This is a genomic window from Achromobacter sp. Root170, from assembly GCF_001428165.1.
GTDB lineage: Bacteria > Pseudomonadota > Gammaproteobacteria > Burkholderiales > Burkholderiaceae_B > Achromobacter > Achromobacter mucicolens.
This window is the reverse complement of the sequence record NZ_LMHN01000001.1, coordinates 57672-114644: the sequence shown is the minus strand read 5'-3', so window position 1 is coordinate 114644 and position 56973 is coordinate 57672. Positions and strand designations below refer to the sequence as shown.

At 65.0% G+C, this 56973-nt stretch carries 51 protein-coding genes, 1 tRNA gene and 1 pseudogene (1 of these 53 cut by a window edge); 4 read left to right on the top strand and 49 right to left on the bottom strand.

The annotated features are described in order from the left end of the window. Nucleotides 1-4: 4 nt before the first annotated feature. Complete coding sequence (locus tag ASD87_RS27260; RefSeq protein WP_056315756.1) at nt 5-808, top strand: BPSS1780 family membrane protein; 804 nt, start codon at nt 5-7, stop codon at nt 806-808. A gap of 6 nt (nt 809-814) precedes the next feature. On the opposite strand, the pseudogene ASD87_RS27580 reads toward ASD87_RS27260, so the two are convergent. The 12 genes and pseudogenes from ASD87_RS27580 to ASD87_RS00440 form a co-directional block, all read right to left on the bottom strand. Beyond that, a pseudogene (locus ASD87_RS27580) lies at nt 815-931 on the bottom strand (DUF192 domain-containing protein); the annotation flags it as partial. A gap of 113 nt (nt 932-1044) precedes the next feature. Beyond that, entirely contained in the window at nt 1045-1917 is an 873-nt protein-coding gene (locus ASD87_RS00490; protein ID WP_056315753.1) for a type II secretion system F family protein, read from the bottom strand. Nucleotides 1918-1928: 11 nt separating this feature from the next. Further along, the gene (locus tag ASD87_RS00485) at nt 1929-2774 is read right to left on the bottom strand and encodes a type II secretion system F family protein (protein WP_056315750.1); all 846 of its coding nucleotides are present in this window, start codon (nt 2772-2774) and stop codon (nt 1929-1931) included. Then, nucleotides 2771-4474, bottom strand: coding sequence for an ATPase, T2SS/T4P/T4SS family (locus ASD87_RS00480; RefSeq protein ID WP_056315747.1), 1704 nt, complete (start codon nt 4472-4474; stop codon nt 2771-2773). The genes ASD87_RS00485 and ASD87_RS00480 overlap by 4 nt, the downstream gene beginning before the upstream one ends. Continuing rightward, nucleotides 4461-5840, bottom strand: coding sequence for a type II and III secretion system protein family protein (locus tag ASD87_RS00475; protein WP_056315744.1), 1380 nt, complete (start codon nt 5838-5840; stop codon nt 4461-4463). The genes ASD87_RS00480 and ASD87_RS00475 overlap by 14 nt, the downstream gene beginning before the upstream one ends. Further along, nucleotides 5837-6640, bottom strand: a complete 804-nt coding sequence (gene cpaB, locus ASD87_RS00470; RefSeq protein WP_056318585.1) for a Flp pilus assembly protein CpaB — start codon at nt 6638-6640, stop codon at nt 5837-5839. Before cpaB ends, ASD87_RS00475 begins: the two co-directional genes overlap by 4 nt. Further along, on the bottom strand, nt 6637-7407 hold the full coding sequence (locus ASD87_RS00465) for a hypothetical protein (protein WP_056315741.1): 771 nt from the start codon (nt 7405-7407) through the stop codon (nt 6637-6639). Before ASD87_RS00465 ends, cpaB begins: the two co-directional genes overlap by 4 nt. After that, the gene (locus ASD87_RS00460) at nt 7404-7985 is read right to left on the bottom strand and encodes a pilus assembly protein (RefSeq protein WP_235512583.1); all 582 of its coding nucleotides are present in this window, start codon (nt 7983-7985) and stop codon (nt 7404-7406) included. Before ASD87_RS00460 ends, ASD87_RS00465 begins: the two co-directional genes overlap by 4 nt. A 32-nt stretch (nt 7986-8017) precedes the next feature. Then, the gene (locus ASD87_RS00455; RefSeq protein WP_056315737.1) at nt 8018-9418 is read right to left on the bottom strand and encodes a hypothetical protein; all 1401 of its coding nucleotides are present in this window, start codon (nt 9416-9418) and stop codon (nt 8018-8020) included. 14 nt (nt 9419-9432) lie between these two features. Then, nucleotides 9433-9699 carry a hypothetical protein gene (locus ASD87_RS00450; RefSeq protein WP_056315734.1) on the bottom strand — a complete coding sequence of 89 codons (267 nt, stop codon included), beginning with the start codon at nt 9697-9699 and terminating at the stop codon, nt 9433-9435. Nucleotides 9700-10083: 384 nt separating this feature from the next. Then, nucleotides 10084-12657, bottom strand: coding sequence for an autotransporter outer membrane beta-barrel domain-containing protein (locus tag ASD87_RS00445; protein ID WP_082586161.1), 2574 nt, complete (start codon nt 12655-12657; stop codon nt 10084-10086). 368 nt (nt 12658-13025) lie between these two features. Continuing rightward, entirely contained in the window at nt 13026-13364 is a 339-nt protein-coding gene (locus tag ASD87_RS00440) for a DUF6693 family protein (RefSeq protein WP_056315730.1), read from the bottom strand. Between the two features lie 113 nt (nt 13365-13477). On the opposite strand from ASD87_RS00440, the gene ASD87_RS27575 reads away from it, so the two are divergent. Then, nucleotides 13478-13834 carry a tyrosine-type recombinase/integrase gene (locus tag ASD87_RS27575; RefSeq protein ID WP_369818489.1) on the top strand — a complete coding sequence of 119 codons (357 nt, stop codon included), beginning with the start codon at nt 13478-13480 and terminating at the stop codon, nt 13832-13834. A gap of 25 nt (nt 13835-13859) precedes the next feature. On the opposite strand, the gene ASD87_RS00435 is transcribed toward ASD87_RS27575, so the two are convergent. The 20 genes from ASD87_RS00435 to ndk all read right to left on the bottom strand — a co-directional run bounded on the left by ASD87_RS00435 (nt 13860) and on the right by ndk (nt 35799). Further along, nucleotides 13860-13938, bottom strand: a tRNA-Ile gene (locus ASD87_RS00435). 7 nt (nt 13939-13945) lie between these two features. Next, nucleotides 13946-16213 carry an RNA polymerase sigma factor RpoD gene (gene rpoD / locus ASD87_RS00430; protein ID WP_056315728.1) on the bottom strand — a complete coding sequence of 756 codons (2268 nt, stop codon included), beginning with the start codon at nt 16211-16213 and terminating at the stop codon, nt 13946-13948. A gap of 732 nt (nt 16214-16945) precedes the next feature. Further along, nucleotides 16946-19021 carry a DNA primase gene (gene dnaG, locus ASD87_RS00425; protein WP_056315727.1) on the bottom strand — a complete coding sequence of 692 codons (2076 nt, stop codon included), beginning with the start codon at nt 19019-19021 and terminating at the stop codon, nt 16946-16948. 19 nt (nt 19022-19040) lie between these two features. Then, nucleotides 19041-19253 (bottom strand): 30S ribosomal protein S21, encoded by a 213-nt coding sequence (rpsU, locus tag ASD87_RS00420; RefSeq protein ID WP_006218592.1) that lies wholly within the window; start codon nt 19251-19253, stop codon nt 19041-19043. Nucleotides 19254-19592: 339 nt separating this feature from the next. Further along, nucleotides 19593-20135 (bottom strand): phosphoribosyltransferase, encoded by a 543-nt coding sequence (locus tag ASD87_RS00415; RefSeq protein WP_056315724.1) that lies wholly within the window; start codon nt 20133-20135, stop codon nt 19593-19595. Nucleotides 20136-20216: 81 nt separating this feature from the next. Further along, complete coding sequence (locus ASD87_RS00410) at nt 20217-21512, bottom strand: adenylosuccinate synthase (protein WP_056315722.1); 1296 nt, start codon at nt 21510-21512, stop codon at nt 20217-20219. 76 nt (nt 21513-21588) lie between these two features. Continuing rightward, the gene (locus tag ASD87_RS00405; RefSeq protein WP_056315719.1) at nt 21589-22746 is read right to left on the bottom strand and encodes an ATP phosphoribosyltransferase regulatory subunit; all 1158 of its coding nucleotides are present in this window, start codon (nt 22744-22746) and stop codon (nt 21589-21591) included. A gap of 266 nt (nt 22747-23012) precedes the next feature. Continuing rightward, the gene (gene hflC / locus ASD87_RS00400) at nt 23013-23915 is read right to left on the bottom strand and encodes a protease modulator HflC (RefSeq protein ID WP_056315716.1); all 903 of its coding nucleotides are present in this window, start codon (nt 23913-23915) and stop codon (nt 23013-23015) included. Between the two features lie 18 nt (nt 23916-23933). Beyond that, complete coding sequence (gene hflK, locus ASD87_RS00395; protein WP_056315713.1) at nt 23934-25232, bottom strand: FtsH protease activity modulator HflK; 1299 nt, start codon at nt 25230-25232, stop codon at nt 23934-23936. After that, nucleotides 25198-26304 (bottom strand): GTPase HflX, encoded by a 1107-nt coding sequence (gene hflX / locus ASD87_RS00390; protein WP_056315711.1) that lies wholly within the window; start codon nt 26302-26304, stop codon nt 25198-25200. The genes hflK and hflX overlap by 35 nt, the downstream gene beginning before the upstream one ends. Nucleotides 26305-26388: 84 nt before the next feature. Then, nucleotides 26389-26625 (bottom strand): RNA chaperone Hfq, encoded by a 237-nt coding sequence (gene hfq, locus ASD87_RS00385; protein ID WP_006218585.1) that lies wholly within the window; start codon nt 26623-26625, stop codon nt 26389-26391. 157 nt (nt 26626-26782) lie between these two features. Further along, nucleotides 26783-27856 (bottom strand): histidinol-phosphate transaminase, encoded by a 1074-nt coding sequence (hisC, locus tag ASD87_RS00380; protein WP_056315708.1) that lies wholly within the window; start codon nt 27854-27856, stop codon nt 26783-26785. A 3-nt stretch (nt 27857-27859) separates the two neighbouring features. Further along, nucleotides 27860-29212: a ribosome biogenesis GTPase Der gene (gene der / locus ASD87_RS00375; protein WP_056315707.1), complete on the bottom strand. Its 1353-nt coding sequence runs from the start codon at nt 29210-29212 to the stop codon at nt 27860-27862. A 25-nt stretch (nt 29213-29237) separates the two neighbouring features. Further along, nucleotides 29238-30395, bottom strand: a complete 1158-nt coding sequence (bamB, locus tag ASD87_RS00370) for an outer membrane protein assembly factor BamB (protein WP_056315705.1) — start codon at nt 30393-30395, stop codon at nt 29238-29240. 5 nt (nt 30396-30400) lie between these two features. Beyond that, nucleotides 30401-31039 (bottom strand): tetratricopeptide repeat protein, encoded by a 639-nt coding sequence (locus tag ASD87_RS00365; protein WP_056315703.1) that lies wholly within the window; start codon nt 31037-31039, stop codon nt 30401-30403. A 3-nt stretch (nt 31040-31042) separates the two neighbouring features. Beyond that, on the bottom strand, nt 31043-32329 hold the full coding sequence (hisS, locus tag ASD87_RS00360) for a histidine--tRNA ligase (protein ID WP_142049684.1): 1287 nt from the start codon (nt 32327-32329) through the stop codon (nt 31043-31045). 54 nt (nt 32330-32383) lie between these two features. Continuing rightward, nucleotides 32384-33670: a flavodoxin-dependent (E)-4-hydroxy-3-methylbut-2-enyl-diphosphate synthase gene (ispG, locus tag ASD87_RS00355; protein ID WP_056315698.1), complete on the bottom strand. Its 1287-nt coding sequence runs from the start codon at nt 33668-33670 to the stop codon at nt 32384-32386. Nucleotides 33671-33684: 14 nt separating this feature from the next. After that, entirely contained in the window at nt 33685-34179 is a 495-nt protein-coding gene (locus ASD87_RS00350; protein WP_056315695.1) for a RodZ family helix-turn-helix domain-containing protein, read from the bottom strand. Further along, complete coding sequence (gene rlmN / locus ASD87_RS00345; protein ID WP_056315692.1) at nt 34176-35330, bottom strand: 23S rRNA (adenine(2503)-C(2))-methyltransferase RlmN; 1155 nt, start codon at nt 35328-35330, stop codon at nt 34176-34178. The genes ASD87_RS00350 and rlmN overlap by 4 nt, the downstream gene beginning before the upstream one ends. A 43-nt stretch (nt 35331-35373) precedes the next feature. After that, complete coding sequence (ndk, locus tag ASD87_RS00340; protein ID WP_056315689.1) at nt 35374-35799, bottom strand: nucleoside-diphosphate kinase; 426 nt, start codon at nt 35797-35799, stop codon at nt 35374-35376. A 421-nt stretch (nt 35800-36220) separates the two neighbouring features. Between ndk and ASD87_RS00335 the strand changes: the two genes are divergently transcribed. Further along, nucleotides 36221-39115 (top strand): valine--tRNA ligase, encoded by a 2895-nt coding sequence (locus ASD87_RS00335; protein ID WP_056315688.1) that lies wholly within the window; start codon nt 36221-36223, stop codon nt 39113-39115. A 66-nt stretch (nt 39116-39181) separates the two neighbouring features. Here ASD87_RS00335 and ASD87_RS00330 read toward each other — a convergent pair whose 3' ends face one another. From ASD87_RS00330 to rpsP, 8 genes are all read right to left on the bottom strand, one after another. Continuing rightward, nucleotides 39182-40471 (bottom strand): FAD-binding oxidoreductase, encoded by a 1290-nt coding sequence (locus ASD87_RS00330; RefSeq protein ID WP_056315685.1) that lies wholly within the window; start codon nt 40469-40471, stop codon nt 39182-39184. 9 nt (nt 40472-40480) lie between these two features. Then, nucleotides 40481-41212: an amino acid ABC transporter ATP-binding protein gene (locus ASD87_RS00325; protein WP_056315684.1), complete on the bottom strand. Its 732-nt coding sequence runs from the start codon at nt 41210-41212 to the stop codon at nt 40481-40483. Next, nucleotides 41209-41862, bottom strand: coding sequence for an amino acid ABC transporter permease (locus ASD87_RS00320; RefSeq protein ID WP_056315682.1), 654 nt, complete (start codon nt 41860-41862; stop codon nt 41209-41211). Before ASD87_RS00320 ends, ASD87_RS00325 begins: the two co-directional genes overlap by 4 nt. A gap of 120 nt (nt 41863-41982) precedes the next feature. Next, nucleotides 41983-42738, bottom strand: a complete 756-nt coding sequence (locus ASD87_RS00315) for an ABC transporter substrate-binding protein (protein ID WP_056315679.1) — start codon at nt 42736-42738, stop codon at nt 41983-41985. A 96-nt stretch (nt 42739-42834) separates the two neighbouring features. Further along, the gene (locus ASD87_RS00310; RefSeq protein WP_056315677.1) at nt 42835-43506 is read right to left on the bottom strand and encodes a helix-turn-helix domain-containing protein; all 672 of its coding nucleotides are present in this window, start codon (nt 43504-43506) and stop codon (nt 42835-42837) included. 109 nt (nt 43507-43615) lie between these two features. Further along, the gene (trmD, locus tag ASD87_RS00305; RefSeq protein ID WP_056315675.1) at nt 43616-44452 is read right to left on the bottom strand and encodes a tRNA (guanosine(37)-N1)-methyltransferase TrmD; all 837 of its coding nucleotides are present in this window, start codon (nt 44450-44452) and stop codon (nt 43616-43618) included. After that, nucleotides 44452-45069, bottom strand: coding sequence for a ribosome maturation factor RimM (rimM, locus tag ASD87_RS00300; protein ID WP_056315672.1), 618 nt, complete (start codon nt 45067-45069; stop codon nt 44452-44454). Before rimM ends, trmD begins: the two co-directional genes overlap by 1 nt. Nucleotides 45070-45210: 141 nt before the next feature. Beyond that, a complete protein-coding gene (gene rpsP, locus ASD87_RS00295; RefSeq protein WP_008165084.1) occupies nt 45211-45471 on the bottom strand; it encodes a 30S ribosomal protein S16 in 261 nt (86 codons plus the stop codon). 491 nt (nt 45472-45962) lie between these two features. On the opposite strand from rpsP, the gene ASD87_RS00290 reads away from it, so the two are divergent. Next, nucleotides 45963-46544 carry a hypothetical protein gene (locus ASD87_RS00290; RefSeq protein ID WP_056315670.1) on the top strand — a complete coding sequence of 194 codons (582 nt, stop codon included), beginning with the start codon at nt 45963-45965 and terminating at the stop codon, nt 46542-46544. A gap of 70 nt (nt 46545-46614) precedes the next feature. On the opposite strand, the gene ASD87_RS00285 is transcribed toward ASD87_RS00290, so the two are convergent. The 9 genes from ASD87_RS00285 to ASD87_RS00245 all read right to left on the bottom strand — a co-directional run. Then, nucleotides 46615-46884 (bottom strand): sulfurtransferase TusA family protein, encoded by a 270-nt coding sequence (locus ASD87_RS00285; protein WP_056315665.1) that lies wholly within the window; start codon nt 46882-46884, stop codon nt 46615-46617. Next, on the bottom strand, nt 46884-49508 hold the full coding sequence (gene alaS / locus ASD87_RS00280) for an alanine--tRNA ligase (protein ID WP_056315663.1): 2625 nt from the start codon (nt 49506-49508) through the stop codon (nt 46884-46886). The genes ASD87_RS00285 and alaS overlap by 1 nt, the downstream gene beginning before the upstream one ends. Nucleotides 49509-49588: 80 nt before the next feature. Further along, the gene (locus ASD87_RS00275; protein WP_056315662.1) at nt 49589-50668 is read right to left on the bottom strand and encodes a type II secretion system protein J; all 1080 of its coding nucleotides are present in this window, start codon (nt 50666-50668) and stop codon (nt 49589-49591) included. Next, nucleotides 50665-51282: a type 4 pilus major pilin gene (locus ASD87_RS00270; protein WP_056315659.1), complete on the bottom strand. Its 618-nt coding sequence runs from the start codon at nt 51280-51282 to the stop codon at nt 50665-50667. The genes ASD87_RS00275 and ASD87_RS00270 overlap by 4 nt, the downstream gene beginning before the upstream one ends. A 61-nt stretch (nt 51283-51343) precedes the next feature. Further along, nucleotides 51344-52480: a hypothetical protein gene (locus ASD87_RS00265; protein ID WP_056315658.1), complete on the bottom strand. Its 1137-nt coding sequence runs from the start codon at nt 52478-52480 to the stop codon at nt 51344-51346. Next, entirely contained in the window at nt 52473-54239 is a 1767-nt protein-coding gene (locus ASD87_RS00260; RefSeq protein WP_056318582.1) for an ATPase, T2SS/T4P/T4SS family, read from the bottom strand. Before ASD87_RS00260 ends, ASD87_RS00265 begins: the two co-directional genes overlap by 8 nt. A gap of 5 nt (nt 54240-54244) precedes the next feature. Continuing rightward, nucleotides 54245-54688: a hypothetical protein gene (locus ASD87_RS00255; RefSeq protein WP_235512580.1), complete on the bottom strand. Its 444-nt coding sequence runs from the start codon at nt 54686-54688 to the stop codon at nt 54245-54247. 34 nt (nt 54689-54722) lie between these two features. Beyond that, on the bottom strand, nt 54723-56060 hold the full coding sequence (locus tag ASD87_RS00250) for a hypothetical protein (protein WP_235512579.1): 1338 nt from the start codon (nt 56058-56060) through the stop codon (nt 54723-54725). Nucleotides 56061-56062: 2 nt separating this feature from the next. Continuing rightward, nucleotides 56063-56973 carry the 3' portion of a hypothetical protein gene (locus ASD87_RS00245; protein WP_082586159.1) on the bottom strand. The gene runs 715 nt beyond the window's last position, so 911 of the gene's 1626 nt are visible here — the last part of the coding sequence; the start codon falls outside the window, past its right edge — the gene reads right to left on this strand; the stop codon is at nt 56063-56065.

The window sequence follows — 56973 nt, the reverse complement described above, 5'->3', positions numbered from 1 at the left end:
AGCCATGCAAGCAGCATTTCTACCCGCGACGTCCGGCTGGCTTTGGGTCCGCGACGGATTCCGCCTGTTCCGCAAGCAGCCCCTGGCCATGTTCACCTGGGCCATGGCCATCAGCCTGCTCGTCGTCTTTGCGTCGGCCACGCCGCCAGTCGGCCCGATGCTCGTCGTGGCCCTGATGCCCATCATCACGCTGATGACATTGTCCGCGTGCAAACATGTCGAGGCCGATCGCATCATGCTGCCCTCCATGTGGGGCAAGCCGCTGAAGCAGCCGGGCGTATTCCGCAAGCTCTTCCTGATGGGCGTGCTGTATGCCGGCCTTTGCCTGGTGATGGGCCTGGTCATCTTCCTGCCCTTCTCCGATGCCATGATGGAAGGCATGCGCATCGCCTCGGTCGAAAAAAGCATGGAACCGATCCTGTCAGCCATGGCCGTGCCGCTGATGCTGTTTGCGATCTGCTACGTGGTGATCGCGGCGCTGTTCTGGCATGCACCCGTGCTGGTCGCCTGGCACGGCCTGCGCCTGACCCAGGCCCTGTTCTTCTCCGGCATTGCGTGCTGGCGCAACAAGCTGCCGTTCCTGGTCTACGGGGTCTGCTGGATCATGGTCTTTCTGTTCATCGACCTGTGCGCCGGGCTGCTGGTCGCCGTCGGCTTGTCGCCGCAGATGGCCGGCACGCTGCAGATTCCGTTCAACATTGCCGCCGGTGGCGTGCTTTACTGCAGCTTCTATCCGGCCTACACCTCCGTGTTCGGCATCAATAGTTCCAGCACGCATCTCGACAACGGCAACGGCGCGCAGGCATAACGCCACCCGCCACGGCGCAAGCGCCCGGCGCAATCGCACAACCCGGCCGTCCCGGCCGATGAACGCCACGTCGATGGCATAACGCATGCCGAAGGTATGCACCGCGGCACAGGGAATCAGCATCACCCCTGTGCGCGGCCCGGGCGGCGCCCGCCCCAGCAACCCGCGCATCCGCCCCCACCACCGCTTTACCGTCAACAGCCGCAGGCGCCCCTGGCGCAATCGCGCGGGGCGGCTCATTGCACGCTCTGCAGCAACTGCATCGCGATGGGAAACGCCAGCACGATGAACGTGCAAGGGAAGATGCAGCCGATCAACGGCAGCAGCATCTTCACCGGCGCCTGCATCGCCAGTTGCTCGGCCCGCGTATGGCGGTCGCTGCGGCACTGCGCCGCCTGCGCGCGCAAGACCGGCCCCAGGCTCGCTCCCAGTGCCTCGGCCTGCGCCAGGGCCGCCGCCCAATTGCGCGCCAATGGGCTGTTGCTGCGCTCGGCCAAGGTCTTGATCGCCGCGGTTCGGGAAACGCCGGCGCGCATCTCGGCCAGCGCATCCGCCAGTGCGTCGCGCAGCACGCCAGGCGGCCCGCTCTGCGCCGCCAAATGCAGCGCGCCCTGAACGCTCAGTCCGGCCTCGACGCACAACGTCATCATGTCGAACACGAAGGGCAAGTCGCGTTCGATGGCGCGGCGCCGCTGCGTGCCCAGGCCTTTCAACCACGCCGCCGGCGCCACCCCGGCGGCCAGCGCCGCCGCAGCCGTCCAGAGCACCCACGACACGGAGCCGGGTGCAGCAAGCGCCACCGCCAAGGCGCCGGCCACGCCACCGGCAGCGGCAGCCGCGCTACAGCACAACGCCGCGATGTGCGCATACCCGACTCCTGGCGGCAAGGCCGCCCGCGCTATCGCCCGGTTCAGCCGCAGCCGCCAGCGCCAGGCGCAAAGGGGACCCGCCAACGGGGCCACCGCCACGATCCACGGCCATGCGGCGCGCCACCACCACGGCATCGCACGCTCTGCGTTCTGTTCCTGCCGCAGCAACGGACACAACAGCACCCACGCAAGCCAGGCCGTTCCTGCCGCCGTCGCCACCATGCCCACATAAAGCCACATCCCGCCCCCTTTCAGATATCGATCCGCATGATCCGCCGGATCAGCAGCACGCCCGCCGTCTCCAGCACCGCCACGATGGCCAGGACACCCCATCCCATCGGCGTATGCCACAACAGACTCATGATGTCGGGCTCCAGCCGGTCCAGCACCGCCAGCAGCAGCAAGGGCAGCGCGCCCACGATCCAGGCTTGCAGCCGCCCCTGCGAGGTCAGCGCCAGCAGCTTCGCTTGCAACTGCAGGCGAGCCCGCAGTGTCTGCGCGATGCTCTCAAGGGCCTCGGCCAGATTGCCGCCGGTTGTTGCCGCGATGCGCATGGCAGCCACCACCAGCGCGGTCGAGTCGGCCGGCATCCTGGCCTGCAGGTTGCCAAGCGCAACCTCCCATGGCACGCCAAGACGCTGTTCGCGCAGCATCAGGCCAAACTCCTGCGCCAGCGGCGCGCTGCTCTGTTCCACCACGTGGCGCAGGCCAGTCGTCATGGCCACGCCAGCCCGCAGCGCGGACGCCAGCATCAACAGCGCCATCGGTAATTGCGTTTCAAAGCGCCGCGCACGCCGACGCCGCAGTCCGTCAACGACCGACCTTGGCAGGCGCGAAGCCGCCAGCGCGAACAAGGCCGCCAGCAACGCGCTTCCGGTGGCCGAGAACGCGGCCGCCGCGGCGGCAACCCCGCAGATGATGGCGCCCGCCCACAGTTGGCGCGGGTCGATGAAGAGGAACACCTCGCTCAACCGCACGCCCGCATCCTGCGTGTAGACCTCGCGGTATCGCCGTAGCGCCGGCGCAAACCAATTCTGAGCGCGCCACGCAAGCAACCCCGCGCACAGCATCGCGGCCGCCGCCGCAAGCCAGATCATGGCAAGCCCTGCGCAAAGGACGCAACGCCCGGCCCCTGGCCCGCCAAGTCCGAAAACCAGGTGGCGTCCAGGCTCACGCCCTTATCGGCCCAATCGCGCGCAAAGCCGGGCAGCGCCCCGCATCCCCGAAATCCGTGGCTGCGGTCAAACCCGAACAAGTCCTGCAATTGGATGCGGCCGCTTTCCATGCCCGCCACTTCGACGATCGACGTGACCACGCGGCGGCCGTCCGCCAGTCGTGCCTGCTGCACGACCACGTCCACGCTGGCGGCAATGTGCTCGCGGACCGCGGACAGCGGCAGGTCAAGCCCTGCCATGAGAATCATGGACTCCAGCCGGGCCAACGCATCGCGCGGAGAGTTGGCATGCAGCGTCGTCAGGGAACCTTCGTGGCCCGTGTTCATGGCCGTCAGCATGTCGAACGCCTCGGCGCCGCGGCATTCGCCCACGACGATACGGTCAGGCCGCATGCGCAGCGCGTTGCGCACCAGTTCGCGGATGTCGATTCGGCCTCTGCCTTCCTGGTTGGCCGGCCGGGCCTCCAGCGCAACGAGATGCGCATGGTTGAGCCGCAATTCCGCAGCGTCTTCGATCGTGACCACGCGCTCGCCGTCCGGAATCTCGTTCGACAGGATGTTCAGCAGCGTGGTCTTGCCCGCCCCCGTCCCCCCGGAAACGACCAGATTCTTGCGCATCCGTACGCACAGGGCCAGAAACTGCGACATCGCGTCGCTCAGCGCGCCCAGCGCAATCAGATCGGGCATCTGCGGCCGACGCTGCGGAAACTTGCGTATGGTCAGGCTGGCGCCCTTCATCGCCACCGGCGGAATGATGGCGTGGACCCGCGAGCCATCGGGCAGCCGCGCATCCACCATCGGCGAGCTTTCGTCGATGCGGCGCCCCAAGGGCGTGACGATGCGTTCGATTACCCAGCGCACCGACTGTTCGCTGGTGAATGCGGCCTGCTCCCGCCACAGGCGCCCCGCACGCTCGACATAGATTTCGTCGTAGCGATTGACCATGATTTCCGTGATGTCGGGGGCCGCAAGCAAGGGTTCCAACGGCCCGAGCCCAACCGCCTCATCGAGCACCTCGCGGCACAGCGCCGCCTTGTCCGCATGGGGCGGAAGTTCGGCGTCCGTGGCAACGATCTGGACCAGAAGGCGCTCGGCTTCGGCACGAAGCATCCCGTCGCTCATCCCCGCCACGTCGCGCCGTCTCAGGTCCAGTGCGCTCAGCAGGGCCGCGTGAAGACGTCGACGGTCGTGCAGCCGATGCGGGGTGCAGGGCGGAACAACTTTCGGCGCAATGCCCCGGTCATCGCCCATCGACCGGATTTCCGGTTGAACCGGGTCTGATGACATCGCATCTGCACCGTCAAGAGGCGAGGCGGCCTCGGCTTTCCGCATCGACACGCGCAGCCTGCAAGGCCCGATCAGGATCTCGTCTTGAGGCTGTACCGGCGCATGCCGCACGATCCGCACCCCATTCACCATCGTGCCTGCCAGCGTGCCCAGGTCTTCCAGGACGATTTGATCCGCTTCGCACAGAAGCCGGGCGTGCTGACGCCCGACTCTCCAGGTGGGAATCCGCAATCGGCACTGAACGCCCCTTCCGATCAGCACGGGCGCGGGCAGCGTGAGCTGCTGCTGCGCGGCGTCCTCGAAGGTCAGTTCAATGGTCAGTTCAATGTTGAGCATCGCGCCCCTCCGGAAAAGTTGAATCGGCCTCGGCAGACGTCTGTCCCCACTGGGACCCCGCGCCCGAGTAGGGATCCCAACCGATCGCGTCCGAAGGAACCGCCGTCCCGAGGCGGGGAGGATTGGGAAACGCCGCCTGCAGCGTCTCTCGCCCGCGGCGTATGCGATCGGCCATGGCGGGCTCTGCTTGCGACACGATCTTGGGCGTCACGAAGATCGCCAGTTCGGTCTCGCGGCGTTGATAGCGGGTCGAGGAAAACAACGCGCCCAGGATCGGAATGTTGCGCAGCCCCGGCAGACCGCTGACGTCGGTGCCCTGCTCACGCGATAGAAACCCGCCGATGACGAGCGTGTTGCCCGAACGCACGTTGAACTCGGTGGACGCGCGGCGCGTGCGCAGCGCCGGGCCGCCGGGAAGGCTTAGCGACGTGTCGACCGAACTGGCCTCCACCTCGATCAAGGACCGGATGACCCCGTTGCGATCGATCCGCGGCGTGATGTTCAGCGACACGCCGTAGGGCTTGAACAGCGTGGTGGGATTGCCCCGTGCATCCGTGGAGGCATAGGGCACTTCCCCGCCGGCGAGAAACGTCGCACTGGCGCCGCTGCGCGCCAGCAACTGCGGTTGCGCAAGCATTACGGCTTCACCCGTTTGCGCCAGCGCGGCAATGCGCGCCGAAAGCAGCGCATTGACGCCGAAGTAGCCCGCGGCCGACGCGACCGGCGCGGCCGTCTCGATGATCTGCTCGCCAGGACGTGTCATGCGGCTGCGCGATCCCCCATCCCAAGCGAGGCCCGCATTGAGGCCACCCTGCGTCATGCCATCCCAGCGCACGCCGAACTCCTGCAGCCGCGATGTGGGAATCTCGACCACCTGCACGTCCAGCAGCACCATGCGGTCCCATCCGACCTGACCCGTGAAATCCACGACGTCCGGATACCGGTCAACCAGCGCCGCAATACGCGCGCGATCATCGTCGGACAGGTCATCGCCTTCGATGACGATGCGGCCGCCCACGTTCGAGCTGCGCGCCCCCGGAATCCGGGAGAGCAGACTCTGGACCTCCTCGCGCAGTTGTGGCGTGCCGGCTGGGACCACTCGCAATTCGTAGGCTGCCACGCGATCGCGACCTGCCCACACATGCACGGACGACACGCCTTCGGCTCGCGCAAACACCACGACCTCGCGCCCTTCCGCCGCCACGGCGCTGGCTACCTGACTGTTGCCGATGGCGACTCGCCGCACGCCGGGGTGCGGCAACACGCGCGTTTCGCCGACTTGCAGTTCCAGCGTCTGCGTGTTGGACCATGCAGGCAGGCTGCACAGACACAGCACGATGGCGAGCAAGCTTTGAATTCGGTTCATGGCCGCTCCGCGTCAAAGCCTGCCTGTGCATCCAGGCGATCACCGTAAACGATGGCGACACCGGGCACGGGCTTGGGTTCGGCGTCCAGTCCCATGAGAGAAGCCAGATCGCTTTGTGCAACGGGGTTTACGGACGCGGCGTCGTCGCGATGACGCAGCATTGCGGTCAGCACCCCAGCCTGCCGCGCGGCAATGAACCGCATGGCTTGGTCAGGCGTCGCGGCCAAGGTGATGTTGCCCGCGCCGTCGTCGCTCATGGCGGTCAGGACTCGCATGCTCTGCAGCACCGGGACGGTGAGTTCGCGTTGGCGATGATTGAACGTCACGTAGATATCGATGGCATCGCCGCCTTTGAGCATGTCTGCAAGACCGCCAAGGTCCGCCGCGTTGACCGTGAACGCGCGCTGCCCCGCTTCAAGCCGCGCGGCCAGCGAAGGCTGCGGCGGGTCGTAAGTCATGAAGCTTCTCAGCAAGGGGTCTCCAAGCGCCAGATCGGCAAGTAGCGTTGCGCCCAGCACGCTGCCCAGTTCCATCGGGTCGACGCTGGCGCCAGGCGCCCAGGGCTGCGGGATCTTGCGGACGGCCAGATGCACCTCTTCGAGCAATGTGCCGGCCGGCAGGTCATAGGCCGCCACAAGACGGCTGACCAGCGGCGTCTGCGCCTCGGCTTCCAGCGCCTGCACGCGCTGCTGGACGTGCTCGCGCACGGCCCATGCGGCGACCAGGCCCGCCAGCACCGCCAATCCATACACGCCGGTGCGGCGCAACCGCTCGGCGCCGCGGATGATCCAGGGCTTCATGGCGCCCACCCAAGGGCTCGCAGCCCGCTGCCGCCCTCCACAGGCACCAGCCAAAGCTTCATCCGCTCCCGTTCACGCGCCCACCATTGGCCAGCGCCTGCGGAGGGCGCGCCTCGCCCCGCGGGGGCCGCTGACGCCGCCATCGCGGCCCCCTCACTATCCGGGTCGCCCTGCGGCCTCCATCCCGTCCGCCGCAACGCGGCATCAAGCAGTTCAGCCAGCTTTTGAGGCGGCAATGCGTACTGCCAGATCCGGTCGGAAACCTTGACGCCGGATTCCATCACGGCAACGTCCGACCTGACGCGCGCGCCCTTTGGCAGCCACCCCGGCAGATGCGCGGAGGGAGCCGCACGCACAGAAATCGCCGAGAGGCTGCCGACGGTGCGATCCGCGCCCGCGTTTTCCAATTGGGCCACCCAACGCTCATCGCCGACGCGGCCGGACAGGATGAGTTGCCCCGGCAGCACGTGCAGATCCGCCAAAGCAGGTTGCTGCGCGGCCAGCGTTCTGGCCAGGGCCGATGGGCTCTGGGGCGCATCGAACACCCACACTTGCGCGGGCATGCCGTGCAGCCACAACTGATCCGCCATGCGTTCTCGCAAGGCCCCTTCGGGGAGCCGCAGACCCCCCAGGGTGGACACGCCGCCTGATGCGCCCGCGCGTTCGGGCAACAGCATCAACGCACCGCACAGCCCGATGCCGACCGCAAGCAAGGCAGGACGGATTCGCATGCCCTGCCCTTCGCACACTTTTCGGACAAGGTTCATTTTCCGCCCTCCGCACGCCCGCCAAGCCGATCACCAGGCAGCACATCCCCCCACGCGGAAAGCCAATCCCGCGACAGCGCCGGCCGCCCCCACGGCGCCTCTGCCTGGCTGACGGGTCGCTGCGTCCTTTGCACCTCAGCCTGCGAGGTGCGGCTCGCTTGCAACCAGCCCGTTGGCGAAGCCCCAATACGGCGTTGCGCATCCGCGTCGCCATGCGCATAGCCCGCGCCGTCTGCCACGCTGAGGTGACGCGAGACCGGCAGTCCAAACATGACATTGCCCGGAGGCGGCAGCGAACGCACTTGCACGGACAGCAGACGCATTGCCGCGCCAAACCATTCATCCTGCAACGCGCTGCCCCCCGCAACGGAAGATCCAAGCCAGCGTTGCGCGCTGCCTTCCACGTCCATCCGCGCCGGCGCGCGAAGCGTCGCGGCCGGCTGCCCCAACGCCGCCGCCATGGCGGCCTGACGACTAACCTGGGTCGTGCGCTGTGCCGAAAACTGCATCGCGCCGATATCCGAGACCGCCCACAGCAACACGGTCAAGAGCGGCAACGTCAATAGCGCCTCGACCATCGCCTGTCCTTGTTCGTTTGATCCGCGTTGCATCACGGCAACCTCCTGGCCAATGCTTCCTCTTGCGGCGTGACTGCGGAAAGGCGAGCCTGCCAATAGGGCCGGAAAAGCGTGGCGAGCTCCAGGCGCCCGTCGGCGCGCCGCTCCGGCCGGGAAAAGTAGGTCTCGGCAGCCGTGCTGACCGTGATGGCGCCCGTTCGGCCCAGTGCGGCATATCGGAACTGACCGATCGGCGCCGACACAGCGCTGCTGGCGTCCGTCGTTTGGACGACGGACGATTGCAGACCGACCGCCACGGCAAAACGCAAGGGATCGGCAAGACGCTTGGGCGCGACTTCCCGGTAGGCCGGCAAGCCGCCGCCGGGCCACCGGCGCACCCCAGCCATTGCGTATGAGTTCGCCATGGGGTTGTTGGCTCCGTCGAAGATGTTCCAGGACGTGGCGTGTTCCACCCATCGCCAGAAGTCTTCCTGCGAAAAGTCTGCGGGCGGATCTTCGACGAATTCCACGTCGTCGGGCGCACGGCTTTTATTGCCCTGGACGGTGCCCCACCCCATCGCGTATTCGCGGAAGTAGCAGCCAATCCAGCGGTTCGAGCGCAGGGCATGGTAGGACTGCGTGTCCAACGCGCCCCAATGGCCATCCGGCCCAAGCCAGGTCGAGCCGCGCCGCCGGAGTTCGTGCCGAAGCCACGGACACCGGGTGCTGACCACCCAAGGGTTGCGTAGCGTCGTGTTGCGGCGGTCCAGGAAACCATAGCGAGCCGCTGCGCTTTCAATAGCCGGCCGCAGGCCGGCCTTGCGTGTGGCGGCTTGGCGCTCCGTGAAACCCGGCCAGCCGTCCGTCAACACACGCAGACCCAGCGGCGAAGCCCCGGATGCTGCGTCCTGGCCAGTCTTGCCAAACTCGGGATAGTTGGCAGCCAGCACCTCGCGCATGACACGATCCCGAGACATGATGAAATCGCCGGCGATCGCTCGCGCCGCGGCTTCCAGCACCTGATGCACGACGCGATCATGCTGCGCGAACGCGCGCGCCAGACGGCTTTCGGCGTCCGGAGGGGCCTGCGCCCCTTGGTAGGCCGCGCCGGCAGCCGGCCCGAAAAGCATCGCGATCAGGCTGGCTGGCGGATTGCCGCGCCGACGCTGTGATTGCAACGCATCGAGGTATTGCGCCGACGCCCCTAGCGTCACCAGATGCGCCATCGCAACCTGATGCGCGATCTGGCTGCGATTCACGTAGGCGATGGCATTGAGCGCGCGCGCCTGCATGAGCGCACCGCTATAGGCCGCCGCATCCGCGGCGTGGGTCAGGCGGCTGCGCGCCTCGACGGTCTGGCCAACGTTGTACAGGACGACGAGCGATGCCGCGCCGGCGGCCGCGACCATCAAACCCAGGACCAGGGCCTGGCCCCGTTGTTGATCGTCGAACATGGATGGCGGCGCGTTCAATTCGCGATCTCGGCGTTGCCGGTAAATGACTTGAGCGACCGCGCCTTGGTCTGGGCCGCCGCCTTTTGGGCCGCCTGCTGCGCCGCTTTGGATTGCGTGCTGCCGTCTTCGCCGGCAAGCTCGCGAGCCATGGCTGCCGTCTGCGAACGCACGACCTGTCCGAAGTACTGATAAACGGCGATCGCCGCCACGGCGACCAGCGCGACGACAACGATGTACTCCGTCATCCCCTGACCCAGTTGGCGCTTTCGATGCCCCCACATATCTGCTCTCCCGTGCATTGAACGTGGAGGCCAGTGTCGCCAGCGGGCGGCGGGCGGACAATTCGTGGATGCCGAGACGGACAAATCCGCGCACGCCCCCTTGACGCATGTGGATGCCTCAAAGGCCTGCGCCAATGACGTTCCCACCCTGTTTTTGGCAAGGGTTTCCCCTATTGCCGGGCTGAAGTCCGAGCAGTAGATTGGAGTTGCCGGGCTGTCTGACACCCATCGCGTGCGAAGCCGGGCAGGAGCGCCTCAGACTCATCTTGAGCTGGGGCGCTCTTCCATTTGGAGACGCGTTCCTAGTAGGTGCGTTCCTGTCCGCGGGTGCTCGTTTCCCTGCCGGTCACGGTTTCAACACGACGTTGCGACCTAAGCTGGCCCCTACCACTGCACGCGAAAGCCGATCATGCCGCCCACGGCGTGGTTGTCGCTCATGTTGTTGGTTGCGCCGGCCACGCTCAAGTTTCCGTAAACGCCGTAGCGCCCTTTGTTCCATTGGTAGGTCCCGCCAACGCCAAGTGCGGCCCACAGCCGCTCGTCCCGGCTTCGAAAGGACACGCCCGCCACGTTGACGTTCGTGCCATTCATGAACTCGTTGTACAGATTGGCAATGGCGTACACATGCGTTTGCCCGGCCGCCCCTTTCGCAACGGAGCGTTCAGGTTCGTAATCGAGCGACACGCCCAGACGTCCGATCAGACTGTCGCCATCATCAAGCCGCACCTTGGCGCCGAACGGGTCCGTAAAGCTGTCGAAGTCGACGCGAGACCGAATCAACTGCGCCTGCGGCGTCAGCGAAAAGCCCTTGCCGATGTCATGGCGATAGCCTGTCTCCACCGAGATGGCGACGCCGTTTCCATTGTTTCCCTTCACCTCGTCGCGCCCGATCGTGCGCGACGAGATGTCGCTGTCGAACCACATGGCCTGCAATTGTCCGTCCACGTAGAACCCGCTGGCGCCGTACCACGTCAGGCTGGCGCCCACGCCCGTGCCAGTCGTGTCGACCTTGCCCCGGCCATACACAGACGCGATGTCGGCCGACGCGTTGCCATGAGAAAGATTGACGCCAGCCACCAGCATCGAACCATCGGGCTGGCGGTTTGCGACGACGTCAATGCCCGTTTGCAGCTTCCACAGATCGATATCCCGGCTCGACTTCGTCGCCGACTGTGCCGGGCGCATCGAACTGGTGGCGCCTTGGATGCGGGCCCACCCCCCGAATTTTTCCCCGGCCGCGGGCTGACCGTCAGTCCGCCAGAGCCGGTTTCCGACGCGTTGCTGCAACGTCGGCAACGTATTGAGGGAAGCGAGCACCTGGGGATACTGCTCATAAAGCGGTATGCCCGGCTGATAGCGTGGCCCCTCTTCGGGACTTCCGGGAATTTCCTCCACCGGCGCGCCCGGCCCGGGTTCGGGTTCGGGCTCTGGATCAGGTCCCGGCCCTGGCTCCGGTTCGGGAGCCGTCTCCGGTTCCTTGAATTCGGATACGAGATACCAGTGACCGTCCGTGGGCGTATTGCTGCCGCCGTGTTGCAGCGTGTACGCATACGCGCCGGCAATCACGGCTTGCTGACCGTTTTCGGCCCGATAATCGCCCCGAAGGTTGAACGCGCTCGCAGGCGACGCGCCGCCGACCTCAATGACGCGAATGCCATTTACCGTCTGCGCCCCGCTGCCATTCAGATTGGTGACCTTGACGGCGGTATTGCCCACGACATTGCCCGTCACAACCAGTTTGTCGGTAGACGACGCGTCATTGCCAAGCACCGTCTCCAGCTGCAACAGCGAACCGCTGCTGCCCGTGTAGTTCCCGCTGATGGTCAGCGTGCCCAACGAGGCCCCGGGCGATACGGTGCCTGCATTGACGACACTGCCCACCCGTCCGCGCCCTTCCAACGTACCGCCAGAGAGAATCTGCATCGCCGCGCCGGACAGGTCACGATTGACCTGCAGAATGCCCGCGCCGCCTATTTGCGCAGCGCCCGAGAAGTCCCCGTGGTCCGCATTCAGGATGGTGCGACCCGCCATCGCCTCCAACCGCCCGCCCCCGACCAATCCGGTATTGGAGCCCGCGGCATTGTTGGCGCCGTTGTTGATCGTCGCGTCGAACACATATCCGGAAGACGTGTGATTGAAAACCACCCGGCTGTCGCCCGGGCCAAATGAAACACGCGGGGCTTCCAGCGTGCCAGGCGCGACCGGCGCAGCGCCCACATCGCTGCCGATGACAAGTTTGCCGATCCCGGAAGCTGTCGTCCCCATCACCGCGCCCGGGGCAATCACCTGCCCGCCATCCGAGATCGTCAAGCTGCCAGTGCCGAACGAGCCAATCTGAATGGGCGATCCCGAAAGCCACCGGGAGTTGGCCCCGCGGACTGTGACGTCTCCCTTGCCGCCAACGACGCCGATGGATCCCGAGCCTGTCGAAACGTAGCCCCCGTCCAAGATGTTCAAACGTCCCTCGCCCGACATCCCGACGTAGAGCAGCTGGTTGTTGATCCATTGCGATCCGGCGCCAGTGATGTTCACAACGCCTACGCCGTCGTCGAATTCCCCGAGAACGGCGCGTTGGCTCTGGACCACGCCACCGCTGGCAACCGTCAGTGTCCCTGCCGCGCTCCAGCCGACATTCAGCGTGCTCAGGCTGTTGGCGGACACCTCCCATCGCGCGTTTGGGCCGGTCACCGATACCACCCCGGCGCCACCGAAAACACCTCCCAGGTAAGCATCCGGGCTATTCAACAGACCGCCACTCAACACGTTCAGCGTGCCGGCTCCCCTATTTCCAACCAAGAGGGAGCCGTTCGTGTTCCAAGGCGAAGCCTGAGTTCCGGGAACGGATACCGTCTGCCCGCTCTCGATCGTGATCTGAGCGACCGATACCCATGGAAATGCCAGGAGGGGGAGCAGCGACGAACGAGACAGTACGCCGGACGGCAGAGCGTTGTTTTTCATGAAACTTCCTCCGATCGAGCTTCGGTATCAGCACATGCCAAACATCAGACGGGGCGGGATGGGCCCTCCCCTCATCGCCCACAGCCACGAGCGGTTTCGAGGATTATTGGGGAATAGTCCTTTTGGATGAGCAAGTGTTACGCGGGGTTACCAATCAGGAATGGCACCGCGGCGCGGCTCGCGCAGCCTCACGCCCAACCGTGGCCTGGAAATGAAAACAGCCGCCATTGCCGGCGGCTGCGGTACCTGAGTGTCGTGACGCTGCCAGCCGCTGCCCATGCATCCCGGCGGACAGTTTTCTCCTGGCACCTGCTCTCCGGAAACAAAAAAACCGCCCGGAGGCGGCCGTCTGCGGCATAGCGTCGGCGTCAAAGTGTGACGTCAATCACTTTAGTGTGATTCATGCAATGCGCGTTGATCTTGTACAGGAAGATCAGATACCCGATGCCGAAAGTGACGATAGAGATAATCGCCCAGATGACGATATTTCCGATAATGCTGGCCAGATCGATGGTGCATTGCAGGCGGCCAACACGGCGTCCAGAATCATCGAGCACCGAAGTGCGGCTGATGATGAAACGCTGCATGTAATACGGAAACACGAAAAGCGCTAGGCCCAACGTGACGATACTCAGGAGGATCCAGATAATCCCGTGGCCGATGATGTCTCCGACGGTGAGATCCGACTTCAATTTCAACTGCTTCATGGTGTGGAACTTCCTGCGGCTTATATAACAGCCTTAGTTTTTACCATTTTTTTGCAGTTGTTTCAAAAAGAGACTTCGATGCGCTCAGGCAAAGCCGAAGGATCGGCACGCCAGTGCACCTCGGCTCCTACTTGTCCAAGGCGCAAGAGCCAGGGAGATTTGCCCCACTTCCCCCTGCGCGGCCTTTCTCGTGGCGTCTCGCTCGCGCGGCTCAAGCGTCCGGCTGCGGGGCACATGGCTCAACAACTCCAGCATACTGGGGCCACCTGCGCTTTCACGACCTGCGACACAGCACAGCGAGCCAGATGATCAACGCCAAGGTCGACCTATACACCGTGGGCGCCGTGATGGGGCACAAGTCAGCAGCCAGCGCCAAGCGCTACGCGCACCTGGCCACCGAAGCCATCAAAACGGCGCACAGCCAGATTGGCAAAAAAACCCACACACAAAAGAAAACGCGGGCTGCATGAACTTCATGCAAACCCGCGTCATTCTTGGTAGGCCCCCCGAGAGTCGAACTCGGCACCAACGGATTATGAGTCCGCTGCTCTAACCAGGCATGAGCTAGAGGCCCAGGAAATTTACTGCCCTTCCAGGAAGCTCTTCAGCTTGTCGGCCCGGCTGGGGTGACGCAGCTTGCGCAGCGCTTTAGCCTCTATTTGGCGGATGCGCTCGCGCGTGACGTCGAATTGCTTGCCCACTTCTTCCAGGGTCTGGTCGGTGCTCATTTCGATGCCGAAACGCATGCGCAGGACCTTGGCTTCACGCGGGGTGAGAGAGTCTAGCACTTCCTTGACGACATCGCGCATCGAACCATGCAGCGCCGCATCCGAAGGCGCCAGCGTGGACGTGTCTTCGATGAAATCGCCCAGGTGCGAATCGTCGTCGTCACCGATGGGCGTTTCCATGGAGATCGGTTCCTTGGCGATCTTCAGGATCTTGCGGATCTTGTCCTCAGGCATGTCCATCTTTTGCGCCAGGGTCGCGGGATCCGGCTCGGCGCCGGTTTCCTGCAGGATCTGGCGGCTGATGCGGTTCATCTTGTTGATCGTTTCGATCATGTGAACAGGAATACGGATGGTGCGCGCCTGGTCGGCGATGGAACGCGTGATGGCCTGACGGATCCACCACGTTGCGTAGGTCGAGAACTTGTAGCCGCGGCGGTATTCGAACTTGTCCACGGCCTTCATCAGGCCGATGTTGCCTTCCTGGATGAGGTCGAGGAACTGCAGGCCACGGTTCGTGTACTTCTTGGCGATCGAGATCACCAGACGCAGGTTGGCCTCGGTCATTTCGCGCTTGGCCTTGCGGGCCTTGGCTTCGCCGGTGGCCATGCGCTTGTTGACGTCCTTCAGGTCCTTCAGCGGCAGCACGACGCGCGTTTGCAGGTCGATCAGCTTTTGCTGCAGTTCCTGCACGGCGGGAATCTGGCGCTCCAGCGTTTCGGCGTACGGATGGCCGGCGGCCACTTCGTCGACGACCCACTGCAGGTTGGTTTCGTTACCGGGGAACACCTTGATGAAGTGCAGGCGCGGCATGCCGGCACGGTCCACACACGTGTGCAGGACAGCGCGCTCAAGCTGACGCACTTCTTCAACCTGGTTGCGCAGCGTGTCGGCCAGCTTTTCCACCATCTTGGCGGTGAAGCGGATGCCCATCAGTTCGTTCTGGATCGATTCCTGGGCGCGCACGTAGATGTCCGACTTGTAGCCGTCCTTCTCGTACGACAGGCGCATCTTGTCGAACTGCTTGCCCACTTCGTCGAACTTGGCCAGCGCCTTGACGCGCAGGTCTTCCAGCTGCTTGCTGGACATGCCGCCGGCGGGGCCGTCATCGCTTTCGTCTTCATCGGCGGTGACGCCGGCGCCGGCGTATTCTTCGCCGTCTTCCGGATCGACCAGGCCGTCGACGACTTCGTCGATCTGCGCCTGTCCCTCACGCACGCGCGTGATGTGGGCCAGGATTTCGTTGATGGTGGTCGGGCAGGCCGAGATGGCCATGACCATGTGCTTCAGGCCGTCTTCGATACGCTTGGCGATCTCGATTTCGCCTTCGCGGGTCAGCAGCTCGACCGAGCCCATTTCGCGCATGTACATGCGGACCGGGTCGGTGGTGCGGCCGAAATCGGAGTCCACGGTGGTGAGCGCGGCTTCGGCTTCGTCTTCGACGTCGTCGTCGTTGGACGCAACCGGCGCGTTCTCGCTCATCAGCAGGGTTTCGGCGTCGGGGGCCTGGTCATAGACCGCGATACCCATGTCGCTGAACGTGCTGATGATGCCGTCGATGGCTTCGGCATCGACCAGGTCGTCGGGCAGATGGTCGTTGATTTCGCCGTACGTCAGGTAGCCGCGATCCTTGCCCAGCTTGATCAGCTGCTTCAGGCGATTGCGGCGCGCTTCGTATTCTTCCGGCGTGACGGGGCCACGGGCGATCAGGTCCTTGGGATCGGCCTTGCCGCGCTTGCCGCCGCGCTTGGGCGGCTTCAGATCGGGCAGGACTTCGCCTTCGCCGTCCATCGGATCGTCGAAACCGTCGGAGTCGTTGTTGGCGTTCTTGGCGGGGCGGCCCGGACGGCGGCCGCTCGGCGCGGGACGCGCGCTGCCGACTAGGTCGGCCAGTTTGTCTTCGGCTTTCTTGGCGCGGGCCTTCGTCACCTTTTCGGGCTTGTCCGCGGCAACTGCCGTTTTGGCCGCCTTTTTGGCGGCCGTCTTGGCGGCGGGCTTGGCGACCTTCACCGCCGTCTTGGCGGGCGCTTTTTCCGCGGCCATGCTGACGGCGCGTTTGGCCGCCACAGCCTTGGTTTCGGCCGCATCAATTGCAGAGGAGGATTTGCCGGTGGATTTGGTCATAGTCGCTTCCGTGGTCGTCGCAACCCGTTCGGGCTTGTTGCACCGCATAACGCCGCGCCGGATACGGATCCGGTGCGGCATGGAATACGGGTAAATCTGGTGGATCGGCGAAGATCACGCGGCTGCGTTGTTCGCAGCACCGGCTCTTGCGAGCCCGTCTGGCGACGTCTCCGGTTCTTGACCGTTCTGACGCCCGACGTTCATGACCTCATTCAACAGCGGGTTCCGGACGTTGGGGGGGCTGCCTGCCTATAAATAGGCTTTGCTCGCTTATCGGGCCATTGCCCCAAGCAGCTACGTATACACAGCACCCAAACCACTCACGCCACGCGGAATTACCGCCGCTGAACTGCTTTTGATCCACCGCTCAGCTATATTAATTAACGATGTAACAATTTTGACGCACGCGTCCCGTTTCTAACCTTTTTTAGTGGTTAGCGATGCCGCCTGGGCTCAATAACCGGGATGCCCGAGCTTCAGGCCGCTCTCGTCAAATTGGTACATAAATCATTAGATTCCGGCTTCCGGAATAGATTCCAGTTGCCGGACTTCGTGTCACGTTCCTGCTCTTGCTGCATCGATCTGGCGAACAATCCGCCACTAATCGACCTTGAATTTCCAGCGATCATGCAACAGTCGGGCACAGCTGGCAATGGCGGCATCCGCGCGTAGCCGAACTGCGCCGGCCTCACAGGCCCCCGCATGAGCGGAAAACCTTTGATTTTAGCGTATTTAGCGTATCCCGGCACCTTTCAGCACGGTCATGCGGCGGGAGAGCTCAAGATACCGCTTGCGAGCCTCTTCCGAAGCCAGTCCGGAAGCCGCCAGCTTGGCCATTTCATTTTTCGCCGAATCGAACTCGATCCGCCGCAACGCATCGTCCCATTCCGTCTGCGGGTCGGGCAGGTCTTCCTGCGCCAGGATGTCCGCCCGCAGCCCCTTCAATACGGTTGCAAGGTCCGAGTCCGGCTCCGCAGCCTCCAGCAAGGCGCCGACATGGCGCGCGCCGCTGGATTGCGCCAGCATGATCAGGTCTCGTACCAATCCTAGATGGGGGCCATGGTCGATGACTTCAAGCTGCTGATCTCCCATGGAGTCGACCAGCTCGGGATGCGCGAGCAGCAGGCTCAAGAGCCGCTTGGCCAGCGACGGCATGGTGCGGCGCCCCTCAAAGCCGCCAACATCGTTGTCGCGCCGGCCTTTCCAGTTGCCCTTGCCGCCCTTCCAGTCTCCCTTGCCCTTCCAGTCGCTCTTGCCTTTCCAATCGCTCTTGCCCTTCCATTCCGGCTTTGCGCCTGGCTGCCAGCCCGCAGATCCGCCACCAGACTCTTCGCCATGCGAGGCGTACTGGCCGTAATCGTCGGACTCGTCGGCGGGAATGTCGTGGAAGTCGTGGTTGCCGTAGTCGTAGCCCATGTCCGGCGGACCGCCGTCGTGGCTCGGCTCGCCGCCCGGTGCCATGCCGGACTCGGCACCGCCCGACGCGGCCCGCGCGGCCGGCGCAAATGGCTTGGCAGGCTGTTGCGCCAGAACCTGCGCCATTTCCTCAGGCGTCAATTGCACCAGCTTGGCCATTTCCCGTTCGATCTGCACGCGCAACGCGCACTCGGGGATCGTTGCCAGCAGCGGCTTGGCCTCGTGCAGACAACTGGCGCGCCCTTCGGCCTCGGTCATGTTGTGACGCGACGCCAATTCGTCCAACAGGAAGCGCGACAGCGCCACGGCGTCGCCCAGACACGCGCGGAACGCTTCGGCGCCCAATTCGCGCACATACGAATCGGGATCATGCTCCGCCGGCAGGAAGAGGAACCGGATCGCGATGTCATCCCGAAGCACCGGCAGACAGGCCTGCAGCGCGCGCCAGGCGGCGCGCCGGCCGGCCTTGTCGCCATCAAAGCTGAAGATGACCTTGTCGCTGGCGCGCAAGAGCTTCTTGACGTGATCCGGCGTGGTGGCGGTGCCGAGCGTGGCAACGGCATTGGCAATGCCCTGCTGCGCCAAGCCGACCACGTCCATGTAGCCCTCGACGACAATCACCTGGCCTTCCTGACGGATGGCCTGGCGTGCCTCCCACAACCCGTAGAGCTCCTGCCCCTTCGAAAACAGCGGAGTTTCAGGAGAGTTCAGGTACTTGGGTTCGCCTTTGCCGATGATCCGGCCGCCAAACCCGATGAGGCTTCCCCGCGCATTGCGGATCGGAAACATCACCCGTTCGCGAAAGCGATCGTAGCGCCGCCCGTCCTCGGACTCGATGACGAGGCCGGACTCCACCAACGTGGGGTCCTCGTAGTTTGGAAACACCTGGGACAGACCGTGCCGGTCCGTGCCTGACCAGCCCAGGCCGAAATGCGCGGCGATCTCGCCAGTCAGGCCGCGCTGCTTCAAATAGCGGACGGCGGCGGGCGAAGCGCGCAACAGTTTCAGGTAATGGGCTTGGGCAGCGTCCAGCACCTGGGTGTGCCGGGATTCCTCGGCCTTGCGGCGCGCGGACTCCTGCTGCTGGCGGGGACTGCGGTTTTCTTCGGGGACCGTCATTCCCGCCGACGCCGCGAGCGTACGCACGGCGTCGGGGAAACTGGCGCCCGTATGTTCCATCAGGAAGGTGATGGCGCTGCCATGCGCTCCACAACCGAAGCAGTGATAGAACTGCTTGGTGGGGCTGACAGTGAACGAGGGGCTTTTTTCGTTATGAAAGGGGCACAGGCCAAGCAAGTTGGCCCCACCCTTTCGCAACTGCACATATCGCCCGACAACGTCGACGACGTCGACTCGGGCGAGCAAATCCTGGATGAATGATTCTGGAATCAATAGATTCGGGAATCAGAAATCAATACAGGCGCGGGGGCAGTTGTTGGCTACGGATGCGCTTGTAGTGGCGCTTCACGGCGGCGGCATGCTTGCGCTTGCGCTCGGCGGTGGGCTTCTCATAGAACTCGCGCGAGCGCAGTTCGGTGAGCAAACCGGTCTTTTCGATGGTGCGCTTGAAGCGGCGCAGAGCGGCTTCAAACGGTTCGTTTTCCTTCAGTCGAACGATAGGCATAAAGTAATTGGCCTGCTTGTAGGGTAACAAAGTTGATGACAAACCTGGCTTGCTTTTCCAGCAACGCTGCGCGACCCCAGGTACGCGAAGACGGCCTCTGGCGATAAGACCTGCAAACCGCCAATAGGCAAGTACCGCGAACTGTGAACCTTCAAAGCGCAACCCGGGCATGCGTTCACCCGGGTTTGAGCTGGCTGTTTCCGTTACCCAAAGACTACCCAAAGAGTAACAAGCCAAGTTCGGTTTAGCGATAACCAGCGATTCTAGCATGGTCAAGGACGGTTTGACTACTGCCAGGGACAGTCCGCGCCCTGGGCCCCGCCCTTTTCCTGCCTGCTATCAGCTCTGGGAACCCTTGCGGATCCAGGCTTCCAATTGATGGGGACGCAAGCTGTCGTAGTCTTCGAAAGGCTGGTGAATCCAGGGATTCGTGGGCAGCTTCTCGACGTAATAGTCGGGCGTTGCCAGGGAATGCCCCTTCCACCACAGCACGGCGCTGCGCAATTCGGTGATGTCGGCGAACTGGCTCTTCAGGTGATCGAAGACCTTATTGAAGGTCTTGCCGGTATCGACCATGTCGTCCACCAGCAACACCCGGCCGGACAGCGTGCCGCGGGTGATGGTGATGAACTGGGCGATGTCCATGTCGCCTTGCTTGGTGCCAGCCGCCTCGCGATAGCTGCTGGTGGCAAGAATACCCAGCGGCACGTCAAAAATACGCGACATGACGTCACCCACGCGCATACCGCCGCGCGCCAGGCAAAGAATCTTGTCAAACTTCCAGCCCGACTGATGCACCTGCAAAGTAAGGCGCTCGATCAAGCGGTTGTAATCGTCCCACGTTACCCACAGGTGGCTATCGTCACTGGTCGGCGTGCTCATAGGCAAGCATCTCCTGCACAAAAATACGAAAAGGCCGCCGCCGGTATGACCGGCGGCGGCCTTGGGAATAATAACCCGATGTCAGCCCTTCAGGGGATGACGCAAAACAATGGTCTCGTTGCGGTCCGGACCGGTGGACACCAGGTCGATCGGCACGCCGCAGACTTCGGCGACACGCTCCAGATAACGGCGCGCGGCGGCGGGCAGCTTGGCGTATTCGGTGATGCCGACGGTGGATTCGCTCCAGCCGGGCAGCTCTTCGAGCACCGGTTGCGCTTGCGCAACGGCGTGCGCGCCGTAGGGCAGCACGTCGCGGAATTCACCGTTGACGCGGTAGCCGACGCCCAACTGGATGGTTTCCAGACCGTCCAGCACGTCCAGCTTGGTGATGCACAGGCCGGAAATGCCGTTCAGGCGGACCGAACGCTTCAGCGCGGCGCCGTCGAACCAGCCGCAACGGCGCGGACGCCCCGTGACCGAACCGAATTCCTTGCCGATGGTGGCCAGACGGGTGCCGATCTCGTCGACCAGTTCCGTGGGGAACGGGCCCGAGCCGACGCGCGTGGTGTACGCCTTGGTGATGCCCAGGACGTAATCCAATTGCTGGGGGCCCACGCCGGCGCCTGCCGAGGCCGCGCCCGCAACGCAATTGCTGCTGGTGACGAAGGGATAAGTACCGTGATCGACGTCCAGCAGCGCGCCTTGCGCGCCTTCGAACAGGAGGCGCTTGCCTTCCTGCTGCATGGCGTACAGGTTGCTGGAGACGTCCTTGACCATCGGGGCGATGGCCGGCGCCAAGGCCATGGCCTGATCGCGCACTTCGTTGGCCGAGACCGCTTCGGCGCCCAGGTACTGGGTCAGCACGAAGTTGTGGTAATCCAGCACTTCGGCGAGCTTTTCGTCAAAGAGCGCCGGATTGAAGAGGTCTTGCACGCGCAGGGCGCGGCGGGCGACCTTGTCTTCGTAGGCCGGGCCGATGCCACGGCCCGTCGTGCCGATCTTGCCCTCGCCCTTGCGCGCTTCGCGCGCCTTGTCGATGGCGACGTGGTACGGCAGGATCAGCGGGCAGATCTCGGAGATCTGCAGGCGCGAACGCACGTCCAGGCCGGCGGCCTCAAGCTCTTCGATTTCCTTGAGCAGGGCTTCCGGGGACAGCACGACGCCATTGCCGATGAAGCAGGTGACACCGGGGTGCATGATGCCCGACGGGATCAGGCGAAGAATCGTCTTCTTGCCGTTGATCCACAGCGTATGGCCGGCATTGTGACCGCCTTGGAAGCGGACCACGCCCTGGACGGATTCCGCCAGCCAGTCGACGATCTTGCCCTTGCCCTCGTCACCCCATTGGGTGCCGATTACGACTACGTTCTTGCTCATGATACGAATCAATTTCGAGTTTCTCGGGAAATCCGGAAATCTCCCCGCGGCCCCCTCGTTTCCGAGAGGGAGTTAGTCACAGCGTTTTGACCGTCCAGACGCCATCCTGCAGCGCCAGCTCGCGATCGCAAACGAATTCGTCCTGATCCTGCTCGTGACCGGGCAATACCTGAACGACGATTTCCCCTGACCGGCGCAAGCGGCGAACCGCCTCGGTCAGAGCGGGGGCCTGCCCCCAGGGCGCGCGAACCGCTCGCGCCCTTTCCGCCGGCGGCAGACCCGCCGCCAGCTTGCGTAAATCAAGACTGAAGCCCGTTGCCGGACGCGACCGGCCAAACGCGTGGCTAACGTCATCGTAGCGGCCACCGCTGACCAACGCGTCGTGCCAGCCTTCAGCGTACAGCGCAAACTTGACGCCCGAGTGGTAGGCGTAACCACCGACGTCGGCCAGATCGACGCTGAAAGACACATTGGGCATGGCGTCGACCACTGCCTGAAGAGCATCGAGCGCCTCGGCGATACCTGGCAGCGCCGGCAGGTCACGGCGGGCGATCTTCAGCACGTCCTGACCACCGTACAGCGTGGGCAGCAATTGCAGCGCCTTCAGCGTTTCCGGACGGATGCCGGGCGCGCGCGCCGCCAGCTCGCCCAGTCCGGGCACGTCTTTGTCGCGCATCAGCCGGATCGCGTCCTGCGCCAGCTCGGCAGCCGCCGGATCCGACTTCAGGACCGCGCGCAGCACACCGGGGTGATTCAGATCCAGGCGCGGATTGCGAACGCCGGCGATGGCAACGGTTTCCAGCACCAGCTGGATGATTTCCAGATCGGCTTCGAATCCGGCATGGCCGTAGATTTCGGCGCCGATCTGCAGCAACTCGCGGCTCGACAGCAAGTCCGAGGGACGGGCATGCAGCACATTGCCGCAATAGCACAGGCGGGTGACGCCCGCGCGGTTGAGCAAGTGCGCGTCAATGCGCGTGACCTGGGGAGTCATGTCCGCGCGCACGCCCAGCGTGCGGCCCGAAAGCTGGTCAATCAGCTTGCAGGTGCGCAGATCCAGATCGCTGCCGGTGCCCGACAGCAATGAATCGATGTACTCGACCAGGGGCGGCGCGACCAGCTCGAACCCGTATGTACGGTAAAGATCGAGAAGTTCGCGGCGCAGTTCCTCGATGCGCCTGGCCTCTGCCGGAAGTACGTCGGCGAGGCTTTCGGGCAGCAGCCAGTTACCCATGAATGTGTTTACCTGAATAACGCCAAGTGATGCGTGGGCGTCGCCCAAACGAAAAGCGGCTGAGGGGCGTAAGCCCGCTCAGCCGCTGCGGAATGTTTTATAGCTTACGCGGTATTGTACATGGTTCAGCGGCAAGCGCCACCCGGGGGACGGGCATGTCCAGTGCCCCGCGGCGTCCCCGATACCCGTAAGGGAGCATCCCGCCAGAAGCAGAAAAGCCCCTCGGGTACCCGAGGGGCTTTTTCGTTTGTGCCGGCTGCTGCCGGTTACTTGGCCGGCACGGTGACCGGAGCCAGGGCGGCGCCCGCCGGATCCTTCATGAACTGGAAGAAGCTGGAGCTGGGGTCCACCACCAGCACGTCACCCGGCTTGGAGAACGACGCGCGATAGGCTTCCAGGCTCTTGTAGTACGTATAGAAGTCCGGATTCTTGCCATAAGCCTGGGCGTAGATGGCTGCCGCGGCGGCGTCGCCCTCACCCATGATGCCCTGGGCTTTGGCGTATGCCTGAGCCACGATGACCTCGCGCTGGCGGTCGGCCTCGGCGCGGATCTTCTCGCCTTCGGCAGCGCCGATCGAGCGCAGCTCGTTCGCCACGCGAGTACGCTCGGCTTCCATGCGGCGGTACACCGACTCGGAAATTTCCGGCGCGAACTCGATGCGGCGCAGACGCACGTCAACGATCTGCACGCCCAGCGGCTCGGCGCGCTTGGCGACGTTGTCCAGGATTTCCGTCATGATCTTGTCGCGTTCGGTCGAGACCACGTCGCGCACCGTACGCACGTTGACCGATGCGTTCAGGGCGTCGCGGATCTGGGCTTGCAGACGCTCTTGCGCCGCACGCTCGTTGCCGCCGAACGTCACGTAGAACAGACGGGGATCCGCAATGCGCCACTTGACGTACGAGTCGATCAGCAGGTTCTTCTTTTCGGAAGTCTGGATACGCTCGGCTTCGTTGGTTTCGATGGTCAGAATGCGCTTGTCGAGCGTGACGACATTCTGGAAAGGCGGCGGAACCTTGAAGTACAGGCCAGGTTCACTGATGACGCGGCGGACTTCACCCAGCGAGAACACCAGGGCATAGTCGCGCTCGCGGACCACGAAAACGCTGGAGGAAAGGAGGGCCAGCACGATGAGCAGGCCGACCAGGATGGGCATAAGACGATTCATGTTCAGGACTCCTCCGGATTAGCGCGACATACGGTCGCGGGGCAGCGTGTTGCTATTGCTGCTGCCGGAAGGCTGCGGCACCGGCGCGGCCGAACCGCGCGAAGGCTGCTGGACAGGCGGGTTGGCCACCGGCGAGCCGGAGCTGCCGATATTCGACTTGCCTGCGTCCTGAGCGGCGAGATGCATGATCTTGTCCAAGGGCAGATACAACATGTTGTTGTTGCTCTTGGTGTCGACCATGACCTTGCTGGCGCGGGTGAAGATGTCCTGCATGCTTTCCAGGTACATGCGCTGGCGCATGACTTGGGGAGACTTTTCGTATTCGCCCAGGATGCTGGTAAAGCGCGAGGTATTACCTTGCGCATCGCCCACGACCTTGGCCTTGTAGCCTTCGGCCTGCTCCGTCATGCGCGAAGCCTGACCGCTGGCCAGCGGCACGACCTGGTTGGCATAGGCCTGGCCTTCGTTGATCTGGCGCTCGCGATCCTGACCGGCCTTCACGGCGTCATCGAACGCGGCCTGGACCTGCTCGGGCGGCTGCACGTTCTGGATGGCGACGGTGCTGACCTGCACGCCCGTCTTGTAGCGGTCGAGGATCTGCTGCATCAGCGCCTGAACCTGCGAGGCCACCGTCGTACGGCCTTCGTACAGCACGAAGTCCATCGACTGCTTGCCCACGACTTCGCGCATGGCGGTTTCCGACGCCTGGCGCACGGATTCGTCCGGGTCGCGCGTCTTGAAGAGATAGTCGGGCGCGCCGTCCGCACGCAGGCGGTACTGGACGACGAACTGCATATCGACGATGTTCTCGTCCGTCGTGAGCATCAGCGCTTCGGGCAGAACCTTGTTGCGCGCGCCGCCACGGAAACCGACTTCGAACGTGCGCAGTTGCGACACGTTGACGATTTCATGGCTTTGAATGGGATAAGGCAGGCGCCACTGGAAACCGGCTTGCGACGTGCTCTTGTATTTGCCGAACTGAGTCACGACCGCGACCTGGCCTTCTTGCACGATGTAGAAGCCGCTGGCCAGCCAGATGCCTGCCGCCACCAGGGCAATGACGCCCAGGCCGATGCGTGTGCCCCGCGGGGATGGCGGCGTCATGCCACCACGATTGCCGGGCCGGTTGTTGCCGCCCCCGCCCTTGCGCCCGAACAGGTTCCCGATGCGATTATTGAAATCGCGCCAGACCTCGTCCAGGTCGGGAGGGCCGTCTCCATTGCCTTGGGGCCGCTTGGGCGGCGGCTCGGAGCCATTGTTGTTTCCGCGACCCCAGCCGGGGTCATTCAGATTGAAGAGTTTGATAATTCGCGGCATTGTTTCCCACAATCTGTCCGGTTTCCGCAATTGCCCCGCGCAACGCATCCAAACCGGCGCGCTCGGTGGCGCTTACAAATACTCGCGCAATCGTACCATGTGCATCGCGCTCCACCCGCGGGTCCAGGCCCGCCCGGTCGATCTTGTTGTATACCAGAATGGTTGGAATCGCTGCAGCGCCTATTTCGGCGAGGACCTTGTTGACTTCGAAAATCTGCTCATCCCGCTGCGGGCTGGCCGAGTCCACCACATGCAGCAGCAGATCCGCGTGCACGGTTTCTTCGAGCGTGGCGCGGAAGGCGGCAATCAGGTTATGCGGCAGGTCGCGGATGAAGCCCACGGTGTCCGACACCACGACCGATCCGGCGCCTTCGATCCAGATGCGGCGGGTCGTCGTGTCCAGCGTGGCGAACAACTGGTCGGCCGCGTAGGCGTCCGCGCGGGTCAGCGCGTTAAACAGCGTCGACTTGCCGGCGTTGGTGTAACCCACCAGCGACACCGACAACGCACCGCCCCGCGCGCGGGCGCGCCGCTGGGTGATGCGCTGGCGTTCGACCTTGTCGAGCCGTTCACGCAGCGTCTTGACCTTGGCGCCGATCATGCGGCGGTCCATTTCAAGCTGGGATTCACCTGGCCCGCGCATCCCGATGCCGCCGCGTTGCCGTTCCAGGTGACTCCACATGCGCGTCAGGCGCGTGGCCAGATGCTGAAGCTGGGCCAGTTCGACCTGCAGCTTGCCTTCGTGGCTCTTTGCGCGCAGCGCGAAGATGTCCAGGATGAGGGCAACGCGATCCACCACGCGCAGGTTGAAGGCGCGTTCGAGGTTGCGCTGCTGGGCTGGCGAAAGCGGCTGGTCGAAAAGGATGATGTCGGCAAGCAGCGCCTGCGCCATCGCGACGCCCTCGTCGGCCTTGCCGGAGCCGATGAAGAACTTGGCGTCGGGACGATCGCGGCGGGCCGTCAGGGTGCCGACGATTTCGGCGCCCGCGCCCTTGGCCAGCATGGCAAATTCCTCGGCGTGTGCCATGAAGTCCGGATCACCGAGATCCACGCTGATGATCAGAGCGCGCATACATGCACCATATTCGAGCCAAAGCGAAAATGCCCGCCGACGAGAACCGTCTGGCGGGCAATAAAAGGTAAAGCTGGAGCGAGATTACTCAGCAGGGACTTCCACTTGAAAGTTGACGGCGCGCGCGGGAACGACGGTGGAAATGGCGTGCTTGTAAACCATTTGGGTGACCGTATTGCGCAGCAGCACCACGTATTGGTCGAAGGATTCGATTTGCCCTTGAAGCTTGATGCCGTTCACGAGGTAGATCGACACGGGCACATGATCCTTGCGCAACGTGTTGAGGAACGGATCTTGCAGAGTTTGCCCTTTATTGCTCATTGGCCAGGCTCCATTTGTTTGTTATTGAGTAATGACGCGCTTTTTGTACTGGTGGTGCACGCCGAAACACGTACTCTACAGGGTTTTCCCGGCCCGTGCTACTTGGCCGGGAAGCAAAAATGAGACCAGAGTTTTCCAGCTGAAATGCCTCTGAAAATCACGCCGTCAGGATGCTCTGGAGCGCTTGCAGAAGCAGGTCGCACTGGGCTTCGGTACCCACCGTGATGCGCAGGAATTGATCGATCCGTGCATGACCGAAATGACGCACGATGATGCTGCGCTCGCGCAGGGCGGCGGCAAGCGTCGTGGCGTCCTGTGACTGATGGCGCGCGAACACGAAGTTCGCCGCTGAAGGAAGCACCTCGAAGCCCAGCGCCTGCAACCCTGCGGTCATGCGGGACCGCGTATCGATCACGGCTTTGCGGGTCTGCTCAAAGTACTCCGTATCTTCCAGCGCCGCTACTGCGCCGGCGGATGCCAAACGATCGATGGGGTAGGAGTTGAAACTGTTCTTTACCCGCTCAAGCCCATCGATCAGCGCGGCGCTGCCCACGGCAAAGCCCACCCGCAGGCCCGCGAGCGAACGCGACTTTGAAAGGGTCTGCACCACCAGCAGGTTGTCGTAGCGCGAGACGAGCGGGATCACCGATTCGGCGCCGAAATCCACATACGCCTCGTCCACGACAACGACCGTGTCCGGATTGCCGGCCACGATGCGTTCGACCTCGGCGGCGCTGAGCGCCCGGCCGGTGGGCGCGTTGGGATTCGGGAAGATGATGGCGCCCGCCTGACCGTGGCGCGCCGGCAGGTAGTCTTCGACGTCGATGCAAAAGTCCGCGGTGAGCGGCATCGTTTCGAATTCGATGCCGTACAGGCCGCAGTACACGGGATAGAAGCTGTACGTGATGTCCGGAAAGCGCAGCGGACGGTCATGCTTGAGCAGGGCCAGAAACACATGCGCCAGGACCTCGTCCGACCCATTGCCCACGAACACCTGCTGCGGCTGCGCGCCGACCGCGGCGGCGATGGCCTCGCGCAGGCGGTCCGAGGAAGGGTCCGGATAGAGCTTGAGCGTATCGTCGCAAGCGGCGCGGATCGCATCGAGCACCTTGGGCGACGGCCCGTAAGGGTGCTCGTTGGTGTTCAGCTTGACCAGATTCTGAAGCTTGGGCTGCTCGCCCGGCACATAGGGACTGAGCGTCCCGACAACGGGACTCCAGAAGCGGCTCATGGATCAGCTTTCCTGCGCGTAAGGGTTGTGCGAGGACTTGAATTCGATACGCAGCGGCGTGCCGGCCAAGTCGAATGCATTGCGGAAACGCGTTTCGAGGTAACGGCGGTACGAATCGGGAATGGCGTCCAGCGCGTTGCCGTGAATGACGACCAGCGGCGGGTTCTGTCCGCCCTGGTGCGCGTAGCGCATCTTGGGACGGAAGATGCCCTTGCGCGGAGGCGGCTGCTGTTCGACAGCGGCCTGCAGCTCGCGCGTGAGCTTGGGCGTGGACAGTTTGGCAAAGGCCGCGGCATGAGCGGCATTGATGGACTTGAGCAGGGGCTTGATGCCCTGCCCGCGCAGCGCCGAGATCGTGTGCACGCGCGCGAACGACAGGAAGCGCAGCTTGCGGTTGAACTCGCGCTCGATGCGTTCCTTTTCTTCGCCGTCCAGGCCGTCCCACTTGTTGACGGCCACGACCACGGCTCGGCCGGTTTCCAGCACGAACCCGGCGATGTGCGCGTCCTGCTCGGAGATTTCGGTTTGCGCGTCGAGCATGAGCAGCACGACGTTGCTGGCCTCGATGGCCTGCAAGGTCTTGATGACGGAGAACTTTTCGACCGCCTCGAACACCTTGCCGCGCTTGCGCAGCCCGGCCGTGTCGATCAGCGTGTAGCGGCGCCCGTCGCGGTCGAAATCGATTTCGATGGCGTCGCGCGTCGTGCCCGGCATGTCGAACGCGATCACGCGCTCTTCGCCCATGAGCGTATTGATGAGCGTGGACTTGCCTACGTTGGGACGGCCCACGATCGCCAGCTTGATGCGGTGATCGTGCTCGCCTTCTTCGGCCGGTTCTTCTTCGGCGGGCGGCTCGGCCAGATCCTTGAGCGCCAGCTCGATGAGATCCACGATGCCGTCGCCGTGCGCCGCCGAAATGGGATACGGCTGGCCCAGGCCAAGTTCATGGAATTCGGCGATGGCGGGGCCAAGGCCCATGCCTTCGGCCTTGTTCACCGCCAGCAGCACGCGCTGCTGGCCGGACTTGCGCAGCAGTTGCGCGATCTCGTGATCGTGCGCATTGATGCCAGAGCGCGCATCCACCAGGAACACGACGACGTCCGCCTCGGCGATGGCCTGGCGGGTCTGCCGGGCCATTTCCAGCAGGATGCCGTCCTTGGCCACGGGCTCGAAGCCGCCGGTATCGATGGCGATGAACGGAATATCGCCCACCCTGCCCTCGCCGTAATGGCGATCGCGGGTCAGGCCGGAATAATCGGCCACCAGCGCGGCGCGCGATCGCGTCAGGCGGTTGAAAAGGGTCGATTTCCCCACATTGGGGCGGCCGACCAGGGCAACGACAGGCTTGAAAGACACGGTAAAAGGCTTTGTTTTATAAGTTTCAGTTGGCGCCGATCATGACGAGATTGCCATTGCCCGTCTGGACCAGCACACCTTGGGGCGTCGTCTGCGGCGGTGACACGACTGCGCCGCCGCCCACCGACAGGCGCGCCATCAGGCTGCCATCGCTGCGCGACAGGAAGTGCACGTAACCATCCAGATCGCCGACAGCCAGCGCTCCCCCAAGCATAGCCGGAGCCGTGAGCTGGCGGTTCTTCAGAGCGCTCTGTTTCCAGACATTGCCCCCGTTATCGAGCGCAAACGCGTTGACCACGCTGTTCTGGTCGGCGGCATAAGCGAAGCGGTCATCGAGCGTGAGGCCACTGACGCTGGAGAAATCCTTGGTCCAGAGCGGACGGCCACCGGCGGTGACGTCAAAGCAGACGATGCGTCCCTGATAAGCAACCGCGCACAGCAGGTTGCCCGCGATCCGGGGCGCGCCCACCACGTCGGTCAGACGCTCCAGGTCGCTGGCGCCGCGCGGCGTGGCCACGGTGCCTTCCCATTGCACGTTGCCGCTATTGGAGGCGATGGCCATGATCTTGCCGCCGGGCAGGCCCGTGATGACGAGGCCTTCGGCCAGGACCATTTGCGAGACGCTGCGCAAGGCGAGCGACGGGCCGGGACGCTGCACGCTCCAGACGCGCTCGCCGCTGTTCGCGTCGAAAGCCTGGATGCGGTAGTCGCCGCTGCGCACGACGACGATGCCGTAGCCGACGACCGGCGGAATCGTGACGTCGCTGGTGGCGCGGACCTTCCACTTCACCTTGCCGGTGTCGTCGAAGGCGATGACGTCGCCGTTGGGCGAAGCGACCGCAGTGGTGGTGCCGTCGCTGCCGGCGCCCGCCGACAGCTTGCCTTCGGCCTTGGCCTTCCAGATGACGCGGCCGCTTTGCAGGTCGAACTTGCCGACCGAGCCGTCGGGCGTGGCGGCATAGATGGCATCGCCCAGCACGGTGGGCGCGAAGCCCAGGCCCGAGCCGCTGCCGATGGACGTGGACCAGACCTGGCGCACGGACATGCCGGCCTTGTATTCGGTCAGGGGCGCCGGATCGTAGCGGCCGTCGTCATGGGAGAACAAGCCGCATCCGCCCAGGGCAAGCAGGCTTGCCAAGAGGACGGCGCCGCGCCACGTACGGCCAGGTGCAAATTTACGCATTACAGTCACGCTCCGCTCAAGGCATCCAGTTTCAGTTGCACAACCTGGGTCAACGGATTGGCCGCACCCAGGCCATCGATGGCGCTCTGCCAGGCCGCGCGCGCTTCCTCGCGCTTGCCTTGCGCAGCCAGCACGTCGCCGCGGCGGTCAGCGAACAAGGCGGCGAAGGCGGCCGGCGGATTGTTCAGCTGCGCCAGCGCGGCGTCGTATTGCTTCTGGTCCAGCATCATGCCGGCCAGGCGCAGGCGCGCCACGGCTTGCATGGAGGGGTTCTTGTTCTGACCGGCCAGCCATTCGAGCTGTTCGCGGGCGCCGGCGTCATCCTTCTGCGCCTGCAGGGCCTGCGCGGCCACCAGAGCGCCACGCGCGGCGTAGCCGGTGTTGGGATACTTTTCGCGCAGCGTCGAGGCTGCGGTCTTGATACGCACCGAGGAATCGGCGCCACCCAGGCGGGCCGCGTCTTCCAGCGCTTCGAAGTAGCCCATTGCCTGGTTGGCCTGGTGCGATTCGTACGCCTTCCAGCCCCACCAGCCGCCCCAGGCCAGGAGCACTGCCGTCGCCAGCGTCAGCAGAAGCGTGCCATAGCGGGCCCACCACGCCTTGATCGCGTCGAGTTTTTCCTGTTCTTCAAGATCGTATGCCATGCGTTAACCCTTGTTGTTCAATGCGTCGGCCAGCTTCGCCAGCGGAACCTGTTGCTGCGCCGAGTCGCCCTGCCCTTCTGCGCGCAGGAACTTGACGCTGGCGGTCTGCGACGCCACTTCGTCGGCGCCAAGGATAACCGCAACGCGGGCGCCGCTGGCGTCCGCGCGCTTGAATTGGGACTTGAAGCCCGCCGATCCGGCATGCACGATGACCGACAGGCCCGCGTCACGCAGGTCTTCGCCGACCCGCGCGGCCAGGCGCTGCGCGTCCTCGCCCTGGTGCACGACGTACACGTCGCACTCGGCCGGCGCGGCGATTTCGACGCTTTGCTCCCACAGATCGAGCAGGCGCTCCATGCCGATGGCAAAGCCCACGGCTGGCGCCGGCTTGCCGCCCAGCAGTTCGACCAGGCCGTCGTAGCGGCCGCCGCCGCAGACCGTGCCCTGGGAACCCAGGCGGTCCGTGACCCATTCGAAGACGGTCAGGTTGTAGTAGTCCAGGCCGCGGACCAGACGGGGATTCAAGCGGTATTCGATGCCGGCGTCGGTCAGGCGCTGGCACACGCCGTCAAAGTGCGCGCGGGACTCTTCGCCCAGGAAGTCGAACAGGCGCGGCGCGCTGTCGGCCATTTCCTGCATGGCGGGGTTCTTCGTGTCCAGCACGCGCAGCGGATTGCTGTACATGCGGCGCTGGCCGTCTTCGTCGAGGATGTCGCGGTGCTTTTCCAGATGCTGGATCAGGGCGGCGCGGTGCGCGGCGCGCTCGGCCGGCTGGCCCAGCGAATTCAGTTCAAGGCGCACGTCCTTCAGGCCCAGCAGCTTCCAGAGGCGGCCCAGCATGACGATGAGTTCCGCGTCCACGTCGGGACCGGCAAAGCCCAGCGCTTCGACGTCGATCTGGTGGAACTGGCGGTAGCGGCCGCGCTGCGGGCGCTCGTGACGAAAGACGGGACCGATGGAGTAGACGCGTTGCGGGCGATCGTAGAGCAGGTTGTGTTCGATCGAGGCACGCACGATCCCGGCGGTCATCTCGGGGCGCATCGTGAGCGATTCGCCGTTGAGCGCGTCGGTGAACGTATACATCTCTTTTTCGACGATGTCGGTGACTTCGCCGATGCCGCGTGCAAACAGGCGCGTATGCTCAAGCACGGGCGTACGCACATTGCGGTAGCCATAGCCGCGCAGCCAGCCGCGCACGATTTCCTCGAATTGCTCCCAGCGGGCGCTTGCCCCCGGCAACAGGTCATTCATGCCGCGGATGGCGGCGACTTTCTGGAAAGCTTGAGTCATCTTGATCATGCCGTCGGCGCGCCCGAGAAGCGCGCCAATGGCTACACCCTTACTTTAGTGAGAGGCGAGCGCGCCATACCGGCGCGCAACGTATTCTTCAACGATGGCCTGGAACTCTTCGGCGATATGGTCGCCCTTGAGCGTCACCGTGCGCTCGCCGTCGACGAACACCGGCGCGGCCGGCACTTCGCCGGTACCCGGCAGGCTGATGCCGATGTCGGCATGACGGCTTTCGCCCGGCCCATTGACCACACAGCCCATCACCGCGACGTTCATCGATTCGACGCCGGGATACTGCGTGCGCCACACCGGCATCTGCCGGCGCAGGAACGACTGGATGCTGTCGGCAAGTTCCTGGAAGAACGTGCTGCTGGTGCGGCCGCAACCGGGGCAGGCGACGACCATGGGCGTGAATGCGCGCAGGCCCATGGTCTGCAGGATTTCCTGCGCGACGATGGCCTCGCGGCTGCGCTCTCCGCCCGGTTCGGGGGTGAGCGAAATGCGGATGGTGTCGCCGATGCCCTGCTGCAGCAGCACGGCAAGTGCGGCGGTCGAGGCCACGATGCCCTTGCTGCCCATGCCGGCTTCGGTCAGGCCCAGATGCAGGGGGTAGTCGCACCGGGCGGACAAATCGCGGTAGACGGCGATGAGATCCTGCACGTGGCTGACCTTGCACGACAGGATGATGGCGTCGCGCCGCAGGCCGAGTTCCTCGGCGCGCTGGGCATTGCTGATGGCCGAGACGACCAGCGCGTCGCGCATGACGGCCTGCGCTTCCCAGGGCTGGGCGCGGCGGCTGTTTTCGTCCATCTTGCGCGCCATGAGCTCGTGGTCGAGGCTGCCCCAGTTGACGCCGATGCGCACGGGCTTGTCATAGCGGCAGGCGACTTCGATCATTTGCGCGAAGTTGTCGTCGCGGCGCTTGCCGCCCCCCATGTTGCCGGGGTTGATGCGGTACTTGGACAGCGCCTGGGCGCATTCCGGGAACTGCGTCAGCAGCTTGTGGCCGTTGTAGTGGAAGTCTCCCACCAGCGGCACGTTCACGCCCATGCGGTCGAGCTGCTCGCGGATGGCGACGACCTCACGGGCGGCCTCGGGCGTGTTCACGGTGATGCGCACGAGCTCGGAGCCGGCCTGCGCCAGCTCCTTGACCTGGATCGCGGTGGCGATGGCGTCCGCGGTGTCGGTGTTGGTCATGGACTGAACCACGACCGGGGCGTCTCCGCCCACCGTCACGACACGATCGCCCCACTTCACCGCGACGGAACGCGTGGCGCGGCGCGCTGCGGCTCCCACCGGGGGAGGCGGCGCGTCCTGGCAAGGCAGAGAAGAATCTTGCATCGGTTGGAACCGGGTTACTTGGTCGGCTTCGGCAGCCAGTCGGCGGGCAGCCACTGCTGCGGCAGCCAACCTTGCCAGAAGGCATACGCCACGCCGGCAGCAAGCACCAGCACGATGGCGATCAGCCAGCCCCACGACGACGTGGACGAGCGGTCGTCGTCGGCGCTGGATTGGGGAATGGAATGCGCGGAATGCAGCGAGCTGGGGCTGAGCTTGGCCGGGCCGGTGGCGCGGGCCTTGGGATCGAGCGAGTCGACGATGGCCTGGGCATCGGCGCCAAGCAGCCGCGCATAGTTGCGCACGAGGCCGCGCAAGGAAACGCCGGTGGGCAGGTTGTCCCACTGCTCGTTTTCAAGGGCTTCGATCTGCTTGGTGGAAAACTTGATGCGGCTGGAGACTTCGTCGAGCGACCAGCCCTTGGCCAGGCGCAGACCGCGCAAGGCGGCGCCCACGCTGCCCACCGCGCCGGCGGACGAGTCGGAAACTGCAGAAGCGAAATCCTGCGTCATGCGTGCACCTGTTTAATTGGTATGGTCTGGCGCTGGGCGGCATTGCGCTCGGTGATCCGAGTGCGGTCCCGCACCTCTCCGGCCAGTTGGCCGCAAGCCGCATCGATGTCGTCGCCCCGGGTCTTGCGGACCGTGGTGATGATGCCGGCGTCCATCAGACGCTGGGCAAACACCTTCACCCGCGCCGAGGCCGAGCGCTTCAGGCCGGAGGCGGGGAATGGGTTGAACGGTATGAGGTTCAGCTTGCAGCGCACCTGGCGTGCAATGTGGATCAATTCCTTGGCGTGCTGGTCGGTGTCGTTGATGCCGTCCAGCATGCAGTATTCGAACGTGATGAAGTCGCGGGGCGCAAACGCCAGGTAGCGTTCGCAGGCGGCCAGCAGCTCCTTCAGCGGGTACTTCTTGTTCAGCGGCACGAGCTCGTCGCGCAGCGCGTCGTTGGGCGCGTGCAGCGAAACGGCCAGCGCCACGGGACAGTCTTGCGACAGGCGGTCCATCATGGGCACGACGCCGGAGGTGGACACCGTAACGCGGCGGCGCGACAGGCCGTACGCGTTGTCGTCGAGCATCAGGCGCAGCGCGGGCAGGACCTGGTCGTAATTGAGCAGGGGTTCGCCCATGCCCATCATGACGACGTTGCTGATGACGCGGGTGTCTTCGGTGGCGCGGGCGCTTTCAAGGCGGGCCGTGCCGATGTCGGCCTCCAGCACGCGCTTGGCCCACCACAGCTGGCCGATGATTTCGCTGGTCTTCAGGTTGCGGTTGAAGCCCTGGTGCCCTGTCGAGCAGAAACGGCAGTTCACCACGCAGCCAGCCTGGCTGGAGATGCACAGCGTGCCACGGTCGTCTTCAGGGATGAAGACGGTTTCGATGGCGTTGCCCTGCCCCACATCGAACAGCCACTTGCGGGTGCCGTCGGTCGAGCGTTGCTCGATGTTGACGGGCAATGCCTCGATGCGGCAATGCGTGGCAAGCTGGCTGCGGAAATCGCGGGCCAGGTCGGTCATGGCGTCGAACGAATCGGCGCCGCGCTGGTGCATCCAGCGCTGCAGCTGGCGGGCGCGAAACGGCTTGCCGCCCCACTGCCCGACCAGTTCGGACAGGGCGGAGCCGTCCAGCCCCAGCAGATTGATTCGTTCGACGGATTCCATAACCAGGTAAAACTAAAGCGCTTTCAACAACTTAAGCCAAAAATTAACGGCTGTGGATGTTGATTTCGGGGAAGAAGAAAGCCACTTCGACAGCGGCCGTTTCCGGAGCGTCGGAGCCGTGGACGGCGTTGGCGTCGATGCTGTCGGCGAAGTCGGCGCGAATGGTGCCGGCTTCAGCCTTCTTGGGGTCCGTGGCGCCCATCAGGTCGCGGTTCTTCTGGATGGCGTCTTCGCCTTCCAGGACTTGCACGAACACGGGGCCCGAGACCATGAAGTCGACCAGGTCCTTGAAGAAGGGACGGGCGGCGTGCACAGCGTAGAAACGCTCGGCGTCGGCGCGCGACAGTTGGGTCAGGCGGGCGGCGATGACCTTCAGGCCGGCTTGCTCGAAACGGGCGACGATCTGGCCGATCACGTTCTTGGCGACGGCGTCGGGCTTGATGATCGAGAGGGTGCGTTGAATGGACATAAAGGACTCCGAAAACTGATTTCTGACGGGTTTCTAGTTAATTGCCTGGTGGGGCTCTGTGCTTGCCGATGCCGCGCTGGGGTGCCACCCTTGGGTGCCACATCAAGCGCCATCGCGCCGTTGGCACGCAGGAGATCCGAAACGAATGGGTGTCTCGGGCCGCCCTGAACCACCGACCAAGACAGGATTCGACACTGCCGACCTGTCGGACGCATCCTGGAATGCCAGCGGGATTCCGGCTGCGCGCCAATCCAATGATTCAACGCGCATTTCCGAAGGAATCCTCAATGAATTCAGGGACTTCTAAAAGGTTTACAGTAACCCGGTATTCTAACACGCTGAGAAGACCGCATTACATCTTAAAATGAGCGGTTTGCTGCCCGCTTCCTACCCGGGCGCCCCTGTCTGCCGGAACTTAGTAATGACTCAAGCTGCTCCCCCGAACGCCGCGCCCATCGCCGGCGAAACCCCGGAACTCTCCAAGAGCTTCGAACCCTCCGAACTGGAATCCCGCTGGTATGCCGAGTGGGACAAGCGCGGCTACTTCGCCGCGGGCCAGCACGTGAAAACGGGGACGGAAAGCCAGCCCTACGTCATCCAGTTCCCGCCGCCCAACGTGACCGGCACCCTGCACATGGGCCACGCGTTCAACCAGACCATCATGGACGGCCTGGTGCGCTACCACCGCATGTCGGGCGACGACACCGTGTTCATTCCCGGCACCGACCACGCCGGCATCGCCACGCAGATCGTCGTTGAAAGACAGCTCGACGCGCAAAAGGTTTCGCGCCACGACCTGGGCCGCGAGAAGTTCGTCGAGAAGGTGTGGGAATGGAAGGAGAAGTCCGGCAGCGCCATCACCGGACAGGTGCGCCGCCTGGGTGCCTCGGCCGACTGGCCGCGCGAATACTTCACCATGGACGACCGCATGTCGCGCGGCGTGGTGGAAACGTTTGTCCGGCTGCATAAACAGGGACTGATCTACCGCGGCAAGCGCCTGGTCAACTGGGATCCCAAGCTGCTCACGGCCGTGTCCGACCTGGAAGTGCAGTCCGAAGAGACCGATGGCCACATGTGGCACATCCTCTACCCGTTCGTCGACGGTCCGCAGACCATCGTCGACAAGGACGGCCAGACCGTCACCCTGCGCGGCATGACCATCGCCACGACGCGCCCGGAAACCATGCTGGCCGACGGCGCGCTGTGCGTGCATCCCGACGATCCCCGCTACAAGCATCTGGTCGGCAAGCAAGTCGAGCTGCCGCTTTGCGACCGCAACATTCCCATCATTGCCGACGATTTCGTCGACCCTGAATTCGGCACGGGCTGCGTGAAGATCACGGGCGCCCATGACTTCAACGACTACGCCTGCGCGATGCGCCACGATCTGCCGCTGATCGTGATCTTCACGCTGGACGCGCACATCAACGAAAACGGTCCCAAGCAATTCCAGGGCATGGAACGCTACGAGGCCCGCAAGGCGGTCGTTGCGCAGCTGGAAGCCGAGGGCTATCTGGTCAAGGTCGAGCCGCACAAGATGATGCAGCCCAAGGGCGACCGCACCGGCGTCGTGCTTGAGCCGATGCTGACCGACCAGTGGTTCGTCGCCATGAGCAAGCCCGCGCCGGAAGGCACGCTGAACCCGGGCAAGAGCATCACCGAAGTCGCGCTGGAAGTCGTGGCCGACGGCCGCATCCAGTTCTATCCGGACAACTGGACCACTATCTACAACCAGTGGCTCAACAACATCCAGGATTGGTGCATTTCGCGCCAGCTGTGGTGGGGTCACCAGATTCCGGCCTGGTACTCGGAAGACGGCCAGGTGTTCGTGGCGCACGACGAAGCGGGCGCAATCGAGCAGGCGCGCGCCGCTGGCGTCACGGGCCCGCTCACGCGCGATCCCGACGTCCTGGACACGTGGTTCTCATCGGGCCTCGTGCCCTTCACGACGCTGGGCTGGCCGGAAAACACGCCGGACCTGCAGCGCTACCTGCCCTCCAGCGTCCTGGTCACGGGCTTTGACATCATCTTCTTCTGGGTGGCGCGCATGGTCATGCTGACCACGCACCTGACCGGCCAGATCCCGTTCAAGCACGTTTACGTGCACGGCCTCATCCGCGACGCCGACGGCCAGAAGATGAGCAAGTCCAAGGGCAACACGCTGGACCCGGTGGACCTGATCGACGGCATCGACCTGGACGGCCTGGTGGCCAAGCGCACCTACGGCCTGATGAATCCGAAACAGGCCGGCGCCATCGAAAAGGCCACGCGCCGCCAGTACCCCGACGGCATCCCCGCCTATGGCACCGATGCGCTGCGCTTCACGATGGCGGCCTACGCCACCCTGGGCCGCAACATCAACTTCGACCTGAAGCGTTGCGAGGGTTACCGCAATTTCTGCAACAAGCTCTGGAACGCCACACGCTTCGTGCTGATGAACACCGAAGGCCATGACCTGTCGGTGCCAGACGAAGGCGAACTGTCCTTTGTCGACCGCTGGATCGTCAGCCAGATGCAGACGCTGGAAGCCGACGTCGCGCGCGGGTTTGCCGACTACCGTTTCGACAACATCGCCAACGCAATCTACCGCTACGTCTGGGACGAATACTGCGACTGGTATTTGGAACTGGCCAAGGTGCAGATCCAGACCGGCACGCCGGCCCAGCAGCTTGGCACCCGCCGCACGCTGATCCGCGTTCTGGAATGCGTGCTGCGCCTGGCGCATCCGATCATTCCGTTCATCACGGAAGAGCTGTGGCAGAAGGTGTCGGTCGTGGCCGGCAAGCGCAAGGAAGGCGTGGCCGACAGCGTCAGCGTGCAGCCCTACCCCAAGGCCAATCCGGCTGCGGTGGATGCCGCCGCCGAAGCCGATGTGGCCGAACTGAAGGCGCAAGTCGAGGCCGTGCGCGCCCTGCGCGGCGAGATGAGCCTGTCGCCCGCCCAGAAGGTGCCGCTGTGCGCGCAGGGCGATGCGCCCATGCTGACCCGCAACGCGCCCTACCTGGCTGCGCTGGCCAAGCTGAGCCAGGTTGACGTGCTGGACGTGCTGCCCGACGCGGGCGCGCCGGTGCAGGTCGTCGGCGCCAGCCGCCTGATGCTGCACGTCGAGATCGACGTCGCCGCCGAGCGCGTGCGTCTGGACAAGGAAATCGCCCGCCTCTCCGGCGAGATCGCCAAGGCCCAGGGCAAACTGTCCAACGCCAGCTTCGTCGAGCGCGCGCCCGCCGCCGTCGTGGAACAGGAAAAGGCCCGCATGGCGCAGTTCGGCGAAACCCTGCAGAAGGTGCAGGAGCAGCGCGCCAAGCTCGGCAACTGATCCTCGCGCCGCCCCAGAAACCCCGGACACTGTTCCGGGGTTTTTTTGTTTGGGGACAGCCGGGATTCAGACCCCGCCGTCCGTCATCCGGTACCAGCTGACCACCGCATTGACGTACAGGCGGCGCAGCGGATAAAGCGGAAATGGCTTGATGGCCGACAGCGGCACGGGCAGCGCATTGGCATCGCCCGTGACCACGTACTGCGCCATTGCGGCCCCCATGCAGGTCTGCAAGCCGACGCCGCGGCCCTGGCAGCCGATGTCCACCAGCAGCCCGGGCTGCGGTTCATGCAGATGCGGCAGATAGTCGCGCGTGACGGCCACCCTGCCGCACCAGCGGAACTCGAACGGCGTGCCGGCCACCTGCGGGAACATCTTGACCATCACGCGCTCCAGATGCGCCCAATCCGCCTCGCCCTTGGGCTCGCGAAACGGGCCCCGGCCGCCCATCAGCAAGCGGCCCTGATGATCCAGACGAAAGTACAGCAGCAGGTTGCGCGTGTCGGACGTGACGTGTCCCTCGGGAAATATCCCGGCACGGATGCGGTCGGGCAGCGGCACGGTCGCCACCTGAAACGTGTTGGCGTCGATGATGGACGGCTTGAGGCCGGGCCACAGGCCGCCGCCATAGGCATTGGTGCACATCACCACGCGATCGGCGCTGACCGACGGCCCGCGCGCCGTGGACACCGTCCACTTGCCGCCGTCGCGCGCCAGGCCCGTGACGGGCGTATCGGTGTGCAGGGTCGCGCCCGCGTTCAGCGCGGCGCGCGCCAGGCCGCGCGCATAGCTCAGCGGCTGCACCGCGCCCGCCCGCCGGTCCACCCATCCGCCCAGATACTTGTCCGTGCCGATAAGCCGGGCGACCTGCGCCCGATCCAGCGGTTGCGCGTCCACGCCCAGCCGCGCCCATTGCGCCGCGCGGCCTTGCGCGACACGCAGCGCGTCGGGCGTGTGCGCGCCCTGGATCCACCCCTTGCGCACGCGCGGCACGTCCATCGCGTGGCGCTCGATCAGGTCGAAGACCGCGTCCGCCGTCCCGCCGGCGAACCGTGTCAACCGCTCGCCGCGCTCGGGGCCGAACATCGCAACCAGATCGTCAGGGTCGTATTTCAAGCCCGGAATGACCTGCCCGCCATTGCGGCCCGAGCCGCCAAAGCCGATCTCGCGCGCCTCCAAAAGCACGACCTTGACGCCACGCTCGGCCAGGTGCAACGCAGTGGACAGGCCGGCGTAGCCGCCGCCGATCACGGCGACGTCGGCCTGCGTGGACGCGTCAAGCGGCCCGGTGGGCGGCGGCGGCGCTGCGGTGGCCGCCCATAGTGACGGGGAAAGCGGAAACGGCGCTGGCTGCATGAGACGTCCTTACATGGGGTGCAACACACGCCGCAGGAAGTCCTGCGTGCGCGGATGCTGCGGATGATTCAGCACTTCGCGGGCGGCGCCCTGCTCCACCATGACGCCGCCGTCAAAGAACATGACACGGTCGGCGACCTCGCGCGCAAAGCTCATTTCGTGCGTCACGACGACCATCGTCATGCCGGCCTCGGCCAGCTTGCGCATGACGCCCAGCACGTCGCCGACCAGTTCGGGATCAAGCGCCGAGGTGGGCTCGTCAAACAGGATCGCCTTCGGTCTCATTGCCAGCGCGCGCGCAATCGCCACGCGTTGCTGCTGGCCGCCCGACAGCTGGTTCGGATGCGCGTTTTCCTTGTCCGCCAGGCCGACGCTGGCCAGCAGCTCGCGGCCGCGTTCAACCGCCTGAGCGCGCGGCTCTTTCTTGACGAAGATCGGGCCCTCGATGACGTTTTCCAGCGCCGTGCGATGCGGAAACAGGTTGAAGCGCTGGAACACCATCGCGACCTGCGTGCGGATCGACACGATGGAAGGCGAATCGCAATCGACCAGCTCGCCGTCGACCGTGATACGGCCGGCGTTGTAGCGTTCCAGTCCGTTGATGCACCGCAGGATGGTCGACTTGCCCGAGCCGGATGGCCCCACGACACACACGACCTCGCCCTGCTCGACCTCGGCGTCGATGCCTTTGAGGACTTCAAGCGGCCCAAAGCTTTTCCTCACGCCTTGCAGGCTGATCATTTGGTTGCGCTCCGTTTTTCCAGATGCCGCACCAGCAGGATGAGCGGCACGCACATCACCAGGTACATCAACGCGACCAGCGTGAACACCGTGGCGTTCTTGAAAGTCGACACGGCGATGAGCTTTCCTTGCAGCGCCAGCTCGGCAACGGTGATGGTGGATGCCTGCGACGAGTCCTTGAGCATCATGATCATGATGTTGCCGTAAGGCGGCAGGACGATCTTCACGGCCTGCGGCAGCACGACGCGGCGCATCGTCAGCCCCCAGCCCATGCCCATGGCCATGGCCGCCTCGATCTGCCCGCGATCGATCGCCTGGATGCCGGCACGGAAATTCTCGGCCTGGTAGGCCGAATACGCGACGCCCAGGCCGATGATCGCCGCCTGCACCGCGCTCAGCGACACGCCCATGTCCGGCATCACGAAGTAGATATAGAAGAGCAGCACGATGATGGGAATGCCGCGCAGCAGATTGACCAGGCCGGCGCTAAAGCCCGACAGGTATTTGTTGCCCGACACCCGCATCAACGCCCAGACCAGCCGCAGCACCGTCGACAGCGCCAGCGAGCCCAGCGTGACCAGGATCGTGAGCTTGGCGCCCTCCAGCAGTATCGGCATGAACTCTGCCGCGTCCTTCATGAATTGCATCATGCGTCCACCACCCCCAGAAGACTGCCCGCGTCGCGCTCCGGATGCGCGGCGTCCGCCGGCGGGTTTGATCGCGCCGGCGGGATTTTAACGAATGCTTGCGCTACGAAAGCCCGGCCGGCCTCACGCGCCGCCCAGGCCCCACTTCTTCAGGATGGCGTCGATGGCGCCGTCGGCCTTCAGCTTGGCCAGCGCCTTGTTGATGCGATCAAGCAGCTCGGTGTCTTCCTTGCGCGTGGCCAGCCCCAGGCTGCCCATGATCGTGGGCTGATAGGACTGCGCCATCTTCAGATTGGGGTAGTTGCCTTGCGACAGCACATACGCGGCAATGGGGTAGTCCATGAAGCCGCCCTGGATCCGGCCGGCGTTTGCGTCGCGCATCATGTCGGGCGGATTGTCGTAGAGCTTCACCTCCTTGAAGACGCCGCTCTTCTGGATGGGCTCGACGAAGGCAGTGCCCACCTGCACACCGACCGTCATGCCCTTCATGTCGGCGAACGACTTGTACTCCTTGTTGTCGCTCTTGAGCACCATCAGGCCTTCGCCATAGCGATAGACGGGCTCCGAGAAGCTCACGACCTGCTGGCGCTGAGGCGTGATAAACATTGCCGCCGACACGATGTCGATGCGCTTGGACGTCAGCGAGCCGATCAGCGCGGAAAACGCCATCGGCTCGATCTGCACCGAGAATCCGGCCTCCTTGCCGACCGCTTTCACAATGTCGACCATCACGCCCTCGATGCTGTTCGTCTTGGTATCGAGAAACGTGAACGGGCTGCCGGTGGGCGTGGATCCCACCTTCAATACCGTCTGGGCTTGGGCGCCCGCCGCCATGGACAATGCTGCGAATACAGAGACAACCAGGGTCTTGAATTTCATGACATATCCTCATCGTGGCAAAGAAGGCCGGGCCGCGCCTGGCGCGCCCGGTGGCGGCCCGCTCCCCTCGCGTGCCGCCGCATGGGTGCTGCGCGCTCAGGGCGCTTGTGACGTGTCGTCCTCCGCGGCTTGAGTGATGTTGGAGATGGCCCAGATGACCTCGGTCGTCTGGGACCCCGGATTGCACCAGCGGCGCGGCGTGCTGCTGGCATAGCAGAAGCTGTCGCCCTCCTGCAGGCGCAGGACGCGGTCGCCGACCCACAACTCCAGCACGCCCTTGAGCACCACGCCAATCTGCTCGCCCTGCCCGGTCACGAAGAGCTCGCTGCCGGTGGAGCCACCGGGCGCGATGGAGGCGCGGCACAGATCCATGCTGCGGCAGGCGGCGGGCGTGTACATCTCTTTGCAGATGCCCTTTTCCTTGAGGTCGATGTAGCGATGCGTGCCCGCGCGGGCCACGCGCCCATCTTCCTCGCCGCCCGTGTGCTCGGCGTTGCGCAGCAGGGCATTGACCGACACGCGAAACTCGCGCGCCAGGAGATGAAGGACTTTGACGGAGGCCGAGCTCAGCCCTCTTTCGATCTGGCTCAGCAGGCCCAGCGACATGCCGCAAGCCTGGGCGACGTCAGCGAGCGACCGTCCCTGCTGCTTGCGCAGCTGACGCAACTGCTGGCCCAGCCACAGATCGACGGCCGACTCCGGCCTGTCCGCCCGGGCGGGTGACGACGGTGCTGCACTGGCACGACGAACGGCGGCTGAGCGGCTCATATGAAAATTTCATGTGCATGTAATTTTCAATACTAAGGAGCAGCGAAAACGCCCACAATCTAGGACCTTCCCTAGCGTTGTGGGCGTTGCGGATGGGCCGCGATGACCGTCAGGCGGCGCCAGAGGGATCGGACGGCTTGCGCGGCCGGCGACGCCGGGATGATCCCGGCTCGGCGGGTAGCGGCGTCCCGGCCAGCTCGGCCAGATATCGCTCGTCAAGCTTGCTTAGCCAGCCTTTCTCGCGCGCGGTCGCGATGAGCTCAGGCCGGCGCGCCGCGGTCAATGACAATGAACGCTCGCGCCGCCAGCGCGCGATATTGGCGTGATGACCGCTCAACAGGGCCGCCGGCACCGCTTCGCCTTCGTACACTTCGGGACGCGTGTAATGCGGGCTGTCCAACAGGCCGGACAAGGTGTCATTGAAGGAGTCCTGCAGCGCGGAATCCCCATCGTTGAGCACGCCGGGCAAAAGGCGCACCGCGGCATCGATCACGGCGAGCGCCGCGATCTCACCGCCGGACAAGACGAAGTCGCCAAGCGAAATCTCTTGCGTGACGCAGCGATCGATGAAGCGCTGGTCCACGCCTTCGTAGCGTCCGCAAATGAGAATGAGGCCATCGCTGGCGGCCAATGCCTCGGCGCCAGCCTGGTCATAGCGCCGACCCACCGGGGCCAGCAACGCCACCGGGGCGGGACCAAGCCCCTGTCCGGCGCGCGCCTGCTGGGCGGCATTGACGGCGGCTTCCAGAGGCCCCGCCATCATGACCATGCCGGGACCGCCGCCGTAGGGGCGGTCGTCGACGGTGCGATGGACGTCATGCGTGAAATCGCGCGGATTCCAGGCATGCAGCTGCCACCGGCCTTGGGCATGGGCCCGGCCGGTGACCCCGAGGTCGCGCACCACCCCGAACATTTCGGGAAATAGCGTAACGACGTCGATACGCATCAAAAATCCGCGGGCCAGTCGCTGTCGATGCGGCGCGCGGCCAGATCGACGGCATGGATGTGCGCGCGTACGAACGGAACAAGCATTTCGGCGGGCCGGCCCTTGGCGTCCAGGAGGGGTTCGGGATTCTCGCCCTCGCCCTTCTGCAGCAGGACCTTCAACACGGCATGCGCGCCGTTGTCGAGGACCTCGCTTACCACGCCGATTCGCGTGGGTTCGCCGCTGGCGCTGGAGTACAGCGCGCAACCAATGAGATCGACCCAGTAGTATTCGTCTTCCTCGGGCGCGGGGAACGAACCGCGCGGCGCTTGCACGGAATGTCCGCGCAGCGCTTCGGCCTGATCGCGATCCGTGATGCCCTGCAGTTGCGCCACGACGGTGGCTCCCTGCGAACGGGCTTGCAAGATCTTGAATGCGACAGGCGCAGACGCGACAGCGCCCCGCGCCAATTCAGGCACAGGGCGAGTCAACCACCATTGAGACGCTGAGAGCAGCACTTCGGCGTTGGCCGAATGCGGCTGCACTTTAACCCAGCCTTTCACACCGTAGGCTGCAGTGATGCGGCCCAGCTCGACCAAATCCGTAGGCGCCGCGTTGGAGGTTGCGGCATCAGGCATTTATCGTGCTCTTTATCGGCTTGGATAGCGATGAAGCAGCTAGGAATGTCAGCTTGCAAGCGCGAGGGCTTTCAGCGTGGAAAAACTAGCCGCTCAGAATTCAGCTAAAGAATTTCAGCTAAGGATGTGCGACGCGGGCAATTAGGCCGCGGCGGAAACCTTGGCCGAGTATTCCTTGACCAGACGCTCGACGGCGGGCGACAGTTGCGCGCCGGTGCCGGTCCAGTACTGCACGCGATCCAGCGCAATGCGCAGGTTTTCCGTGCCTTCGCTAGCCACGGGGTTGTAAAAACCCACGCGTTCGATAAAGCGGCCGTCGCGACGGTTACGCGAATCGGTGGCCACCAGGTTGTAGAACGGACGCTTCTTGGACCCACCGCGGGCCAGGCGAATCACCACCATAGGTAATCCCTTGAATTAGTTGTGAAAAACGGGAAATTCTAGCACTGAAAGGAGCCTGCTGGCAAATGCAAGTGCCGAAATCTGCGGTGTGGCGCGATTTGTATCCTAAAACACCACATCCGGGTATTCTACAAGCTCGAGCCCAGCCCTGCTGCGGCTCTATCTGCAGGCGCGCCGCGCGGTGGTTGCGTCCGGCGTTGCGCCGTAGGCTCTGTCCACCCGGTCATGCCGCCCCCGGCCCGTGCCTGCAGCCTGTCTCGTTGTCATGCGTTTGAGCAGTTGGTGCGTCTGAAGAGCAATCTGATTGGAGAGATCGGATTCATGTCGACCCGCGCAAAACTCTACGCCCTGCCCTTGCCGGCCTCCCCGCAACGACAGCCTTCCCCTGCCTTCCTGCCCCCTCAGCGCCCGGCCACCCCGATCGGGGCGCCTGCGCCTGCGCCTGACTGCGCTTTCCCCCACTGACGTCCTTGAACTGGAGTGTGCACATCATGAAGAACCAAAAATCCGTCTTCGCCCCCGTCGCGCGCCTGGCTGTGGCTGGATTGCTGGCGGGATCCCTTGCGCTGCCAACGGGCGCGTCCGCACGGGTGATGGGTGCTGCGCTGACGACGGCATCCGGCCAGGTGACCGCCGTGGATCAGGCAAGCCGGACGCTCACCCTGCGCGGCGCCGATGGCAACACCGTGGAGATCGTTGCCGGACCGGATATCCGCAATTTCAAGCAGATCAAGCCGGGCGACACCCTGACGCTGGACTACTACGAGTCGATCGCGGTGGACGTGCGCCCCGCGGGCTCCGGCACGCCCGAAGTCGTGACCGAGACCGCGGCGGCTCGTACCGCCAAGGGCGCGATGCCAGGCGGCGCCATCGGCCGTCAGACCACGATCACGGCCGAGATCTGGCACATCAATCGAAGCGCGAATCTGGTCATCCTGAAAGGTCCTCAGGGCGGCCGCCGCACCATCCAGGTCAGGGACCCGGCGCTGCGCGAGAAACTCCAGCAACTGAAGGAAGGTGACCTGGTGGACTTCACGATCACCCAGGCGGTCGCAGCGGCCATCCACCGCTAGCCGACGCCGCCAGGATGAACAAGGCCCGCTGCGGGAGCGGGCCTTTGTTGATAGCGAGATTCGGTGCGGATCAGCGCCGGCGCAGGAAATGCACGCACCGCCCGTCGGCTTCCTGTTGCGCGACCAGCGCATTGCCCGTCTGACGAGAAAATGCCTGGAAATCGCGGATGGCGTTGCGGTCGGTGGTGATCACGCGCACCACCTGCCCGCTTTCCATCTGCGCAAGCGCCTTCTTGGCGCGCAGGATGGGCAACGGACAGGTCAGGCCGCTTGCATCGACTTCTTGGTCGAACACCGGCGCCTCGGCGCCGGCATCGAGACGGGAATCGACGTCGCTCATCAGAGGCGCTCGTCCACCCACTTCTGCACACCGGCGATCGCCGCGGGCAGCGCGGCGATATCCGTGCCGCCGCCCATGGCCATATCGGGACGGCCACCACCCTTGCCGCCCACCTGGCCGGCCACGAAGCCCACCAGGTCGCCCGCCTTGATGCGGTCGGTCAGGTCGGCCGTGACACCGCCCACCACGCTGATCTTGCCGTCGGCCGAGCCAGTGGCCAGCAGCACGACGGCCGGCTTCAGACGATCCTTCAGGTTGTCGACCATGCCGCGCAGCGCCTTGGGATCGACGTCGCCAATGCTGGCCGCCAACACCTTGATGCCCTTGACGTCGACGGCGGCGCTGGAGGCCAGGTCGTTGCCGGCGCTGGCCGCAAGCTTGTTGCGCGACTGCTCAAGTTCCTTTTCGAGCGCCTTGACCTGGTCCTGCACCTGCGCAATGCGCGCCGGCAGGTCGGCGGGCGTGCTGCGCAGCATGCCGGCGACCTGGGTCAGCAAGGCGTTCTGGTTTTGCACCCAGGCCAGCGCGTTGTCGCCGGTGATGGCTTCAATGCGGCGCACGCCGGCGGCCACGCCGCCTTCGGAAACGATCTTGAAGAGACCGATGTCGCCGGTGCGGCTGACGTGCGTGCCGCCGCAGAGTTCACGCGAAAAGCCGATGTCGAGCACACGCACGGTGTCGCCGTACTTTTCGCCGAACAGCGCCATGGCGCCGCCCTTGACCGCATCGTCATAGCCCATGACCTGCGCGACCGTGGGCTGGTTGGCCAGGACTTCGGCATTGACGATGGCTTCGACGCGGGCAATCTGCTCGGCCGTCAGCGGCGCATCCTGCGCGAAGTCGAAACGGGTCTTGTCGGGATCCACCAGCGAACCGCGCTGCTGCACGTGCGCGCCCAGCACCTGGCGCAAGGCCTTGTGCATGAGGTGGGTGGCCGAGTGGTTACGCACCGTGCGGGCGCGGCGGATGGCATCCACGCGAGCCAGCAGCGTGTCGCCGACGGCCAGCGAGCCGGATTCCAGCGTGCCGTGATGGCCGAACACACCGGACTGGATCTTGAGGGTGTCGGCAACGGCAAAGCGCACGCCGTCGGCTTCCAGGAGGCCGGTGTCGCCCACCTGGCCGCCCGACTCCGCATAGAACGGGGTGGCGTCCAGCACGACGACGGCGCTCTGGCCGGCCTTCACTTCCTGGACTTGGGTGCCATCCACGTACAAGGCCGTGACCTTGACGTTGTCCAGCTCAAGCTTTTCGTAGCCTTCGAAACGCGTTTCGGCGCCTTCGTAGCTGAGGCCTTCGGCCATCTTGAACTTGCCGGCGGCGCGGGCCTGGTCGCGCTGACGCTCCATGGCGACCTCGAAGCCGGCCATGTCGACTTCGACTTCACGTTCGCGGCAGATGTCGGCCGTGAGGTCGACGGGGAAGCCATAGGTGTCGTACAGCGTGAACAGCGTGGTGCCGTCCAGCACGCCGCCCTTGGGCACATTGGCCAGGGCGGTGTCGAGGATGCGCATGCCGTGTTCGAGGGTTTCGCCGAAGCGCTCTTCTTCCTGCTTGAGGACCTGGGCCACACGCTCGGCGGCGGCTGCCAGTTCCGGATAGGCCTCGCCCATTTCGGCAACGAGATCCGGCACCAGGCGATGGAAGAACGGCTTGGTCTGGCCCAGCTTGTAGCCGTGACGCAGCGCGCGGCGCACGATGCGGCGCAGCACGTAGCCGCGGCCTTCGTTGCTGGGAATCACGCCGTCAACGATGAGGAACGAGCAGGCGCGGATGTGGTCGGCGATGACCTTGAGCGAGTTGTCTTCCAGGTCCTTGATGCCGGTTTCGCGCGCGGCGGCGGCGATCAGGTGCTGGAAGAGATCGATTTCGTAGTTGGAATGCACGCCCTGCAACACGGCGGCGATGCGTTCCAGGCCCATGCCGGTGTCGACACAGGGACGCGGCAGGCGCGGCATGTTGCCGGCGGCGTCGCGTTCGAACTGCATGAACACCAGGTTCCAGATTTCGATGTAGCGATCGCCGTCTTCTTCGGGGGAGCCCGGGGGGCCGCCCCAGATCTCGGGACCGTGGTCAAAGAAGATTTCGGAGCAAGGACCGCAGGGGCCGGTGTCCGCCATCTGCCAGAAGTTGTCGGACGCATAGCGCGCGCCCTTGTTGTCGCCGATGCGGATGATGCGCTCGGTCGGCACGCCCACTTCCTTGGCCCAGATGTCGTAGGCCTCGTCATCTTCCTGGTAGACGGTGACCCAGAGCTTTTCCGCCGGCAGCTTGTAGACCTGCGTCAAGAGCTCCCAGGCGTACTGGATGGCGTCGCGCTTGAAGTAGTCGCCAAAGCTGAAATTGCCCAGCATTTCGAAGAACGTATGGTGGCGGGCGGTGTAGCCCACGTTCTCCAGGTCGTTGTGCTTGCCCCCGGCGCGCACGCTGCGCTGCGACGAGGTGGCTCGCGTGTACGACCGCGATTCCTTGCCCGTGAAGACATCCTTGAACTGGACCATGCCCGAATTGGTGAAGAGCAGGGTCGGATCGTTGCCCGGGACGAGCGACGACGAGGGAACAATGGTGTGTCCCTTGGACTTGAAGAATTGCAGGAACTGCTGGCGAATCTCGGAGGATTTCATCGTGGATGAAGCAGAATTTAGGGCGAATCGCCAATTATAGAGGGTTGGCGGGAATACGCGCGGAATGGGCTGGACGGCGGTTACCGGACACAGACGTAACCGATGGTCCAGCCTTCGGTTCCCTTCCAGACGCCGCCCGAGGACACGACGACGCTCTCGTACCCCGTCGGGCATGCGCACTGGCCGGTGCGGGGGTTGGCCGTGGAGATGCCCGTGTAATGGAAGCAGCCTAGCGGGTAATTCACGCTGAAGGCGCCCCCAAACCCGCCGCTGGCCTGCATCCAGACCCCCGATTCGCAGGAAAGCAGCTGCCCGGCGGCGGATTTGGCAAGGGCGCCGGGCTGCGCCCCGCAGGCGTGGCCCGGGACTTCCCGGGCGCCCACGTTGACGTACCCGCCCGTCTCCACGCTGCCAGCCACTGTCAGCCCGCCCTGCAGGTCTGGATCGCGCGTGTCGCGCATTTTCACGTAGCCGCTCAGGTCGGGCAGCCCGGCGCCAGCGCCCGCCCACAGGGCAAGCGTGCCCGGCGCATGCGTGGGCGCGCCGGGGGCCAGGGGATTGGGAAACCCATACGTGGCGCCGCGCAGTTGGGCTGGCGCCTGCGGCCACACCGCCCCGCCGTAGCCGTCCGTGGATGCAACGATGGATGCCATGGCGACTTCGTCCGGCACTTGCGACCCTTTTTTCAGCAGGGGCTTGTCGGCATAGACGATGCCGTCCAACCGGCAGGGATCGCCCGGGCAGGTCTGGCTGCGAGCGATGTGGATGTCCGCGCCGAAACCCAGCGCCGACTGATTGGGAAAGTCGGCGGGCAACAGCCCCTGGGCGCTCAATTCCGCCAGGCTGGGTCGCAGGGCCTGCGCGAACAGCGGCTGGCCTTCGCCATCCAGAGGCGGCTTGCCTTCGGACAGGGCCTCGGCATGCCGCGACAGCATCTGCGTCACTGCCAGGCGGATTTGCGTCATCCAGACGCCCGTGGACCGGGCCGCGGACGCTTCGATGCGGTGAACGACTTCGTTGGAGGCCCAGATGGCCACGGCGGTGGTGATGGCCAGCGCCAGCGCCATGCCGATGAGCGAAAAGCCCCCCTGCCGCCGCCGGACGGCGGGCGGCTGCAGGCGCCATGCCAGCTTGCCTGGGGCGCAGCGAGGCGCGCTCATCTTGCAGTGAAAACGAAAGTGTTCACGTCGCCCTGGCTGCATTGCGCCTGCGCCTGTGCGGCGCGGTACGGCGTGGCGGGAGTGGCGATCGAGTCCTTGACGACCTTGGCGCCGCTGCTGCCGCTGATGGAAATGATTTCGGAGACCCGCTGCAAGACGGACGCCAGCGCCGGGCAGGCGGCATGGCTGACGTTGGTGAGCGTCAGGGTGAACGCGGACCCCATGCCCGCCCCGTCAACGGAGGCCGGTTCAACCTGGACCACGCCGCTGCCGCTGGTGCCGCTGCCTCCCAGGCCGTGGGCCACGCTGGCCGCCGCGCCCGTTCCCTGCACCGACAGCACGGTGGAGTCGCGCAGCGCGTTGGCCAACGCACCGGTATCCAGGCCGGTGTAAGGCGTCACGCCGCCGCCCTGGGCGTTGATTTTCATGCTGGCGACGAAGCGCTGCAGTTCTTCGCCTACCTTCGGCACCTTGTTTTCTATGACGTAGCCGCCAATGGCCGGGATGCCGACGATCGCGATGAGCAGGACGATCGCCGTGACGATGGACACCTCCATCAACGAAAACCCCTGCTGCTTCCACCGGGCGCATCGAAACACTCTGACTCTTTTCATGAAGATCCTCTTTGATAAAAGCGCGCGGCGAGCCGCGCAGTTGCCGCCAACCGGCGATCCACTACTGGCTGGCATAAAAATTGGTCAACGCCAGGCGCAGCTCGTCGATCACCGCGTAGTGCCACAGCGTGATGCCCAGCACCGTGGACAACGAGGCAATCAGCAATGACCAGCGCAGCACCATCGCCTGCCGCCGCACTCGGGCCAGCAGGCGGACCTCCACGCGCTGGCGCACGCGGGCCAGACCCGGCTCGACGCCCAGCGCATCCATCAGGTCCGCCATGTACCACCAGGTCTGGGCATCCAGCAGACCAGTGCCGAAGATTTCCGCGCCGCTGGCGCCGCCGTCGATCCGGCTCAGCATGGCCTGCAGGTGCGCCAGCAGCCACGGCGAGGCGTCGCGCGCCTGCACGGACAGCGCGTGTCGCAAACGCGTGTCGGCTGCGCCGTGCTGTCTGATGAGCACGGCCAGCAGCGATAGAAAGCGGATCGCCTGAAAATCGCGATACAACCGCCAGAGCAGCCAGCGGTCGAGCACGGCGCGGATATCGCCCGTGAAGTTGGCGAGCGACCAGAGCGCCAGCATGACCGCGCCGAATATCAGGACAACCCACAGCGCAAGCCATTGCTTCAAGCCGCCGGCCAGCGCGAACAGGCCACGCGTGAGCGGCGCGTAGTCTTCGGCGGGCACGGCCTGGAAAACCTGCTGCAGCCTAGGCACGCTGAAAAACGGAATGGCGCACAGCAATGCGAAAGCGACGATGGCGGCGATCACGCCCGTGGCCGCCGCCGACAGCAATGCCGACCAGGCCTCGGACGCCAACCTGACGGCGCGCGCCAGATCGCGCAGTGCAGCGGCCAGATCGCCGCCTTCCTCCTGCACGCAACTGAGCAACAGGCATTCGCCGTGCGGCAGCGTGTCAGACCACGCAACGCCCAGGTCGCCGCCTGCGCCCAGATAAGCGGCGGCCCAATGCTGGCAGAGGCGCCCGCGCACGGTGTCGGGTCCGTAGCGGCTGGCGTCGTCCTCGAAGATGTCGCGCAGGCTCTTGCGCCCTTGCGTGCCTTCGACGACATCGGCCAGGTATTCGTAATAGTCCGCACGCTGCGCGCGAAATCGCAGCGCATCCAGCCGCAGCCGGTGCTGGCCGGCCGACGACGCAGACCAGCGCGATGCGCGCGCTATGACGTCAGCCATGACGGACTCCCTTGGACACGGCCGCGCGGGTCGGCGCAGGCGCTGCGGCCAGCACTGAAACGGCCGACACCGAACCCAGCGTCGGCAAGACGGGCAGTTCGAAGCGGCGCAACAGCGTGCGCGGATCGATTTCTCCGAGGCTCGTCCGGTACAAGGCGCAATCCAGCGCCCGCGCGCCGCGCAAGGCGGCATCGCGCCAGGCGCCGCCTATTGCGGGCTGGAACTGCTGCTTCAAGCCGTGGTTGTCGCGCCGCCGCACTTGCTCAAGAAAGCCCTGCACGCGATCCGGCTCGATCATTTCGGCCGCGACACTGCGTCCCGCCGTGCCGTTCAGTTCCGGCATGTGATCGCGCCGGCACGCGGGGCAGCCCGCCTCGTTCCTGACCTTGAGCGACGCCGCGTCCAGATCGTAGGTGTCTTGCATCGCGCGCACCCAGCCGCGCCAGTCCCAACCTTGCGCCTGCCGAGCCGGGACGCCCGACCACAGGCTGTCCACCGGTAGCGCGCAACCGGGGCACAGGCGTGGCAGCAGAGTCTGGTAGATGAGCAGTTTCAGGATGCCGGGCGAAGCCAGAAACTCTCGGGACACACCGATGGCGTCGGAGGCCAGGCGTTCGGGAATCATTGCGGCCGACCCGGCGTGTGTGGTGGCGTACAGGCTCACCCCCGAACTGGCGAGGTCCATGAAGGCGCGGCCCGTCTGGATATCGCGGACCTCGCCGATCAATAGGTCGTTCATGGCCGAGCGCTTGATGGTCTTGAGTTTGGCGTCCAGCGTGGGCCACGCCGCGTCCGCCAGCGCGCCGCTCAACGTGTTCTGCAGCGCGTTGCCGATGTGGTATTCCACGGGATCTTCAAGCGTGATGACCTTGCGTGTTGGCGAGATGCCTCGCATCAGCGCGGCGATGGTGGTGGACTTGCCCGAGCCGACCACACCCGCCAGCACGATGGCGCCGCCCTCGCGTTCGCGCGCCCGCAGCAACGTTTCGGCCTGCGCGGGCAGGTAACCCAAGGCCAGCAGGTCGCCGTTGACGGTCGCGTCCAGCCGCAGGATCCGCAGGCACACCGAAGGCCCCGCGTCCGCGGCCAGGGAGGCCCAGCGCAACACGATGGGCGCGGCGTCCACGGTCAGAGAAATGCGCCCCTGTTGCTCGAGCGCCGGATCGAACACCGCGCCGTTGCCGCCGCGCACGTCCATCCACGCCACGGCCAGGACCTCGAGCAGCGTGGCGCTGGAAAGACCCGCGAACCGCTCGGCGCCGACATACTCGCCGTGGATGGTATAGCGGATGTCGCCGCCGTCGCGCCGCTGGTCCACGTTGATGTGCACGTCGCTGGCGCCCTGCACCACACCCCAGCGGACGATGTCGAGGAACAACGCAGCCAGCGCCGAGGCGCGTTCGGCCGGGTTTGCCTTTGCCAGACGCCCCGGTCCGGACGCCGTGTACTGGCCTCGCGCGATCATCAGCAAAAGCGGCGCGGGAACGACGTAGCGCGCGGGCCGCGCCATGCGGTAACCCGCTGCTTTCACCATCCGTTCGACCTCATCGATCTGGTCGCCAACGGTGTATTCCTTGACGGCGAAGATCGCAGCCTGGCCGCCTTCAAGCAACACCGGGCAGAGCCGGCCGGCCAGCGCCGCCAGATCGAACTGGCGGCTCAGCGCGCGCACGAAGGCCGGCTCCATGCCAGCGACGTCTTCAGGCGTATGCAGTTCGGGCGGGCAAGCAGGCATTGCCGAAGCGGGCAAGGTGTGCATCGGCATCAATGGCCCCTTCCTGCATCCAGACAAGCCGACTGCTCGCGACCGTCGCGCTGCAAGCGCACGCAGGCGCCGTCGACGGCCAGCAGGCGATAGGGCGCCATCAGTGCGCCGCCTGCCACGGGATCAGCACGGCCAGCACGGTAGCGCAGCAAGGTCCCGTTGACGACGATGTCCACGTTCAAGGCGCGCGCCGTGCCGAATATCGCGGTCACGCGGATGTCGTCCACGCCGTGTGCGACGGGCGGCGCCGAGCCGCCCTTCCCTTCGCCCACCCCGCAAAGGCCCGGCACCCGGCAGTCCGCCAATGCGGCCGCGGCATCCGCCCGCAACAAGGTGCGGACAGTCTCGACCTCTGGCCAGGGTTGGGGCGTCTGCGCGTGATCCCCGGCCCGGGCTTGGCCTGCCGAGACCGCCGCGGCGCTCAGTGCAATGCGGGCCAGCATGCGCCCGGTTGCGCGTCTGCGCTGGATGCAAAACTTATTCCTGTTCATAAAGATCCCCCTGCAATTCAGCGACAAGCGCACTCGCGACGAGACTGGGCCGCGGTTGCGGCTGCACATTCACCACGAGGCGCGACCAGCGGGCAGCAGGCACTGGCCCCGGCAGCAACGCCATGGAACGCAATGGCCCATGCAAGACCAGGCTGCGCCTGCGAACGAGCGGCGTCCCCCATCCGTCAGCGCTGCCGGGCGACGCAACGGCACGCGCCGCGGCAGGCAGCCGCGGAATCAGCGGCACGGCCGGCGACAGCGCCACGGAAGCGAATGCGGGACGCAGCCCTTGCAGCCCCCCTGCCACCCACGTGTCCACGTGCAGCGACGTGGGCAACGCCAGGTCGGCCACACGGATGGGCGCCGACGCCACGCGCCAGGCCAGCGTGGCTTCCTCGAGCGGCTTGAACGACACCTGCCAGCCGGGGGGCAGCAGCGCGTGCAGCCCGTGATTGGTGGCAAGCGGGTGAGCCCTGGCATATACAGCCGCGCAGTCCCATTGCTGCGTGGCGGCCTCGCATTGGGCGCGGCGCAGCGCCCAGCCCTGCACCTGCACAGGCAGCGCCGCCACGCTGGCGAGCAGGCGCGTGAGGTCCGTGGCGGGATGGACCGTCGTGCCTTGCAGCATCGCCTCGTACGCATCGGCCATCGGATCTCGAACCGCGGCGGGCGCGGGTGGCGCCGCCGGTTTGCGCGCGAACGGGGCGACGCTCGCGTTCCACAATGGCGGCGCGATGGCGGCAAGACCGATGCAGGCAAGAAATAGACGCAGCGCGGCAGGCAGTTCGGCCCAACGCGAAGGCAGCACCGTCAGCGCGGCGCCAGACTCCACCGTCTGCGCCAATGCCGCCCACACCCGATCCGGCGAATGTTCCGTCAGCGACGGACGCTGCGCGAGCAGCGCGCGCTGTTCCGACTGTGCATCGTCCAGCGAATCGAACACCCTGTCCGTCTGCGACAGGACGGCGCCGCCATGTGCGGCAACCAGCCAATGGCGTCCATCCGGCAGGCGAACCAGACTATGGCCGCCCTCGGGATACAGCAGGGCGAACAACTGCGCGGCCGATTGCGGCGGCGTGGCGCCCAGTGACCGCGCGCGGCGCCAGGGCCGCGCCGCCCACCGGCCCGGCCGCCCCCGCCCATACCCCGCGACCATCGCCAGCGATCCGCCCACAACGTAATGCGTGGCGCGCAGGCGGCGCCCCCGGGATCGTGCGAGCTTGGGGACGTTGGAGCCGATGAGCGCAAACCAGCGCAGGCCAAACGCCAGCACGCGATCCGCACCGGGGCATTCGATCAGCAAAAATTGAGGGGCCCGGTTCACGATCAATACCCTTCCTCGACCTGGGCTGTCACCAGGATGAGGGTGGTATGGCGTTCGGTGGCCGCGCTGTCCAGACCGCCGGCCACGAGCGGCAAGCCGGGGGCCAGCCGTTGGCGATCATGCTGATCCTGCTTGCGGTCAAAGCCGGCCACGATCATGGGTTGCCCTGGGCGCAGTTCGATCTGCTGCACCGTGCCACTGCCATCGATGGTGATCTGCTGCACCTGAACCTGATTGGCGCTTTCACCGAACGTGATCGTCTTCAGGGGCTGCGCGACTGCGTTGTCATATGCGATCGAGAGCAAGATCTGCCCGTCTTCCTGGATGTCCGGCACCAGCGTGAGGAATGAACCGACGGTTTCTTCCTTTTGGCTGATGGACACCGCAGGCAGCGACCCATTTGCGCCAGTGGACGTCATGCCGGGCATTGCCGTGCTCTGCACGCGATCGATGTACGAGAACGTGGTTCGCACGGCGTGCGAGACCGGCCGGCGGTTCAAGGTGAGAACCGGGATCTTGCTATGCCGCACGACCGCCCCCATCGTGCTGAGCGCGGAGACGATGGCCTGCGAGCCCTGGAATGGCCCTTGGGCCGAGGCGGCCTGAAGCAGGCCCGCGCCGGTGACGGGCACGCCCGGCATGGCCAGTCGTGCCGTTGCGCCCGCGGCCGCATACAGCGCGTTCCAGTCCAGGCCGCCGGCGGCCTCGGAGCTGGCAATCAGGGTGATCTCCTCGAAAAGAAGGCGGACGCGGCGGGTCAGCGCCTTGTTTTCGCGCTCGAGGTAGCGCGCGACCCGGTCCAGCGCGTCGGGCGTATCGGTAACCACCAGTGCGGCCGCGCCTTCCACGGGCTCTGCGATCACGCCGGATCGCGTGAGGAATGGCAGGATGTTTGCGCGCAGGATGGCCAGCG

What these genes read in the sequence shown, in the direction of transcription:
- ASD87_RS27260 (WP_056315756.1), top strand. Translation starts at nt 5, where the DNA reads ATGCAAGCAGCATTTCTACCCGCGACGTCCGGCTGGCTTTGGGTCCGC.
- ASD87_RS00490 (WP_056315753.1), bottom strand. Translation starts at nt 1,917, where the DNA reads ATGTGGCTTTATGTGGGCATGGTGGCGACGGCGGCAGGAACGGCCTGG.
- ASD87_RS00485 (WP_056315750.1), bottom strand. Translation starts at nt 2,774, where the DNA reads ATGATCTGGCTTGCGGCGGCGGCCGCGATGCTGTGCGCGGGGTTGCTT.
- ASD87_RS00480 (WP_056315747.1), bottom strand. Translation starts at nt 4,474, where the DNA reads ATGCTCAACATTGAACTGACCATTGAACTGACCTTCGAGGACGCCGCG.
- ASD87_RS00475 (WP_056315744.1), bottom strand. Translation starts at nt 5,840, where the DNA reads ATGAACCGAATTCAAAGCTTGCTCGCCATCGTGCTGTGTCTGTGCAGC.
- cpaB (WP_056318585.1), bottom strand. Translation starts at nt 6,640, where the DNA reads ATGAAGCCCTGGATCATCCGCGGCGCCGAGCGGTTGCGCCGCACCGGC.
- ASD87_RS00465 (WP_056315741.1), bottom strand. Translation starts at nt 7,407, where the DNA reads ATGAACCTTGTCCGAAAAGTGTGCGAAGGGCAGGGCATGCGAATCCGT.
- ASD87_RS00460 (WP_235512583.1), bottom strand. Translation starts at nt 7,985, where the DNA reads ATGGTCGAGGCGCTATTGACGTTGCCGCTCTTGACCGTGTTGCTGTGG.
- ASD87_RS00455 (WP_056315737.1), bottom strand. Translation starts at nt 9,418, where the DNA reads ATGTTCGACGATCAACAACGGGGCCAGGCCCTGGTCCTGGGTTTGATG.
- ASD87_RS00450 (WP_056315734.1), bottom strand. Translation starts at nt 9,699, where the DNA reads ATGTGGGGGCATCGAAAGCGCCAACTGGGTCAGGGGATGACGGAGTAC.
- ASD87_RS00445 (WP_082586161.1), bottom strand. Translation starts at nt 12,657, where the DNA reads ATGAAAAACAACGCTCTGCCGTCCGGCGTACTGTCTCGTTCGTCGCTG.
- ASD87_RS00440 (WP_056315730.1), bottom strand. Translation starts at nt 13,364, where the DNA reads ATGAAGCAGTTGAAATTGAAGTCGGATCTCACCGTCGGAGACATCATC.
- rpoD (WP_056315728.1), bottom strand. Translation starts at nt 16,213, where the DNA reads ATGACCAAATCCACCGGCAAATCCTCCTCTGCAATTGATGCGGCCGAA.
- rpsU (WP_006218592.1), bottom strand. Translation starts at nt 19,253, where the DNA reads ATGCCTATCGTTCGACTGAAGGAAAACGAACCGTTTGAAGCCGCTCTG.
- ASD87_RS00415 (WP_056315724.1), bottom strand. Translation starts at nt 20,135, where the DNA reads ATGAGCACGCCGACCAGTGACGATAGCCACCTGTGGGTAACGTGGGAC.
- ASD87_RS00410 (WP_056315722.1), bottom strand. Translation starts at nt 21,512, where the DNA reads ATGAGCAAGAACGTAGTCGTAATCGGCACCCAATGGGGTGACGAGGGC.
- ASD87_RS00405 (WP_056315719.1), bottom strand. Translation starts at nt 22,746, where the DNA reads ATGGGTAACTGGCTGCTGCCCGAAAGCCTCGCCGACGTACTTCCGGCA.
- hflC (WP_056315716.1), bottom strand. Translation starts at nt 23,915, where the DNA reads ATGAATCGTCTTATGCCCATCCTGGTCGGCCTGCTCATCGTGCTGGCC.
- hflK (WP_056315713.1), bottom strand. Translation starts at nt 25,232, where the DNA reads ATGCCGCGAATTATCAAACTCTTCAATCTGAATGACCCCGGCTGGGGT.
- hflX (WP_056315711.1), bottom strand. Translation starts at nt 26,304, where the DNA reads ATGCGCGCTCTGATCATCAGCGTGGATCTCGGTGATCCGGACTTCATG.
- hfq (WP_006218585.1), bottom strand. Translation starts at nt 26,625, where the DNA reads ATGAGCAATAAAGGGCAAACTCTGCAAGATCCGTTCCTCAACACGTTG.
- hisC (WP_056315708.1), bottom strand. Translation starts at nt 27,856, where the DNA reads ATGAGCCGCTTCTGGAGTCCCGTTGTCGGGACGCTCAGTCCCTATGTG.
- bamB (WP_056315705.1), bottom strand. Translation starts at nt 30,395, where the DNA reads ATGCGTAAATTTGCACCTGGCCGTACGTGGCGCGGCGCCGTCCTCTTG.
- ASD87_RS00365 (WP_056315703.1), bottom strand. Translation starts at nt 31,039, where the DNA reads ATGGCATACGATCTTGAAGAACAGGAAAAACTCGACGCGATCAAGGCG.
- hisS (WP_142049684.1), bottom strand. Translation starts at nt 32,329, where the DNA reads ATGACTCAAGCTTTCCAGAAAGTCGCCGCCATCCGCGGCATGAATGAC.
- ispG (WP_056315698.1), bottom strand. Translation starts at nt 33,670, where the DNA reads ATGCAAGATTCTTCTCTGCCTTGCCAGGACGCGCCGCCTCCCCCGGTG.
- ASD87_RS00350 (WP_056315695.1), bottom strand. Translation starts at nt 34,179, where the DNA reads ATGACGCAGGATTTCGCTTCTGCAGTTTCCGACTCGTCCGCCGGCGCG.
- rlmN (WP_056315692.1), bottom strand. Translation starts at nt 35,330, where the DNA reads ATGGAATCCGTCGAACGAATCAATCTGCTGGGGCTGGACGGCTCCGCC.
- ndk (WP_056315689.1), bottom strand. Translation starts at nt 35,799, where the DNA reads ATGTCCATTCAACGCACCCTCTCGATCATCAAGCCCGACGCCGTCGCC.
- ASD87_RS00335 (WP_056315688.1), top strand. Translation starts at nt 36,221, where the DNA reads ATGACTCAAGCTGCTCCCCCGAACGCCGCGCCCATCGCCGGCGAAACC.
- ASD87_RS00330 (WP_056315685.1), bottom strand. Translation starts at nt 40,471, where the DNA reads ATGCAGCCAGCGCCGTTTCCGCTTTCCCCGTCACTATGGGCGGCCACC.
- ASD87_RS00325 (WP_056315684.1), bottom strand. Translation starts at nt 41,212, where the DNA reads ATGATCAGCCTGCAAGGCGTGAGGAAAAGCTTTGGGCCGCTTGAAGTC.
- ASD87_RS00320 (WP_056315682.1), bottom strand. Translation starts at nt 41,862, where the DNA reads ATGATGCAATTCATGAAGGACGCGGCAGAGTTCATGCCGATACTGCTG.
- ASD87_RS00315 (WP_056315679.1), bottom strand. Translation starts at nt 42,738, where the DNA reads ATGAAATTCAAGACCCTGGTTGTCTCTGTATTCGCAGCATTGTCCATG.
- ASD87_RS00310 (WP_056315677.1), bottom strand. Translation starts at nt 43,506, where the DNA reads ATGAGCCGCTCAGCCGCCGTTCGTCGTGCCAGTGCAGCACCGTCGTCA.
- trmD (WP_056315675.1), bottom strand. Translation starts at nt 44,452, where the DNA reads ATGCGTATCGACGTCGTTACGCTATTTCCCGAAATGTTCGGGGTGGTG.
- rimM (WP_056315672.1), bottom strand. Translation starts at nt 45,069, where the DNA reads ATGCCTGATGCCGCAACCTCCAACGCGGCGCCTACGGATTTGGTCGAG.
- rpsP (WP_008165084.1), bottom strand. Translation starts at nt 45,471, where the DNA reads ATGGTGGTGATTCGCCTGGCCCGCGGTGGGTCCAAGAAGCGTCCGTTC.
- ASD87_RS00290 (WP_056315670.1), top strand. Translation starts at nt 45,963, where the DNA reads ATGAAGAACCAAAAATCCGTCTTCGCCCCCGTCGCGCGCCTGGCTGTG.
- ASD87_RS00285 (WP_056315665.1), bottom strand. Translation starts at nt 46,884, where the DNA reads ATGAGCGACGTCGATTCCCGTCTCGATGCCGGCGCCGAGGCGCCGGTG.
- alaS (WP_056315663.1), bottom strand. Translation starts at nt 49,508, where the DNA reads ATGAAATCCTCCGAGATTCGCCAGCAGTTCCTGCAATTCTTCAAGTCC.
- ASD87_RS00275 (WP_056315662.1), bottom strand. Translation starts at nt 50,668, where the DNA reads ATGAGCGCGCCTCGCTGCGCCCCAGGCAAGCTGGCATGGCGCCTGCAG.
- ASD87_RS00270 (WP_056315659.1), bottom strand. Translation starts at nt 51,282, where the DNA reads ATGAAAAGAGTCAGAGTGTTTCGATGCGCCCGGTGGAAGCAGCAGGGG.
- ASD87_RS00265 (WP_056315658.1), bottom strand. Translation starts at nt 52,480, where the DNA reads ATGGCTGACGTCATAGCGCGCGCATCGCGCTGGTCTGCGTCGTCGGCC.
- ASD87_RS00260 (WP_056318582.1), bottom strand. Translation starts at nt 54,239, where the DNA reads ATGCACACCTTGCCCGCTTCGGCAATGCCTGCTTGCCCGCCCGAACTG.
- ASD87_RS00255 (WP_235512580.1), bottom strand. Translation starts at nt 54,688, where the DNA reads ATGCTGGCCCGCATTGCACTGAGCGCCGCGGCGGTCTCGGCAGGCCAA.